At 72.1% G+C, this 55,907-nt stretch carries 56 protein-coding genes (1 of these 56 running past the window's edge); 32 read left to right on the top strand and 24 right to left on the bottom strand.

What is annotated here, in order from left to right:
• Positions 1-263: the 3' portion of an iron-sulfur cluster assembly accessory protein gene (locus tag I4Q55_RS44840; protein ID WP_004562664.1), read on the top strand. It extends 115 nt beyond the left edge of the window; the window shows 263 of its 378 coding nt (coding positions 116-378); its start codon lies beyond the left edge, outside the window; it ends in the stop codon at positions 261-263.
• Positions 264-340: 77 nt separating this feature from the next.
• Here I4Q55_RS44840 and I4Q55_RS44835 read toward each other — a convergent pair whose 3' ends face one another.
• Positions 341-511, bottom strand: coding sequence for a hypothetical protein (locus I4Q55_RS44835; protein ID WP_206796924.1), 171 nt, complete (start codon positions 509-511; stop codon positions 341-343).
• A 149-nt stretch (positions 512-660) separates the two neighbouring features.
• Here I4Q55_RS44835 and I4Q55_RS44830 point away from each other — a divergent pair, with 149 nt between their 5' ends.
• A complete protein-coding gene (locus I4Q55_RS44830) occupies positions 661-1,653 on the top strand; it encodes a carbohydrate kinase family protein (RefSeq protein ID WP_206796922.1) in 993 nt (330 codons plus the stop codon).
• 58 nt (positions 1,654-1,711) lie between these two features.
• Here the strand turns inward: I4Q55_RS44830 and asnB are convergent, their stop codons facing one another.
• Complete coding sequence (asnB, locus tag I4Q55_RS44825) at positions 1,712-3,646, bottom strand: asparagine synthase (glutamine-hydrolyzing) (RefSeq protein WP_206796921.1); 1,935 nt, start codon at positions 3,644-3,646, stop codon at positions 1,712-1,714.
• 183 nt (positions 3,647-3,829) lie between these two features.
• Here asnB and I4Q55_RS44820 point away from each other — a divergent pair, with 183 nt between their 5' ends.
• On the top strand, positions 3,830-4,771 hold the full coding sequence (locus tag I4Q55_RS44820; protein ID WP_206796920.1) for a cytochrome c oxidase subunit II: 942 nt from the start codon (positions 3,830-3,832) through the stop codon (positions 4,769-4,771).
• 32 nt (positions 4,772-4,803) lie between these two features.
• Positions 4,804-5,223 (top strand): cytochrome c oxidase subunit 4, encoded by a 420-nt coding sequence (locus I4Q55_RS44815; RefSeq protein WP_206796919.1) that lies wholly within the window; start codon positions 4,804-4,806, stop codon positions 5,221-5,223.
• 54 nt (positions 5,224-5,277) lie between these two features.
• On the opposite strand, the gene I4Q55_RS44810 is transcribed toward I4Q55_RS44815, so the two are convergent.
• The gene (locus I4Q55_RS44810; protein ID WP_206796918.1) at positions 5,278-6,237 is read right to left on the bottom strand and encodes a GlxA family transcriptional regulator; all 960 of its coding nucleotides are present in this window, start codon (positions 6,235-6,237) and stop codon (positions 5,278-5,280) included.
• 82 nt (positions 6,238-6,319) lie between these two features.
• On the opposite strand from I4Q55_RS44810, the gene I4Q55_RS44805 reads away from it, so the two are divergent.
• Complete coding sequence (locus I4Q55_RS44805; protein WP_206796917.1) at positions 6,320-7,210, top strand: DMT family transporter; 891 nt, start codon at positions 6,320-6,322, stop codon at positions 7,208-7,210.
• Here I4Q55_RS44805 and trpD read toward each other — a convergent pair.
• From trpD to I4Q55_RS44790, 3 genes are read right to left on the bottom strand one after another with little or no spacing between them, the layout of a single operon-like run.
• Positions 7,203-8,237 (bottom strand): anthranilate phosphoribosyltransferase, encoded by a 1,035-nt coding sequence (trpD, locus tag I4Q55_RS44800; RefSeq protein WP_206796916.1) that lies wholly within the window; start codon positions 8,235-8,237, stop codon positions 7,203-7,205. The two genes, I4Q55_RS44805 and trpD, sit on opposite strands and share 8 nt — an antisense overlap.
• 5 nt (positions 8,238-8,242) lie before the next feature.
• A complete protein-coding gene (locus tag I4Q55_RS44795) occupies positions 8,243-8,653 on the bottom strand; it encodes a hypothetical protein (RefSeq protein WP_086848121.1) in 411 nt (136 codons plus the stop codon).
• 59 nt (positions 8,654-8,712) lie between these two features.
• Complete coding sequence (locus I4Q55_RS44790; protein ID WP_206796914.1) at positions 8,713-9,126, bottom strand: hypothetical protein; 414 nt, start codon at positions 9,124-9,126, stop codon at positions 8,713-8,715.
• A gap of 95 nt (positions 9,127-9,221) precedes the next feature.
• Between I4Q55_RS44790 and I4Q55_RS44785 the strand changes: the two genes are divergently transcribed.
• From I4Q55_RS44785 to I4Q55_RS44770, 4 genes are all read left to right on the top strand, one after another.
• Positions 9,222-9,845 (top strand): heme-copper oxidase subunit III, encoded by a 624-nt coding sequence (locus I4Q55_RS44785; protein WP_206796912.1) that lies wholly within the window; start codon positions 9,222-9,224, stop codon positions 9,843-9,845.
• A gap of 61 nt (positions 9,846-9,906) precedes the next feature.
• Positions 9,907-10,725, top strand: coding sequence for a c-type cytochrome (locus I4Q55_RS44780; RefSeq protein ID WP_206796910.1), 819 nt, complete (start codon positions 9,907-9,909; stop codon positions 10,723-10,725).
• Positions 10,722-11,888 (top strand): ubiquinol-cytochrome c reductase iron-sulfur subunit, encoded by a 1,167-nt coding sequence (locus tag I4Q55_RS44775; protein WP_206796909.1) that lies wholly within the window; start codon positions 10,722-10,724, stop codon positions 11,886-11,888. Before I4Q55_RS44780 ends, I4Q55_RS44775 begins: the two co-directional genes overlap by 4 nt.
• Positions 11,885-13,567, top strand: a complete 1,683-nt coding sequence (locus I4Q55_RS44770) for a cytochrome bc complex cytochrome b subunit (RefSeq protein WP_206796908.1) — start codon at positions 11,885-11,887, stop codon at positions 13,565-13,567. The genes I4Q55_RS44775 and I4Q55_RS44770 overlap by 4 nt, the downstream gene beginning before the upstream one ends.
• Before the next feature lie 180 nt (positions 13,568-13,747).
• Here the strand turns inward: I4Q55_RS44770 and I4Q55_RS44765 are convergent, their stop codons facing one another.
• The gene (locus I4Q55_RS44765; RefSeq protein ID WP_191316689.1) at positions 13,748-14,029 is read right to left on the bottom strand and encodes an Lrp/AsnC family transcriptional regulator; all 282 of its coding nucleotides are present in this window, start codon (positions 14,027-14,029) and stop codon (positions 13,748-13,750) included.
• A 45-nt stretch (positions 14,030-14,074) separates the two neighbouring features.
• Positions 14,075-14,812, bottom strand: coding sequence for a maleylpyruvate isomerase family mycothiol-dependent enzyme (locus I4Q55_RS44760; RefSeq protein ID WP_206796906.1), 738 nt, complete (start codon positions 14,810-14,812; stop codon positions 14,075-14,077).
• 45 nt (positions 14,813-14,857) lie between these two features.
• On the opposite strand from I4Q55_RS44760, the gene I4Q55_RS50450 reads away from it, so the two are divergent.
• Positions 14,858-15,763: a MerR family transcriptional regulator gene (locus tag I4Q55_RS50450; protein ID WP_206796905.1), complete on the top strand. Its 906-nt coding sequence runs from the start codon at positions 14,858-14,860 to the stop codon at positions 15,761-15,763.
• Positions 15,764-15,981: 218 nt separating this feature from the next.
• Here the strand turns inward: I4Q55_RS50450 and I4Q55_RS44750 are convergent, their stop codons facing one another.
• Complete coding sequence (locus I4Q55_RS44750; protein ID WP_206796904.1) at positions 15,982-17,685, bottom strand: DEDD exonuclease domain-containing protein; 1,704 nt, start codon at positions 17,683-17,685, stop codon at positions 15,982-15,984.
• A gap of 97 nt (positions 17,686-17,782) precedes the next feature.
• Here I4Q55_RS44750 and I4Q55_RS44745 point away from each other — a divergent pair, with 97 nt between their 5' ends.
• From I4Q55_RS44745 to I4Q55_RS44730, 4 genes are all read left to right on the top strand, one after another.
• Positions 17,783-19,180 (top strand): NYN domain-containing protein, encoded by a 1,398-nt coding sequence (locus I4Q55_RS44745; RefSeq protein ID WP_206796903.1) that lies wholly within the window; start codon positions 17,783-17,785, stop codon positions 19,178-19,180.
• Positions 19,181-19,247: 67 nt separating this feature from the next.
• Positions 19,248-19,505 (top strand): hypothetical protein, encoded by a 258-nt coding sequence (locus I4Q55_RS44740; protein WP_242547871.1) that lies wholly within the window; start codon positions 19,248-19,250, stop codon positions 19,503-19,505.
• Between the two features lie 445 nt (positions 19,506-19,950).
• Complete coding sequence (locus I4Q55_RS44735) at positions 19,951-21,006, top strand: NlpC/P60 family protein (RefSeq protein WP_206796902.1); 1,056 nt, start codon at positions 19,951-19,953, stop codon at positions 21,004-21,006.
• 82 nt (positions 21,007-21,088) lie between these two features.
• Positions 21,089-22,246 (top strand): glycosyltransferase family 4 protein, encoded by a 1,158-nt coding sequence (locus I4Q55_RS44730; RefSeq protein ID WP_206796901.1) that lies wholly within the window; start codon positions 21,089-21,091, stop codon positions 22,244-22,246.
• Here the strand turns inward: I4Q55_RS44730 and I4Q55_RS44725 are convergent.
• Positions 22,243-22,857, bottom strand: a complete 615-nt coding sequence (locus tag I4Q55_RS44725) for a uridine kinase (RefSeq protein ID WP_206796900.1) — start codon at positions 22,855-22,857, stop codon at positions 22,243-22,245. The genes I4Q55_RS44730 and I4Q55_RS44725 overlap by 4 nt on opposite strands.
• 64 nt (positions 22,858-22,921) lie before the next feature.
• Between I4Q55_RS44725 and I4Q55_RS44720 the strand changes: the two genes are divergently transcribed.
• From I4Q55_RS44720 to I4Q55_RS44675, 10 genes are all read left to right on the top strand, one after another.
• On the top strand, positions 22,922-23,335 hold the full coding sequence (locus I4Q55_RS44720) for an SRPBCC domain-containing protein (RefSeq protein WP_206796899.1): 414 nt from the start codon (positions 22,922-22,924) through the stop codon (positions 23,333-23,335).
• A 24-nt stretch (positions 23,336-23,359) separates the two neighbouring features.
• Complete coding sequence (locus tag I4Q55_RS44715; protein WP_206796897.1) at positions 23,360-24,574, top strand: cytochrome P450; 1,215 nt, start codon at positions 23,360-23,362, stop codon at positions 24,572-24,574.
• Between the two features lie 22 nt (positions 24,575-24,596).
• Entirely contained in the window at positions 24,597-25,877 is a 1,281-nt protein-coding gene (locus I4Q55_RS44710) for an adenosylmethionine--8-amino-7-oxononanoate transaminase (protein WP_206796896.1), read from the top strand.
• Positions 25,878-26,085: 208 nt separating this feature from the next.
• The gene (locus I4Q55_RS44705) at positions 26,086-28,317 is read left to right on the top strand and encodes a bifunctional SulP family inorganic anion transporter/carbonic anhydrase (protein ID WP_206796895.1); all 2,232 of its coding nucleotides are present in this window, start codon (positions 26,086-26,088) and stop codon (positions 28,315-28,317) included.
• A gap of 381 nt (positions 28,318-28,698) precedes the next feature.
• Entirely contained in the window at positions 28,699-30,879 is a 2,181-nt protein-coding gene (locus tag I4Q55_RS44700; RefSeq protein WP_206796894.1) for a bifunctional SulP family inorganic anion transporter/carbonic anhydrase, read from the top strand.
• 164 nt (positions 30,880-31,043) lie between these two features.
• Entirely contained in the window at positions 31,044-31,763 is a 720-nt protein-coding gene (gene bioD, locus I4Q55_RS44695) for a dethiobiotin synthase (protein WP_206796975.1), read from the top strand.
• A gap of 78 nt (positions 31,764-31,841) precedes the next feature.
• Entirely contained in the window at positions 31,842-32,855 is a 1,014-nt protein-coding gene (gene bioB / locus I4Q55_RS44690) for a biotin synthase BioB (protein WP_206796893.1), read from the top strand.
• The gene (locus I4Q55_RS44685; RefSeq protein ID WP_206796892.1) at positions 32,842-33,045 is read left to right on the top strand and encodes a hypothetical protein; all 204 of its coding nucleotides are present in this window, start codon (positions 32,842-32,844) and stop codon (positions 33,043-33,045) included. Before bioB ends, I4Q55_RS44685 begins: the two co-directional genes overlap by 14 nt.
• 325 nt (positions 33,046-33,370) lie before the next feature.
• Positions 33,371-33,967, top strand: a complete 597-nt coding sequence (locus tag I4Q55_RS44680; protein ID WP_206796891.1) for a DUF2567 domain-containing protein — start codon at positions 33,371-33,373, stop codon at positions 33,965-33,967.
• Between the two features lie 48 nt (positions 33,968-34,015).
• Positions 34,016-35,044: a M48 family metallopeptidase gene (locus tag I4Q55_RS44675; RefSeq protein WP_206796890.1), complete on the top strand. Its 1,029-nt coding sequence runs from the start codon at positions 34,016-34,018 to the stop codon at positions 35,042-35,044.
• 10 nt (positions 35,045-35,054) lie between these two features.
• Here the strand turns inward: I4Q55_RS44675 and I4Q55_RS44670 are convergent, their stop codons facing one another.
• Positions 35,055-35,414: a VOC family protein gene (locus I4Q55_RS44670; RefSeq protein ID WP_206796888.1), complete on the bottom strand. Its 360-nt coding sequence runs from the start codon at positions 35,412-35,414 to the stop codon at positions 35,055-35,057.
• 62 nt (positions 35,415-35,476) lie between these two features.
• On the opposite strand from I4Q55_RS44670, the gene I4Q55_RS44665 reads away from it, so the two are divergent.
• Positions 35,477-35,917, top strand: coding sequence for a MarR family winged helix-turn-helix transcriptional regulator (locus I4Q55_RS44665; protein WP_206796886.1), 441 nt, complete (start codon positions 35,477-35,479; stop codon positions 35,915-35,917).
• A 3-nt stretch (positions 35,918-35,920) separates the two neighbouring features.
• Here I4Q55_RS44665 and I4Q55_RS44660 read toward each other — a convergent pair whose 3' ends face one another.
• Entirely contained in the window at positions 35,921-36,637 is a 717-nt protein-coding gene (locus I4Q55_RS44660; RefSeq protein ID WP_206796884.1) for an LON peptidase substrate-binding domain-containing protein, read from the bottom strand.
• Between the two features lie 40 nt (positions 36,638-36,677).
• On the bottom strand, positions 36,678-37,310 hold the full coding sequence (locus tag I4Q55_RS44655) for an NUDIX domain-containing protein (protein ID WP_206796882.1): 633 nt from the start codon (positions 37,308-37,310) through the stop codon (positions 36,678-36,680).
• A 112-nt stretch (positions 37,311-37,422) separates the two neighbouring features.
• Here I4Q55_RS44655 and nadA point away from each other — a divergent pair, with 112 nt between their 5' ends.
• The 4 genes from nadA (at position 37,423) to I4Q55_RS44635 (ending at position 42,188) form a co-directional block, all read left to right on the top strand.
• The gene (gene nadA, locus I4Q55_RS44650; RefSeq protein WP_206796881.1) at positions 37,423-38,433 is read left to right on the top strand and encodes a quinolinate synthase NadA; all 1,011 of its coding nucleotides are present in this window, start codon (positions 37,423-37,425) and stop codon (positions 38,431-38,433) included.
• On the top strand, positions 38,430-40,073 hold the full coding sequence (locus tag I4Q55_RS44645) for an L-aspartate oxidase (RefSeq protein ID WP_206796880.1): 1,644 nt from the start codon (positions 38,430-38,432) through the stop codon (positions 40,071-40,073). Before nadA ends, I4Q55_RS44645 begins: the two co-directional genes overlap by 4 nt.
• On the top strand, positions 40,070-40,963 hold the full coding sequence (gene nadC / locus I4Q55_RS44640; RefSeq protein ID WP_206796879.1) for a carboxylating nicotinate-nucleotide diphosphorylase: 894 nt from the start codon (positions 40,070-40,072) through the stop codon (positions 40,961-40,963). Before I4Q55_RS44645 ends, nadC begins: the two co-directional genes overlap by 4 nt.
• A gap of 88 nt (positions 40,964-41,051) precedes the next feature.
• Positions 41,052-42,188 (top strand): S8 family serine peptidase, encoded by a 1,137-nt coding sequence (locus I4Q55_RS44635; protein ID WP_206796974.1) that lies wholly within the window; start codon positions 41,052-41,054, stop codon positions 42,186-42,188.
• Positions 42,189-42,424: 236 nt separating this feature from the next.
• Here I4Q55_RS44635 and I4Q55_RS44630 read toward each other — a convergent pair whose 3' ends face one another.
• The 6 genes from I4Q55_RS44630 to I4Q55_RS44605 all read right to left on the bottom strand — a co-directional run bounded on the left by I4Q55_RS44630 (position 42,425) and on the right by I4Q55_RS44605 (position 46,479).
• Complete coding sequence (locus I4Q55_RS44630) at positions 42,425-42,775, bottom strand: hypothetical protein (protein ID WP_206796878.1); 351 nt, start codon at positions 42,773-42,775, stop codon at positions 42,425-42,427.
• Complete coding sequence (locus tag I4Q55_RS44625) at positions 42,772-44,037, bottom strand: alpha/beta hydrolase (protein WP_206796877.1); 1,266 nt, start codon at positions 44,035-44,037, stop codon at positions 42,772-42,774. The genes I4Q55_RS44630 and I4Q55_RS44625 overlap by 4 nt, the downstream gene beginning before the upstream one ends.
• The gene (locus I4Q55_RS44620; RefSeq protein ID WP_206796876.1) at positions 44,037-45,329 is read right to left on the bottom strand and encodes a WXG100 family type VII secretion target; all 1,293 of its coding nucleotides are present in this window, start codon (positions 45,327-45,329) and stop codon (positions 44,037-44,039) included. The genes I4Q55_RS44625 and I4Q55_RS44620 overlap by 1 nt, the downstream gene beginning before the upstream one ends.
• Complete coding sequence (locus I4Q55_RS44615; protein WP_206796875.1) at positions 45,326-45,712, bottom strand: hypothetical protein; 387 nt, start codon at positions 45,710-45,712, stop codon at positions 45,326-45,328. Before I4Q55_RS44615 ends, I4Q55_RS44620 begins: the two co-directional genes overlap by 4 nt.
• A 102-nt stretch (positions 45,713-45,814) precedes the next feature.
• Positions 45,815-46,117: a hypothetical protein gene (locus I4Q55_RS44610; protein WP_003057455.1), complete on the bottom strand. Its 303-nt coding sequence runs from the start codon at positions 46,115-46,117 to the stop codon at positions 45,815-45,817.
• Positions 46,118-46,134: 17 nt separating this feature from the next.
• Positions 46,135-46,479, bottom strand: a complete 345-nt coding sequence (locus I4Q55_RS44605; protein ID WP_206796873.1) for a WXG100 family type VII secretion target — start codon at positions 46,477-46,479, stop codon at positions 46,135-46,137.
• 218 nt (positions 46,480-46,697) lie between these two features.
• On the opposite strand from I4Q55_RS44605, the gene I4Q55_RS44600 reads away from it, so the two are divergent.
• The gene (locus tag I4Q55_RS44600; RefSeq protein WP_206796871.1) at positions 46,698-47,666 is read left to right on the top strand and encodes a hypothetical protein; all 969 of its coding nucleotides are present in this window, start codon (positions 46,698-46,700) and stop codon (positions 47,664-47,666) included.
• A 32-nt stretch (positions 47,667-47,698) separates the two neighbouring features.
• Complete coding sequence (locus tag I4Q55_RS44595) at positions 47,699-49,108, top strand: class I adenylate-forming enzyme family protein (RefSeq protein ID WP_206796870.1); 1,410 nt, start codon at positions 47,699-47,701, stop codon at positions 49,106-49,108.
• Here the strand turns inward: I4Q55_RS44595 and I4Q55_RS44590 are convergent, their stop codons facing one another.
• The 5 genes from I4Q55_RS44590 to I4Q55_RS44570 all read right to left on the bottom strand — a co-directional run bounded on the left by I4Q55_RS44590 (position 49,109) and on the right by I4Q55_RS44570 (position 54,594).
• On the bottom strand, positions 49,109-49,552 hold the full coding sequence (locus I4Q55_RS44590) for a YdeI/OmpD-associated family protein (protein ID WP_206796869.1): 444 nt from the start codon (positions 49,550-49,552) through the stop codon (positions 49,109-49,111).
• A 50-nt stretch (positions 49,553-49,602) separates the two neighbouring features.
• Positions 49,603-50,307 (bottom strand): trypsin-like serine protease, encoded by a 705-nt coding sequence (locus tag I4Q55_RS44585; protein ID WP_206796868.1) that lies wholly within the window; start codon positions 50,305-50,307, stop codon positions 49,603-49,605.
• A 140-nt stretch (positions 50,308-50,447) separates the two neighbouring features.
• Positions 50,448-51,989 (bottom strand): tachylectin-related carbohydrate-binding protein, encoded by a 1,542-nt coding sequence (locus I4Q55_RS44580; protein ID WP_206796867.1) that lies wholly within the window; start codon positions 51,987-51,989, stop codon positions 50,448-50,450.
• A 62-nt stretch (positions 51,990-52,051) separates the two neighbouring features.
• Entirely contained in the window at positions 52,052-54,052 is a 2,001-nt protein-coding gene (locus tag I4Q55_RS44575; RefSeq protein ID WP_206796866.1) for a trypsin-like serine protease, read from the bottom strand.
• A 41-nt stretch (positions 54,053-54,093) separates the two neighbouring features.
• On the bottom strand, positions 54,094-54,594 hold the full coding sequence (locus I4Q55_RS44570; protein WP_206796865.1) for a hypothetical protein: 501 nt from the start codon (positions 54,592-54,594) through the stop codon (positions 54,094-54,096).
• Between the two features lie 351 nt (positions 54,595-54,945).
• On the opposite strand from I4Q55_RS44570, the gene I4Q55_RS44565 reads away from it, so the two are divergent.
• Positions 54,946-55,907, top strand: a 962-nt coding sequence (locus I4Q55_RS44565) for an ALF repeat-containing protein (protein WP_206796864.1), incomplete at its 3' end; no start/stop codon positions are given.

The following is a 55,907-nucleotide window of genomic DNA, read 5'->3' as shown; positions in this document are numbered from 1 at the left end:
GCCGCGACGACATGCACCTGCGCATCGCCGTCCAGCCCGGTGGCTGTGCGGGCCTGCGTTACCAGCTGTTCTTCGACGAGCGCACGCTCGACGGAGACCTGTTCCGCGACTTCGACGGCCTCAAGGTCGCCGTCGACCGGATGAGCGCGCCGTACGTGTCGGAAGCCGTCATCGACTTCGTGGACACGATCGAGAAGCAGGGCTTCACGATCGACAACCCGAACGCCACCGGCTCCTGCGCCTGCGGCGACTCGTTCCACTGAGCCACGACACCACAGCAGAAGGCCCCGTCTCCCGGGTGGGAGGCGGGGCCTTCTCCGTTGCTGCGGGAATCCGGGGGTCAGACGTAGGCGTCGAGCTCGGCCACCTGGGCGTGGCACGCCTCGTCGACCTGCCACGGTTCGGCCGTGACGAGCGAGGTCGGGAGGCTTTCGGCCTGGAGCGTCGCCGGGATGAAAGCGCAATCGGCGATCAGCTCGGACAGGGTCTCGGGTTCGGTGACGGCGTTCACGATTCGTAACGCTATTGATCTGCGCTCGACTGGAACAGGAGTACCAGCCGGTAGTGTCGGCTGGGCGCGCGCGAACTACCCGGATGGGTCATGACCCGGGGGTAACTTCGCGCCTTTTGCCGTGAGGAAAGAGCACAAAGGAGCAGCCGGTGGCAGAAAAGGCCAGGATCGCGGTGTCCGGCAGTATCGCGACCGACCACCTCATGCACTTCCCGGGCAGGTTCGCCGAGCAGCTGGTCGCCGAGCAGCTGCACCGCGTCTCACTGAGCTTCCTCGCCGACGACCTGGTGGTCCGGCGCGGCGGCATCGGCGCGAACATCGCCTTCGGCCTCGGGGTGCTCGGCGTCCAGCCGGTCCTCGTGGGTGCCGTCGGCGCCGACTTCGCCGACTACCGCTCCTGGCTGGAGCGGCACGGCGTCGACACCTCGGGCGTGCACGTGTCCGAGGTCGCGCACACCGCGCGGTTCGTCTGCACCACCGACGAGGACCTCTGCCAGATCGCGACCTTCTACGCCGGCGCGATGGCCGAGTCCCGCAACATCGAGCTGTCGCCGATCGCCGAGCGCGCCGGCGCGCTGAGCCTGGTGCTGATCAGCCCGGACGACCCCGAGGGCATGATCCGCCACGCCGAGGAGTGCCGCCAGCGCGGGTACGCCTTCGCCGTCGACCCGTCGCAGCAGCTGGCCCGGATGACCGGCGAGCAGGCGCGCGCGTTCGTCGCCGGCGCGAAGTACCTGTTCAGCAACGACTACGAGTGGGAGCTGCTGCTCCAGAAGACCGGCTGGACCGAGGCCGACGTCCTCGACCAGGTCGGCCTGCGGATCACGACGCTGGGCGAGAAGGGCGTCGAGATCGTGGGCAAGGACGGCGTCGCCCTGCAGATCGGCGCGGTCCCCGAGCGCACGAAGGCCGACCCGACGGGCGTCGGCGACGGCTTCCGCGCCGGCTTCCTGGCGGGCCTCGACGGCGGCCTCGGCGTGGAGCGCGCGGCCCAGCTGGGGTCGCTGATCGCGGTGCTGGTCCTGGAGACGGTCGGCACCCAGGAGTGGACGTTCGACCGCGCCGAGGCCCTGGCCCGCATCGGTGAGGCGTTCGGTCCGGACGCCGCGGAGGAGATCGGGGCGGTCCTGCCCGCCGCCTGAGCCTCGGCACGGGAAAGGCCCCGCACCGAGCCGGTGCGGGGCCTTCGTCACGCGAACCTCAGAGCTTGACCGGGTACACCGGCTCCGGGATCTCCGGCTTGATCCGGTGCTCCACGAAGATGCCGTGCCACAGCATGAACACGATCAGCGCCCACAGCTGGCGGCTGCGGTCCAGCTGGCCCGCCTTGTGCTCCTCCAGCAGCGCCAGGATCGCCTTCTTGTCCAGCAGCTCCTCGGTCTTCGAATCCGAGATGATCCCCTTCGCCCAATCGTACATCTCGTTGCGCAGCCACAGCCGGATCGGGACCGGGAAGCCCAGCTTGCGGCGGTTGAGCACGTGCGCCGGGATGATCTTGGCCAGCGCCTGGCGCAGCGCGTACTTCGTCGTGCCGTGGGCGAGCTTCTGGTCCAGCGGGATCGACGCCGCGACCTTGAACACCTCGGCGTCGAGGAACGGCACCCGCAGTTCCAGCGAGTTCGCCATCGTCACCTTGTCGGCCTTGACCAGGATGTCGCCGCGCAGCCACGTGTACAGGTCCACGTGCTGCATGCGGGCCACCGGGTCCCAGCCGCGCGAGACGTCGTACCAGGGTGCCGTGACGTCCTTGAAGCCGACGCCCTCCTGGTACGTGCGCAGGACGTTGCGCAGCTGGTCGTCGCGGAAGTTGCGGGCGTTGCCGTAGTAGCGGTCCTCCAGCGGCAGCGCGCCGCGGCGGAGCAGGTCCTTGCCGCGGGTGCCCTCGGGGATCTTCGTCGACACCTTGCCGATGATCTTGCGCATGCCGCCCGGGATCTTCTCGAACGGCGCCAGCGAGATCGGCTCGTTGTAGATCGTGTAACCGCCGAACAGCTCGTCCGCGCCTTCACCGGACAGCACGGCCTTGACGTGCTTGCGGGCCTCGCGCGCGATGAACCACAGCGGGACCAGCGCCGGGTCGGCCACCGGGTCGTCGAGGTACCAGACGATGAGCGGCAGCACCTCCATCATCTCGTCCGCCGACACCGTCCGGACCACGTGCTTGACGCCGATCGCGGCGGCCGACTCGGCGGCGACGTCGACCTCGGAGTAGCCCTCGCGCTCGAACCCGGTGGTGAACGCGATCAGGTTCGGGTTGTGCTCCTTGGCCAGCGTGGCGGTGGCCGTGGAGTCGATGCCGCCGGAGAGGAACGCGCCGACCGTGACGTCCGGGTCGGAGATCATGTGCTTGCCGACCGAGTCGCGCATCACGTCGGCGATGCGCTGGTACAGCTCCTCGGCCTCGGCGGGGGAGCTGACCGGCTTCGCGGTGAACTGCGGGTGGAAGTAGCGCGTGAACTTCACCTCACCGCCGGGCACCACCTCGAACGACGTCCCGGACTCCACGCGCCGGATCGCCGTGTGCAGCGACTCGGGCTCGGGCACGTACTGCAGGACCAGGTAGTGCTGCAGGGCCTTCCGGTCCAGCTCCTGGGCGACGCCGAGGACGTCCGACAGCTCCAGCAGGCTCTTCTTCTCGCTGGAGAAGGCCACGCCCTCGGGCCCGGCCGAATAGAACAGCGGCTTGATCCCGAACGGGTCGCGCGCGCCGAAGACCCGCTTCTCCTGGGAGTCCCAGATCATGAAGGCGAACATGCCGCGCAGGCGCTTCACCCACTCCGCGCCGAGGTAGTGGAACCCGGCGACGATGGCCTCGCCGTCGCCCTCGGTCTCGAACTTCGCGCCGTGCTGCTCGGCGAGCTCGGCCCGCAGCTCCAGGTAGTTGTAGATCTCGCCGTTGAAGTTCATCGTGTACCGGCCCGGCGCCTCGGGCGGGCCCCAGACCAGCGGCTGGTGCGCGTGCTCGACGTCGATGAAGGCGAGCCGGTTGAAGCCGTAGACGACTTCGGCGTCGGCCCAGGTGTCCTGCTCGTCGGGGCCGCGGTGGCGCTGGCAGCGCATGGCCGCGCCGACGGCGTCACGCGCGTTCGCCGCGCCGGTCTCGGTCGCGCAGATCAGTCCAAGCAGGCCGCACACGGGGACTCACACACCTTCAGGGTCTTCGCGGGCTGGGGAAGGCCCCAGTATGCCGGGACGCTGGTGGCGAGTAACACGCACGTCGATGGTTACCCCTTGGTCAGCAGGACCGGCCAACTCGGCTAGAGTCCGGCTGTCACAAAGATCGGTCGTAGGAGGCTCTGGGTGAAAGGGCGAGGCGCAGTGGGACAACCCGAGCGCACCCTGGGGAAGCGGACCGTGCGCGTCGCCGCGCTGGCCGTGCTGGTCGCGCTGACCGCGACGGGCTGCTCCGGCGACGAGATCCTGCGGTTCGGCTGGCCGGTCGGCGTCACGCAGCAGGCCACCGACATGCGGAACCTGTGGACCTGGACGGTTGTCGCGGCGCTGGTCGTCGGTGTCATCGTGTGGGCCCTGATCTTCTGGACCGCGACGTTCCACCGCAAGAAGAAGACGGCCGACGGCGAGCCGGAGGAGCTGCCCCGGCAGTTCCAGTACAACATCCCGCTCGAGCTGTTCACGGTCGTCGTCCCGACGATCATGGTCTGCGTCCTGTTCTTCTTCACCGCGACGACGGAGTCGAAGGTCCTGGACAAGATCCCGAACCCGGACGTCAAGGTCCAGGTCGTGGCCTTCCAGTGGAACTGGGAGTTCAAGTACGAGGACGAGTCCGCGAAGAAGGCGGACGGCCAGCAGATCAGCACCGTCGGCTCGTCCGGCGAGATCCCGCTGCTGGTGCTCCCGGTCGGCAAGACCATCCAGTACGACCTGGTCTCCACCGACGTCATCCACTCCTTCTGGGTTCCGGAGTTCCACTTCAAGCGGGACGTCATGCCGAACCCGGAGAAGAACAACCAGGACAGCTCCTTCCAGAACAAGATCGACCGCGAAGGCTCCTTCGTCGGCCGGTGCGCGGAGCTGTGCGGCACGTACCACTCGGTGATGAACTTCGAGGTCCGCGCGCTGTCGGCCGACAAGTACGACCAGTACATCGCGCTGCGCAAGCAGGTGAACCCCTCGACGGGCCAGTCGTTCACCGCGGCCGAAGCGCTGGCGAAGATGAACTGCGGCGAGCTGTGCACCCCGCACGCGGTGACGACCCAGCCGTTCAACACCGACCGCACCGCGCGGACCGCGTCCAACTGACGGCCGGCGAGACACAGGAGTAGGAAAAGACCATGAAGGTCGAAGCCCGCATCTTCTTCATCGTGGCGATCTTCGCCGTGTTCATGGCCGGCGTGTACTGGGTGTGGACCGCGCTGGCCGCGACCCACGGTGCCGAGCCGGTGGGCATCGTCGCGCTGTTCCTCACCGGTGGCCTGGCGTTCCTGGCCGGGAGCTACCTGCAGTTCGTCGCGCGCCGGATCGAGCCGCGCCCGGAGGACCGCGAGGACGCCGAGATCAGCGACGGCGCGGGCGAGCTGGGCTTCTTCAGCCCGGGCAGCTACTGGCCGGTCGGCATGGCGGCCACCGCGGCGCTCGGTGCCGTGGCGCTGGCGTTCTTCCACATCTGGCTGCTGGTCATCGCGCTGGTCGCGCTGCTCATCACGATCGGCGGGCTGGTGTTCGAGTACCACACGGGGCCGTCGCACGACTGAGTTTCACTCGCCGGACCGGCCGTCGCACTTCGGTGCGGCGGCCGGTTTCGTTTTTCAGCCGCGGAAAGCCGTCCGGTAGGACGACGGGCTCGTGCCCCGCAGGCGGCTGAACTGGTGCCGCAGCGCGGCCGCCGAGGCGTACCCGCACGCCGTCGCGATGTCCTCCACCGAGAGGCCGCCCTCCTCCAGCAGCGCCTGGGCGCGGTCCAGCCGCCGCTCGGTCAGCCAGCGGTGCGGCGTGGTGCCCGTGGCCGCCGAGAAGCGCCTCAGGAACGTCCGCTCGCCCAGGCCGCTGCGGCGGGCCAGCTCCGCCACCGTGAACGGCTGGTCCAGCCGCCGCTCCACCCACTCCAGGGCCTCCGCGACCACGGCGTCGTCACCCGCCGCCGTCGCCGGCACGGGCGCCTGGACGAACTGCGCCTGGCCGCCCGCGCGGTGCGGGGCCGCCACCATCCGCCGGGCCAGCGTCGTGGCCGCCGCGACGCCACGCAGCCGCCGGACCAGGTGCAGGCACAGGTCGACCGCCGCGACCGTGCCCGCGCTGGTCAGGACGCCGCCGTCGTCGGCGTACAGCGCCTGCGGGTCCACCTGGGCCGCCGGGAAGCGAGCGCGGAACTCCGCCTCGTACACCCAGTGGACCGTGCAGCGGCGGCCGTCGAGCAGGCCCGCGTAGCCCAGGGAGAAGACTCCCGCGCAGAACCCCGCCACCCACGCGCCCCGCCCGGCGGCGTCGCGCAGGACGTCCAGCACCGGTTCGGGCGGCGGCGCGGTCCGGGGCGCGCACGTCGGCACGATCAGCAGGTCGGCCGACGCCGCGAAGTCCAGGTCACGCAGGCCGGCCAGCCCGAACCCGGACCAGCTCTCGACCGCGGCCCCGGCCGGCGAGCAGACGCCGAAGTCCCAGCCCTCGATGCCGTCGGCGCTGCGGTCGGTGCCGAACACCTCGCACGCGACGCCCAGCTCGAACGGCGAAACGCGGTCGGCGAGCACCACGGCGACCCGCTTGACGTCCATGCCGGCCAGTCTGTCACAAGTTTTGCGGCCGTTGTCATCTCTGACACTGGTTGACCTCCGCCCGCGCGACGAACCTGGTCGCATGACGAATTCGGAAACCCGCCCGCTGCTCCAGTGGTCCGCGGCGATGGCGATGTCCGGCACGATCGGCGCCGTCGTCCTCGAGAGCGGCGCGGCCGCCCCCGCCGTGGCCTTCGCCCGCTGCTTCGTCGGCGGCGCGCTGCTCGTGCTCTGGTGCCTCTCCCGCGGCTGGCTGCGGGCCTGGCGGCCGTCCCGCCGCGACCTCGGCCTGGCGGTGCTGGGCGGGCTGTTCCTGGTCGGGAACTGGGTGCTGCTGTTCGCGTCGTACGCGCTGTCGTCGATCTCGGTCAGCACGGTCGTCTACCACACCCAGCCGCTGATCCTGGTCGGCCTGGCGGCGGCCTTCCTCGGCGAGAAGGTCGCCAAGAGCCACCTCGCCCGGGCCGCGATCGCGTTCGGGGGAGTGGCGGTGATCTCGCTGTCCGCCCACGGCGAGGACGGCAAGCCGGTCCAGCTCGCCGGCATCGCGCTCGCGCTCGGCGCGGCGGTCTTGTACGCTGGAGCGTCCTTCGTCGCGAAGCAGCTGAAGCACATCCGCCCGCACCTGCTGGCCGCCGTGCAGACGACGGTGGGCGCGCTCGTGCTGGCGCCTGCGCTGCTGATCACGCCGCTGCCGTCGACGACGTCGGGGCTGCTCTGGCTGGTGCTGCTCGGGACCGTCCACACGGCACTGATGTACGTGCTGATGTACGCGAGCATCGGCAAGCTGCCGACCACGACGGTGGCGCTGCTGTCCTACCTGTACCCGGTGGTCGCGGTCCTGGTGGACATCGCCTGCTACGGCCACCGCCCCAGCTGGCTCGAGGCGCTGGGCATGCTCGCGGTCCTGGCGGCCGCGCTGGCACCGCAGCGCAGCCGCCGGACCGAAAAGCAGCGGGTGAAGGTCAGCTGAAGGCGATCCAGCGGTCCAGCAGCGCGGCCGCGGCACCCGAGTCGATCGCCTCCGCGGCCCGCGTCAAGCCGGCCCGCAGGTCGTCCTCCAGGGACTCCGAGAAGCCCGTGAAGGCCGCCAGGGCCGCCGCCGCGTTGATCAGGACCGCGTCGCGGACCGGGCCCGGCTTGCCGCCGACCAGCTCGCGGATCACCTCGGCGTTCGCCGCCGCGTCGCCGCCGCGCAGGTCCTCCGCCGTCGCGCGGGCGATGCCCACGGCGGCCGGGTCGAAGCTGCGCTCGGTCACCGTGCCGTCCGAGATCACCCAGATGGTCGACGTCGTCGTCGTGGTGATCTCGTCGAGACCGTCGTCACCGCGGACGACCAGGGCACGCGTGCCGCGGCGGGCGAACGTCTCCGCCAGCACCCGCGTCTTGTCGGCGTACGCGCAGCCGACCAGCGCGGCGCCCGGCTGGGCCGGGTTGGTCAGCGGGCCGAGCAGGTTGAACGTCGTCGGGATGCCCAGCTCGCTGCGCACCGGGCCGGCGTGCCGCAGCGCCGGGTGGAACGCCGAGGCCAGGAAGAACCCGACGCCGACCTCGGCGAGGCTGCGCTGGACGTCCTCCGGCGGCAGGCTGATCGTGACGCCGAGCGCCTCGAGGACGTCCGCCGCGCCGGACTTCGACGACGCGCTGCGGTTGCCGTGCTTGGCCACCGGCGCGCCGGCCGCCGCCGTGACGATCGTCGCCATCGTCGAGATGTTGACCGAGTTCGAGCCGTCGCCGCCGGTGCCGACGATGTCGACCGCCGGGCGGTCCAGCTCGACCCGCCGGGCGTGCGCCAGCATCATGGCCGCCATCCCGGCGATCTCCTCGGGCGTCTCGCCCTTGGCGCGCAGCGCGACGGCGAACCCGGCGATCCGGGCGGGGCTCGCCGCGCCGCTCATGATCTGGTCCATCGCCCACGCCGTGTCCTCCGCGGAGAGGTCGACGCCCGCGATCAGCTGCTTGAGCAGGGGTGGCCAGGTGCGGGGGACCGGGGTGGTCACCGGGCTCAGCCGTTCACGACGGGGACCCGTCGCGCGCGCAGCACGTCGGCGACGGTCTCCGCGGCGGTCAGCGGGTCCAGCGGGTGCACCAGCACGGCGTCCGCCTGCGACCAGGTGGCCAGCCAGCGGTCGTCCTTGCGCCGCACGGCGACCACGATCGGCGGACAGTCGGTGATTTCGCTCTTGAGCTGCCGGCACAGGCCGATGCCGCCGGTCGGCTGCGCCTCGCCGTCGAGGATCGCCAGGTCGACGTTGCCCGCGTCCACCTCGGACAGCACGTCGGCGATCCCGGCCGCTTCGACGTAGTCCACGCGCGCCAGGTCGGCGGCGGGCCGCCGGCCGACCGCGTTCACGATCGCCTCGCGCACCTCCGCCTTGTGGCTGAACACCAGGACCCGCATCGACCGCTCGCCCATTGAGCACGCCTCCGTCTCGCGATGTACGTCTCCGCCGATCGTATCGGCAGAGACCGACATCACGCGGTCGGCTCCGGCTGTTGCGCGTCCCAGCCGAGCGCGTCGCCGCCCAATCGTTGCGCGAGACCCGCCATCCGGGAGCGTTCCTGGGCGCAGTGCAGGGCGTCGAGCACCTGGACGCGGACCGCGAGTACCCGCGCCAGCCCCTCCGAAGGAGCCTGTTCCCGCAGCTCATAGCCGTCCTGGGCGAGGATCGACGCCGCCTCGGCGAGCCGGTCCGGCGGCAGCAGCAAGTGGTGCCGCAGAACGGCCGGTGCCGTGCTGACCCAAGCAGGTGAACCGGCGAGCACGGCGGAGTCCGCGACGACCGGGTCGAAGGCCTCGGCGACGATCTCCAGCCCCGGCGTCTCAGGCGTCAGACCGGGCGTTTCCCGCTTCTTGACCAGGTCAAGCAGGCGGTCGAGTAAACCCATGAGTAGCTCTCACCTTCCCGGGCATCCGGTGTGATCGGTTACGCAGACGACCCGCCGTGGACCCACCCGGCGGAGCGGTGGTGCGAGAGGACATAATGCGACGCGTGACAACGGCAGCTCCCACCATCAGTCAGCGGGTCCACTCGCTGAACCGGCCGAACATGGTCAGTGTCGGCACCATCGTGTGGCTTTCCAGCGAGCTGATGTTCTTCGCCGGACTGTTCGCGATGTTCTTCACCGTCAAGGCGCAGAACTCGTCCGGCGCGTGGCCACCACCGCTGCACGGCGAGCCGTTCCACCTCGACGTGGCGTACGCGATCCCGTTCACGGTGATCCTCGTGCTGTCCTCGCTGACTTGCCAGTTCGGCGTGTTCGCCGCCGAGCGCGGCGACGTCTACGGGCTGCGCCGCTGGTACATCATCACGTTGATCATGGGCGCGATCTTCGTCGGCGGCCAGGCCAACGAGTACCACACCCTGGTCGAAGAGGGGCTGACGATCCCGTCCGGCCCGTTCGGCACGGTCTTCTACCTCGCGACCGGGTTCCACGGCCTGCACGTCATCGGCGGGCTCATCGCCTTCGTGTACCTGCTCATCCGCACGAAACTGAGCAAGTTCACGCCCGCCCAGGCCACGTCGGCGATCGTCGTGTCCTACTACTGGCACTTCGTCGACATCGTGTGGGTCGGCCTGTTCGGTGTGATCTACCTCCTTCCGTAGCTCCGCCCAGCCGCCACCACCTTCACCATCGGCCTGAACTGACAGCAAGGGTTGCCGCAAGATGACCACCAGCACCAAGTCCTCGGAGCGCCGTTACCGCGCGCGGTCGAAGCTGCGGAGGCGGTTCGCCGGCCTGCTCGCGCTCGGTATCGCGCTGGTGGGCGCCGGCGCCGGCTACGCCCTGCTCGTGCCGGAGCCGCAGACCGCGCAGGCCCAGGGCACGCCGGCGCAGCTGCGCCTCGGCGAGCAGGTCTACAACAACACCTGCATCGCCTGCCACGGCGCCAACCTCGAGGGCGTGCAGGACCGCGGGCCGAGCCTGATCGGCATCGGCGACGCCGCGGTGTACTTCCAGACTTCTTCGGGCCGCATGCCGGCCGCGCGCCAGGAGGCGCAGGCCGCGCGGAAGCCGCCGAAGCTGACCGAGGCCGAGATCGACGCGGTCGGCGCCTACATCCAGGCGCACGGCGGCGGCGTCCAGCGTCCCGCGGAGAAGGGCGAGGCCCTGCGCGGCGACGACCCGGCCCGCGGTGGCGAGCTGTTCCGCCTCAACTGCGCGTCGTGCCACAACTTCACCGGCCGCGGCGGTGCGCTGTCGGCGGGCAAGTACGCGCCGAACCTGGACCCGGCCAGCGAAGAGCAGATCTACACGGCCATGCTCACCGGTCCGCAGAACATGCCGAAGTTCTCCGACCGGCAGCTGTCGCCGGAGGAGAAGAAGGACATCGTCGCCTACGTGAAGTCGGTGTCGGACGGCAACAATGACCCGGGTGGTGCCGGCCTCGGCGGGGTCGGCCCCGCTTCGGAGGGCGTCATCGCCTTTATCGTCGGGATCGCCGCGCTGGTCGGCGTGACGTTGTGGATTGGATCGAAGGCATGAGTGCCGAGGGGCCGAAGCCGCCGACGGAGGCGGAACTGGCTGAGATGGACCGGGACCAGCTGGTCAAGCTGGGCGGGGCGCTCGACGGCGTCGAGATCGTCGAGTACCCGACCCCGTGGCCCGTGGAGGGCACCCGCGCGGAGAAGCGCGCCGAGCGCCTGGTCGCGTTCTGGTTCGGCCTGTCCGCGCTGGCCGGGATCGGGTTCGTCGTTTCGCTGATCTGGTGGCCGTGGAAGTACGAGGCGCCGGACAACGAGAGCGGCCACTTCTGGTACAGCCTCTACACCCCGATGCTCGGCATCACGCTCGGCCTGGCCATCCTCGGCCTGGGCATCGGCGTGATCCTGTACACGAAGAAGTTCGTGCCCGCCGAGGTCGCGGTGCAGGAGCGCAGCGACGCCGGCGGCGCGGGGTCGGCCGAGGTCGACCGCGCGACGATCCTCGCGCACCTGGCCGACGCCGGGAACCGCAGCACCATCGCCCGCCGCTCGCTGATCAAGCGCTCGGCGATCGCCGGCGCCGGCGCGCTGGGCCTCGCGGCCGCGGCGCTGCCGATCGCGTCCTTCATCAAGAACCCGTGGAAGGACACCGAGAACCGCGAGTCGCTGTGGCACACCGGCTGGCAGCCGAACTTCCCCGGCGAGAAGGTCTACCTGCGTCGCGACACCGGCAAGCCGGTCGAGGTCGAGCACGGCCATGAAACCGAGATCTCGCTGGTCAAGGCCGAGGACCTCGACGCGGGCGCGATGGAGACGGTGTTCCCGTTCCGGGAGTCCGAGCGCAACGACGCCGAGAAGCTGGCCGCCGCGCTGAAGCGCGTCGACAACCCGGTCATGCTGATCCGCCTGCGCCCGACCGACGCCGCCAAGGTGGTCAAGCGGGCCGGCCAGGAGGACTTCAACTTCGGCGACTACTACGCGTACACGAAGATCTGCAGCCACGTCGGCTGCCCGACCTCCCTGTACGAGCAGCGGACCAACCGCATCCTGTGCCCGTGCCACCAGTCGCAGTTCGACGCCCTCCACTACGCCAAGCCGATCTTCGGCCCGGCGACGCGGCCGCTGGCCCAGCTACCGATCACGGTGGACGAAGAGGGATACTTGATCGCGCGAGGCGACTTCATCGAGGCCATCGGTCCGGCCTTTTGGGAGCGTAAGTCATGAGTTCACTCACCACGCCGACCAAGGGCTCGAGCGCCGTCGAGCGGCACCTGGGCGAGGCCGCGAACAACGCGGACCAGCGGTACCACCTGGCCAAGGGCCTGCGGCACCAGATGAACAAGGTGTTCCCGACCCACTGGTCGTTCCTGCTGGGCGAGATCGCGCTCTACAGCTTCATCATCCTGCTGCTCACCGGTGTGTACCTGACGCTGTTCTTCGACCCCTCCATGCAGGAGGTCGTCTACCACGGCAGCTTCAAGAACATGCAGGGCCTGGAGATGTCGCAGGCGTTCCGCACGACGCTGGACATCTCGTTCGAGGTCCGCGGCGGCCTGTTCATGCGGCAGTTGCACCACTGGGCCGCGCTGATCTTCGTCGCGTCCATGGCCGTCCACATGCTCCGCATCTTCTTCACCGGCGCGTTCCGGCGGCCGCGTGAGGCGAACTGGGTGATCGGTGGCCTGCTGCTGATCCTGGGCTGCTTCGAGGGCTTCTTCGGCTACTCGCTGCCGGACGACCTGCTGTCGGGCACCGGTATCCGCGCGACGCTGTCGGGCATCGTGCTCTCGGTGCCGGTGGCCGGCACCTGGATCCACTGGGCGCTGTTCGGCGGGGAGTTCCCCGGCGACCAGATCATCCCGCGCCTGTACACGCTGCACATCCTGCTGCTGCCGGGCATCATGCTCGCGCTGGTCGGCGCGCACCTGGCGCTGGTCTGGTACCAGAAGCACACGCAGTTCCCGGGCGTGCGCCGCAAGGAGACCAACGTCGTCGGCGTCCGGATCATGCCGTACTTCGCGCTCAAGGGCGGGGCGTTCTTCACCCTGGTCGTGGGTGTGCTGGCGCTGATGTCGGGCCTGTTCCAGATCAACCCGGTGTGGAACTTCGGTCCGTACAACCCGGCGCAGGTGTCGGCGGGCTCGCAGCCCGACTGGTACATGGCCTGGGCCGACGGCATGCTCCGGATCTGGCCGGCGTGGGAGGTCTACCTCGGGAACTACACGATCCCGGCGGTGTTCTTCCCCGGCGCGGTCGGCATGCCGATCCTGTTCGGCCTGCTGCTGGGCTACCCGTTCATCGAGCGGAAGCTGTCCAAGGACACCTCGCACCACAACCTGCTCCAGCGGCCGCGTGACGCACCGGTCCGCACGGCGCTGGGCGCGATGGCGCTGGGCTTCTTCATGGTCATCGAGCTGTCGGGCTTCAACGACATCATCGCCGACCAGTTCGACATCTCCCTGAACGCGACGACGTGGGCGGGCCGCATCGGCGTGCTGATCGTGCCGCCGCTGGCCTACTACTTCACCTACCGCATCTGCCTGGGCCTGCAGCGGGCCGACCGCGAGGTGCTGGAGCACGGCGTCGAGACGGGCATCATCAAGCGGCTGCCGCACGGTGAGTTCATCGAGATCCACCAGCCGCTGGCCGGCGTGGACAGCCACGGCCACGCGGTCCCGCTCGAGTACCAGGGCGCTTCGGTGCCGAAGAAGATGAACAAGCTGGGTTCGGCCGGTCAGGCCGTGCCGGGCACGTTCTGGTCGCCGGACCCGGCCGAGGAAACCGCGGCACTGCAGCGGGCCCACGGCAACGGGCACTCCGGTGCCGAGAACGGCCAGCACGGCCAGCACGGCGAGTTCGACTCCGCCGAGACGGCGTCGAGCGCGAAGCAGTCGGACCACTAGGTCCACCCACGCCGAAGGCCACCTCCCGCGGGAGGTGGCCTTCGGTCGTTTGGTGGATCGATCTCGGATCCAGCCTTGCGTATTGGCACCGTGCCAGCGCCCCAATGTGGCCTTCGGTGCGTTCAACGCACCCAATGTGGCCTTCGGTGCGTTGAACGCAACCAAGGCCACATTGGGGCGCTAGTCCTCGACGCCGATCGAGAAGGCCGATTCGGTGTCGGCGCGGCTGTAGGACCGGAACGCGATGTGGGTGACGGTGTCCAGCACGCCCGGCACCTTCCCGATCTTGCCGGGGATCAGGTCGGCCAGGTCCTCGTGCGTGGACACCTGCACCGTGGCGATGAGGTCGACGTCCCCGGCGCACGAGTAGACCTCGCCGACCCCCTCGATGTCGGCGATCGCCTGCGCCGCGTCCGGGATCGCGTCCGCCTCTGCCTGGATCAACACGATCGCGGTGATCACCTGGGTCCTCCAAGACTCGTCTGCGGGTGTCGTTCGCGATCCTAGCTACGCCGCGGTGTGGGCCAGCCAGTGCGCGGCGAGTGCTTCGTCGCCGGTGACGGTGACGCGGTCCAGGGGCAGGCGGCGGGTCAGCACGAGCAGGAGGTCCCGCACCGGGCCGGTCAGCGTGACGTCCGCGGTTTTCGTGGCGCGGGTCCACCGCACGCCCTCGGGGGAGCGGGTGATGAGCCAGCCCGGACCGTCCCGCGGTTCGAGCCGGAGGGTCTGGCCGGTGCCGCGCAGCTCGGCGAAGGCCGGTTTGAGGCTCGTGGTGACCGGGTCGCACAGCACTTCCAGCCACTCGCTGATCGCGTCGGCAGCGAGGTCCGGTGCCACGGTGAACGCCCTGCTCGTCGTCAGGGCCGCGTCGGCGTGGTGGACGACGGTGTCGTGCAGCATCCGGCGCAGCCAGAACCGGGCCGGCTGCGGGCCGAAGAATGTCCACACCGGAGTGTCGCCGGCGGCTCGCACGGCGTCTTCGAGGTCTTCGGCGCCTTCGCGGAGCCAAGCGGACCACTTCCCGGGTGTGCCGGGGTCGGCGTCGAAGGGGTCGGGAACCGGCGACGGCCCGTCCCGGACGATGCTCGCGGCCCAGCGGTGGGCCTGTCCGATGTGGCCGACGAGCACCCGCAGCGGCCACTCCGGGCAGGTGGGCACCATCGCGGCGGGGTCGGCGTGCTCGACGGCTGCGGCGAACCCCGCGGTGTGTTCGTGGAGGCCGTCGGCGAGTCTGGCGTTGTCCATGGGCCGTACCGTAGGAATTCCACCCGGCTGGAGGTTCGACGGAAGGTGACCGGAGACACACTCGGCATCGGCGAGCTGGCGCGCCGGACGGGCGTGCCCGTCCGCACGATCCGCTTCTACTGCGACGAGGGCGTGCTGGAGCCGGTGCGCAGCGCGGGCGGTCACCGCCGCTTCGACAGCGCGGCGATCGACCGGCTCACCCTCGTGCGCCGCCTGCGTGGGCTCGGGCTGGGCCTGCGCCCGATCACCGACGTCCTCGCCGGCCGGAGTTCCCTCGACGACGCCGTGGCGGCCGAGCGGAAGGCCCTGGAACGCGAGCTGGCGACGTTGAACTGGCGTCGATCGGTGCTCCGCGCGGTTTCGGAGGCGGCGCCGGCCGACCGCGCGGCGCGCCTGGAGCTGATGTCGGCGGTCCAGGACGGGTATTCGGCCCACGAGACGCTGGTCCGCCTCTGGCGCCCGATGACAACGGGCCCGATACCCCCGGAGACGGCCCGCATGTTCCTGGAGGTGAGCGTGCCGGAGCCACCGTCCCAGCCGACGACGACCCAGGTGGTGGCGTACGCGGAGCTGGTCCTGCTGGCGGCGGACCCCCGGCTGGCACGGGACCTGAAGGCGAGCACGCTGGCCGGCCACGAACGCGTCGCGGACCTGGGAGCGCTGCACGCGGAGGTGGGCGAGGCGTGCGTTGCGGCGGTCGTGCGCCTGTCGGCGGGCGAGCGGCCGGCACCGGGCCCGGAGCTGGACCGTTTCGTGGCGGCCCACGCGGCGGCACTGGGCGCGACGGACAGCTTGCCGTTCCGCAGGGCGCTGAACCACCGGACGGCGCCGGACCGCGATCCGCGGCTGCGCCGTTACTGGCACTTGACGGGAGAGGTCACGGGTGAGCCGGCGCCGATGGGGCTCGCCCACACGTGGCTGCTGGACGCGCTGGACACCTCGGTCGCCTGAGCTCACCTCCGGCCCGGCCGGCCGCCTCCGGCACCGAAGCGCTCGTCACCGACGCTCCGCTTCTCGCTCCGTGGTTAGGTGAACCGACCGTCCGGGCGCGCCGGCCGACCCTCCAGGTACGCCGGCCGACCATTCCGGTACGCGAACCGACCATTCCGGTACGCGAGCCGGCCCCGGGCGCGAGCCGGCCCCGGGCGCGAGCCGAGGCTGCCGTCCAGTCAGCCGACGTGCTCCAGCGAATGCGCGTTCGCCACCAGATCCAGCCACCCACGCCACCCCGCGACCGCCGTCGGCTCGGCCCACGGCCGCGTCGTGCGCACCAGCCTCACCCCCGGGCGGGCCAGCCACCGCAGCAACACCCCCACCTCCTCCGGCGGCGCTCCGTGCAACGGCCCCGGCTCCGGGAGCACCGTCTCCGCCGACGCCACCAGTGCCTCCACCACCGGCATCGGCGGCACCCCGCGCCGGGCCACTCCGGCCGACGCCAGCCGGCCGTAACGGATCACCGACAGCTCCCAGCCGCCCGCGCCGTCCGGGGCTGCCGCGATCAGCTCGCCGATCGACGCCAGCGAGGCCTGCCGGTGCGCCCGGCCCAACGCCCGGATCAGCGCCGCCAGCTCGTCGCGGTGCCGCGCGGCCTGCTCGTAGTGCCGGCCCGCCGCCAAGCGCTCCACATGCGCCGCCGCCGTGTGCAGCGGGCTGCCGTCCACGCCCGCGATCAACCCCGACACCGACTCGACCAACGGGCCGTACGCCGCCACGCTCTGCCGGCCCGCGCAGGGCGCTCCGCAGCGGCCCAGCTCCGCCAGCACGCACGGTGTCCCGTTCGCCGAACGAGGCGAAATCCGCTGGGTGCACGTCCGCAGCCCCGAGGCCCCCGCCAGGGTGTCCGCCGTCGTGCGGGCGTCCGCCTGGTTGCGGAACGGGCCCAGCACCCCCGGCCGCGGCAGGCGCACCACCGACAACCTCGGGAACGCCTCGTCCGTCAAGCCGATCCACCAGCCCTGGTGCCGGTTCTTCGACCGCCGGTTGTACGCGGGCCGGTGCGCCGCGATCAGCCGGAGCTCCCGGACCTCCGCCTCCAGCGCGTGCGCGCACACCACGTGGTCGACACCCTCGGCCAGGGCGACCATCTCCCGGATGCGGCTGCGGTTCTCCGAACCCGTGAAGTACGTCCGCACTCGCCGCCGCAGGTCCTTCGCCGTGCCGACGTACAGGACCTCGTCCTTCGGGCCCTTGAACAGGTAGACGCCCGGGGCCGATGGCAGGTCGGCCGCCAGGTGCCGCTTCGCCCGCTGGGCGACCGTCACCTCCGGCAGGTACCCCATCAGCTCCTCGAGCGAGTGCACGCCCAGGTTGCCGACCCGCTCCAGCAGGCCGTGCAGGACGTCCACCGTCGCGCGCGCGTCGTCCAGCGCGCGGTGCGTCGGCCGGGTCCTCGCCCCGAACAGCATGGCCAGCGCCGTCAGGTTGTACCGGCCGACCTCGTCGCGCGGCACCACCCGCCGCGCCAGCCGGACCGTGCACACCACCGTCAGCTTCGGCCACACGTACCCGTGGCCCTCGCACGCCGCCCGCATGTGGGAGGTGTCGAAGCCGGAGTTGTGCGCCACCAGCACCGCGCCCCCGACGAACTCCAGGAACGCCGGCAGCACCTCCTCGATCGGCGGCGCGTCGTAGACCATCGCCTGGGTGATCCCGGTCAGTGAGACGATCTGCGGCGGGATCGGTGTGCCCGGGTTCACCAAGGTCGCGAACTCGCCCAGCACCTCGCCCCCGCGCACCTTCACCGCCCCGATCTCGGTGATCCCGGACGGCCCCGGCGGGGCCCCGGTCGTTTCGAGGTCGAAGACGACGAATGTGGTGCTCCGCAAAGGAGTTCCGAGCTCGTCGAAGGCGAGCTGAGCCTGGACCGAACGCATGGCCGGGACTGTAGGGGCGACCACCGACAGTTTCCGCGCGTGGCCGGTCCGTGTGGCGCGCGGCGCGGGATGCGGGGGCGGGGCCTACCCTGGACCAATGCACCCGCAGCCGCTCGTGCCGGAGCCGCCGGAGGACCCCGTGGGTCCCTCGGGCGTCGCGTCGCGCCCCGAGCCGGCCGAGGAGGCCGCTGACCAGGCCGGACATCCCGATCCGGCCGGCTGGCCCGCCCTGCCCGAACCGGTCCGCGACCGGATCGCCGAGCTCGCCGCGGCCGCCGTCGCCAAGCTGCCCGCCACCGACGTGCCCCGCCAGCTGCGGCCCGTCGCCAAGTTCGCCCCGGCCAAGCGCGCCAAGCTCGGCGGCGCCGCCCTGCTCGCGGCGCTGGCCGACTCCGCCCAGTTCCGGACCGCCGTCATCGAGTGGCTGCGCGAGCACCGCACCGACGCCCTCGACCCCAACGCCACCGACTCCGTCGCCGCGGCGGCCGCCGCCGTCCTCCTCGGCGAGTCCGGGGCCGCCGGGCGCGTCCGGCTGGTCGCCAAGAACGCCGAGGAAAACGCCCTGCGCGCCGAACGCGACGCCGCGCTCGCCCGCTCCCAGCGGCTCGAAGCCGAGCTCGCCCAGGTCCGCGCGGAGCTCGCGGAGGCGAAGCAAGCCGCGGAGAGCGCCCGGGGCGAGCGCGAGGGCGAAGTCGAGAAGCTGCTGAAGCGCCTTCGCGAACAGGGCGTCCAGCTGCGCCAGGCCCGGGACGCGGCCGAAGCGGCGTCCGCGGAGGCCGAACGCGGTTCCGCGGCCCGGATCGACGAGATCGCCGCCCTGAACGCCCAGCTCGAACGCGAACGCCAGCGCGTCGCCGGCGAGCGCGCCCGTGCCGAACGCGCGGTCGCCGACGCCGAGATCGCCCGCCAGTCCGCGCGCGAGGCCCGGCAGGCCGACGAGGTGCGGCTCGCCCTGCTCATCGACACGATCGACGGCGCCGTCACCGGCCTCCGCCGCGAGCTCGCCCTCGGCGCGCGTGGCGCCCGCCCGGCCGACATGGTGCGCGGCGCCAGCTCCGGCACCGGCCAGGGCGGCAAGATCGCCGATGTCTCCACCTTGGACCGCTACCTCGCGCTGCCCAACGTGCACCTGATCGTCGACGGCTACAACGTCACCAAGACCGGCTACCCGGAACTGGCGCTCGCCGACCAGCGCGACCGGCTGATCCACCAGCTGTCCGCGCTGGCCGCGCGCACGTCCGCCGAGGTCACCGTCGTCTTCGACGGCGCCGGCGTGCTGTCCGTCCCGGCTTCGGTGCCCCGCGGGGTGCGGGTGCTGTTCTCCGACCGCGGGGTGCTGGCCGACGACGTCATCCGCAACCTCGTCGCGGCCGAGCCGGCCGGGCGGCCGATGGTCGTCGCGACGTCGGATCGCGCGGTCGCGGACTCGGTGCGCGGCCGCGGCGCCCATCCCGCGCCGTCATCCGTGCTGGTCAGTCGCCTGTCGAGGGTCTGACCGCCGGAAATTGTCGGTGGTGGCGCCTACCGTCCTCCTCAGTCGATCCCGACGTGAGGAGGACCCCATGACCGGCACCCCCGAGCTGTCCGCAGTGGACGTCTCGCACATCGCCGTTTCGGACATCGAGAACCTGGTGGTCGATTGCGACCGCTGCGTGGTGCGCGGCATCTCCTGCCACGACTGCGTGGTGAGCGTGCTGCTCGGCGCGCCACCCGCCGTGGTGTGGGACGCCGACGAGCGGCGCGCGGTCGACGCGCTGGCCGAAGCCGGGATGGTGCCCCGGTTGCGGCTGGTCGAAGAACCGATCCGGCGCACGGCCTGATTTCCACCGTTTCGTGACGGCGCGCCGAATGGTCGATTGAATCGGTGAACGGTCGGTAGTCGAAAAGCGCGCCGGAGAATCCCCAGCGTGTAACGGCCATCACATGTCTTCTCCCTCCCTGGTCCGATGGTGTTCAGCGGTGTCACGCACAGTTTTTGGCCGAGAGGTGGTGGACGCGGTGGCGCTCTTTTCGTAACCTGTCCGAGATCTCGTGGCCCCCGGCCGTCGGTGGAGACGGCGACGCGAGATCGCCGCCGGACGCAGCTTTGTCGGGAAGCTGGGAACCGGAACCACCACCGCGTGCTTCACCTGTTGCGGCTCGTGCATGGCAAAAGCGCACGGTTCGGGTGCGTGGTGGCGGGACAGCGGCGAAGAGGAACTCCCCGGCCTCTTCAGTGCCCCGGTCCCCGACGGCGGCCGAGACGCAAAGGAGACCCGCGCGACCGTGCAGTCGCATTCCCTCAGGCGCGTGGTTTCAGGTGCCCTCGCCGCGGCCTCGGTGATCACTCTCGTCACCGTGGCCCAGCCGTCGGCCATCGCCGCCCCCGTCCCCGTTCTCCAGACCCCGCCCACCGGCTCCGACGCCCTCGCCCAGTACCGCGACCTCGCGGCCCAGGCCGAGAAGCTCAACGAAGACCTGCTTTCGGCCCAGGACGACCTGAAGAAGAAGCAGGCCGACCTGGACAAGGCCACCGCCGACGTCAACGCGGCGAAGGACCAGGCCGCCCAGGCGTCGGAAAGCCAGAAGAAGTACCAGACCGAGGTCGACAAGTTCGCCGGTGCGTCGTTCACCAGCGGTGTCCAGCTGAACAAGCTGTCGGCGCTGCTGGCGGGCACGTCCACCCAGGACTTCCTCGACCGCTCCTCGGCGCTCGAGGTGCTCGCGACCGGCAAGAACGCCGCGATGGACAACCTCACCGGCTCCGTCCGGCAGGCCACCGACGCCGCGGCCAAGGCCAGCGACGCCGCGAAGCGCGCGCAGGACGCGCGGGACGCCGCGGCCAAGCTGACCGAGGACATCAAGGCCAAGCAGAAGACCCTCAACGACCAGATCGACCAGCTCAAGGCGGCCAACCGCAACCTCAGCGCCGCCGACAAGGCCGCGCAGCGGGATGTTGGTGGGGACGCGCCCACCAACATCAAGGCGCCCACCGCGGCCGCGCAGGCGGCCGTGAACGCCGCGCTGAGCAAGCTCGGCAGCACGTACGTGTACGGCTCCACCGGCCCGACCACCTTCGACTGCTCGGGCCTGACGTCGTGGGCGTACAAGCAGGCCGGGCTGACCATCCCGCGGACCAGCCGTGAGCAGTCCACCTTCGGCGCCGCGGTGCCGCGCGACCAGCTCCAGCCGGGCGACCTCGTGTTCTTCTACTCGCCCGTTTCGCACGTCGGCATGTACATCGGCGACGGCAAGATGGTGCACGCGCCCGACACCGGTGACGTCGTGAAGATCTCGCCGCTGCAGAGCCAGTACTCGGGAGCGCGACGCCCGACGTCGTGACCCAGGCAGCAAGGAGGGGCGGTACCGCACACGCGGTGCCGCCCCTTCGCCGTCCCCGGACGGCACAGCTAGCCTCTGGGGCGTGCTCAAGACCCTCCTCGTGACCAACGACTTCCCACCCCGGCCCGGGGGGATCCAGAACTACCTGAACTCCCTCGCCACCCGGCTGCCGGCGGACGACCTGGTCGTCTACGCGCCGTCGTGGGAGTCGCGGACGGGGTCGCACGAGGAATTCGACGCCGAGGCGCCGTTCGAGGTCGTCCGGCACCCCACGTCGCTGATGCTGCCGACGCCGGACGTGCTCCGCCGGGCGAAGCAGATCATGCGGGCGCGGGACTGCGAAGCCGTCTGGTTCGGCGCGGCGGCGCCGCTCGCGCTGCTGGGGCACCCGCTGCGCCGGGCCGGGGCCCGCCGCGTCGTCGCGTCGACGCACGGCCACGAGGTCGGCTGGTCGATGCTGCCGGCGTCCCGGCAGGCACTGCGGCGGATCGGCGACACGACCGACGTCGTCACCTACGTCAGCCGGTACACCCGCAGCCGCTTCGCCGCGGCCTTCGGCGCGCTGGCCGGGCTGGAGCTGCTGCCGTCCGGGGTCGACACCGAGGTGTTCCGGCCGGATCCGGCCGCCCGCGCGGAGATCCGCGCCCGGCACGGCCTCGGCGACCGGCCGACCGTCGTCTGCGTCTCCCGGCTGGTCCCGCGCAAGGGCCAGGATCAGCTGATCCGCGCGCTGCCGTCGATCCGCGAGCGCGTGCCGGACGCGGCGCTGCTGATCGTCGGCGGTGGTCCCTACCGCAAGAAGCTCGCCGGCCTGGTCACCGAGCTGGGCCTGGAGCGCGACGTCGTGCTCACCGGGTCGGTGCCGTGGGCCGAGCTGCCCGCGCACTACACCGCGGGCGACGTCTTCGCGATGCCCGCGCGCACCCGGGGCAGGGGCCTCGACGTCGAAGGGCTCGGCATCGTCTACCTGGAGGCCTCGGCGACCGGGCTGCCGGTGGTCGCCGGCAACTCCGGCGGGGCGCCCGAGGCGGTGCTCGACGAGGTCACCGGGCACGTCGTCGACGGCCGGGACGTCGGCCAGCTCGGCGAAACCCTGGCCAGCCTGCTGGCCGACCCGGTGCGCGCGCGCCGGATGGGCGAGGCCGGGCGCGAGTGGGTGACGGCGAACTGGCGCTGGGACGTCCTGGCGCGGCGGCTGTCCGGCCTGCTGGACGGCGACCCGGTGGCCGTCGTCCGCTAAGGCGTGTAGAGCGCCGGGTGCCGGGGATCGTCGACGCGCACGACGACGTCGGCGAGCGAACCCGGGCCGACCTCCTCCTCGTAGCGTTCGTAGGCCGGGACCGCCCAGGCGTCCGGCACGCGGCGGCGCAGGGCGACGGGGGAGAGCCACAGGTGCACGGCCAGGTCGAAGGCCAGCCCGGCGCCGAGCAGCAGTTCGCCGTCGAGGAGCACGACGCCGCCTTCGGGCAGCGGCACCCGTGCGGCGCGGGTCGCGCGGTCGCGTTCGGCGTCCCACAGCGACGGCAGGATCTCGCCGGACCCCTTCAGCGGGTCCAGGACTTCGCGACGGAGGGCACCGAGGTCGAGCCAGTCCGTGTAGCGGGCGTCGGGGTTGGTGCGGCCGTGCTCGAAGCGCAGCGACGCGGGGCGCAGGAAGTCGCGCGCCGACACGCGCAGGGTGGCGCGGCCGCGCAGGCGCAGCGGGTCGACCAGGGCGTCCGCGAGGTCCGCGGTCCCGGTCGCGCCCGCCGCGCCGTCGACGGCCACCGCGAGCCGCGGCCCGGGGAGCGCGTCGATGCGGTCGGTCAGTTCGCCGGCCAGGACGGCGGGGGAGATCGGGCGGTAGCGCACGGGTTCCCATCCTCCACCCGGGCCGGTCGCCGTTTTTGTCGTACCCCGGTGCGAAGATGCGGGCATGACTTCTTCAGTGGGGAAGACAGCCGATGCCGGGTGGCAGATCGGTGTCTCGCGGACCTTGCCGTACCCGGCCGAGGCCGTGTGGGACTTCCTGGTCAGCCGGGACGGCGTCGCGATCTGGCTCGGCCCCGGTGTCGAGCTGCCCCGGGAAGCGGGCGCGGAGTACGAAACGGCCAACGGCACGGTGGGCGAGATCCGCAGCTTCGTCGGCGGCGACCGGGTGCGGCTCACGTGGCGGCCGAGCGACTGGGACCACGACTCGACCGTGCAGGTGCGGCTGAGCGGCTCGGGGGCCAGGACGACGCTGCGGTTCCACCAGGAATGGCTTGCGGACGCGGAAGAGCGCGCGGAACAGCGGGCATACTGGCAGGACGTGACCGAGCGCGTCGTGGCGGCACTCGCCGAGCGCTGACGCGGCTGGACTGTGGGGGCTGACATGACGAGCGACGAGATCCTCGAGGTGGCGGAGGACTTCGCGCAGGACGCGCACCTGTTCTCGGAGATGCTGCGCGGCGGCGGCCCGGTGCGCCTGGTGCGGCTGCCACCGCGGGGGCTGCCGTGCTACCTGGTCACCGGGTTCGCGGAGGCCAGGGCGCTGCTGGCCGATCCGCGGCTGCGGAAGAACAGCCAGCGGATCCGTGAGCTGTTCGAGGCGAAGCTGCCGCCGGAGGCCCAGATGAGCGGCTTCGGGCAGGACCTCAGCCAGCACATGCTCAACTCGGACCAGCCGGACCACACGCGGCTGCGGAAGCTGGTGAACAAGGCGTTCACCGCGCGGACGGTGGCCCGGCTGCGGCCACGGGTCGAGGAGATCACCGCGGAACTGCTCGACGGGCTGGCCGGGAGCGAGCGGGCCGACCTGGTGGCGTCGTTCGCCGCGCCGCTGCCGATCACGGTGATCTGCGAGCTGCTCGGCGTGCGCGAAGAGGACCGCACGGAGTTCGCCGGCTGGTCCAAGACGCTGCTGAGCGCGGCGGCGCGCCCGGAGGAGATGCAGGCCGCGGCGGCGAGCATGTTCGGCTACCTGACCGGCCTGATCGCCCAGAAGCGCGCCGAGCCGGCCGAAGACCTGCTGTCGGACCTGGTGCACGCGAGCGACGACGGCGATTCGCTGTCCGAGCCCGAGCTGGTGTCGATGGCGTTCCTGCTGCTGGTCGCCGGGCACGAGACCACGGTCAACCTGATCGCGAACGGCGTGCTGGCGCTGCTGCGCGAGCCGGAGCAGCTGGCCCGCCTGCGCGCGGAGCCGGAGTTGCTGCCGGGCGCGGTCGAGGAGTTCCTGCGTTTCGACGGCCCGATCCACCTGGCGACGCTGCGGTTCACGGCGGAGCCGGTGGAAGTCGGCGGCGTGACGATCCCGGCGGGCGAGTTCGTACTGGTGTCCCTGCTGGGGGCGAACCGGGATGCGGAGCGGTACCCGGAGCCGGACAAGCTGGACATCACGCGCGCGGCCGGCGGGCACCTGGCCTTCGGGCACGGGATCCACTACTGCGTGGGGGCGCCGCTGGCCCGGCTGGAGGCGGAGATCGCACTGGGCGGCTTGCTCGAGCGGTTCCCGGAGATCGCGCTGGACGGCAAGCCGGACGAGCTGGTGTATCGGCAGAGTTCGCTGGTGCACGGGTTGGAGGTGCTGCCGGTGCGGTTCGGCTGAGCGCCACTGTTTTAATTCGAGGATGGACTCCGCCGGCCTGCTCGCCCTCGATGCCCAGCACGTCTGGCACCCCTACGCGCCCATGCCGGCGAAGGTGCCGTCCCTGCTGGTCACCGAAGCGAGCGGCGTCCGGCTGACGCTCGCCGACGGGCGGCAGCTCGTCGACGGCATGTCCTCCTGGTGGTCCGCCATCCACGGCTACCGGCACCCCGTGCTCGACGCCGCCCTCACCGCTCAGGCCGGGCGGATGAGCCACGTCATGTTCGGCGGCCTCACCCACGAACCCGCCATCACCCTCGCCAAGACCCTCGTCGACCTCAGCCCGGACGGCCTGGAGCACGTCTTCCTCTGCGACTCCGGCTCGGTCTCCGTCGAGGTCGCCGCGAAGATGTGCCTGCAGTACCAACGTTCCCGCGGGCGCGCCGGCAAACACAAGCTGCTCACCTGGCGCGGTGGCTACCACGGGGACACCTTCACGCCGATGAGCGTCTGCGACCCAGACGGCGGCATGCACTTGCTCTGGCGCGGTGTCCTCCCCGAACAGGTCTTCGTGCCCGCGCCGCCGTCCGGGTTCGACACCCCGCCCGAACCGTCCTATGTGGACGTTCTGGCCGCCGGAATCGAGCGGCACCGGGACGAACTGGCCGCGGTGATCGTCGAACCCGTCGTGCAGGGCGCCGGCGGCATGCGGTTCCACCACCCCGCCTACGTGCGTGCCCTGCGCGAAATCACCGCAGCGCACGACGTTCTCCTCGTCTTCGACGAGATCGCCACCGGCTTCGGGCGCACCGGTGCGCTGTTCGCCGCCGAGCACGCCGGTGTCACGCCCGATGTCCTGTGCGTCGGCAAGGCGCTCACCGGGGGCTACCTCAGCATGGCCGCCGCCCTCTGCACCCCGGAAGTCGCCGCCGGGATCGCGCGGGGCGAACTGCCCGTCCTCGCCCACGGCCCCACCTTCATGGGCAACCCGCTCGCCTCGGCCGTCGCCAACGCCTCCCTCGGCCTGCTCGCCGACGGCCGCTGGCGCGGCGACGTCACCCGGATCGAAAAGGCCCTGCTCGACGGCCTCGCCCCGGCGCGCGACCTGCCCGCGGTCGCCGATGTCCGGGTACTGGGCGGGATCGGCGTGCTGCAGCTCGATCACCCTGTCGACATGGCGGTCGCCACCGAGGTCGCCACGGCGCACGGCGCGTGGCTGCGGCCGTTCCGGGACCTCGTTTACGCCATGCCGCCGTACGTTTCGACTGACGACGACCTCGCCGTGATCACCCGCGCGATGCTTGCGGTCGCCGAAAAGGCCTGAATTTCAGCACATCGGGTGTGACCACCGGCACACCGAGACCCGAAGGTCCCTCATCGTCGCACTGCGTGGCAGAGCAAGATCGAAACCACGCGAACGGTCGAGGCGGTAAGTGTGAAGGAGCCGGGAAACAGGTCCGTCCTGTGCCCGGGCGAACGCGAGAAATGCTTGCGTAGCGGACTTTTCGCGCGGTTTCGGCGATCCTGCCCCCATGATCGAGATCGTTCGTGGCGAGCACGACACCGGACCCCCGAAGCGCTCCGAGCACCTGGAGAACCTCAAGCACGATTTCCTCGCGTCGATAGTCGTCTTCCTCGTCGCCGTCCCCCTGTCCCTCGGCGTGGCCTTCGCCGCCGGGGCGCCGCTGCTCTCCGGCCTCATCTCCGCCGTCGTCGGCGGTCTGGTCGCGAGCCTCTTCGGCGGATCGCCGCTGCAGGTCAGCGGCCCGTCCGCCGCCCTCACCGTGGTGCTGGCGGACACGATCGCCACCCACGGCTGGCCCGTCACCTGCGCGATCACCGTCGCCGCGGGCCTGCTCCAGATCCTCTTCGGCCTCACCAGGGCCGCCCGCGCCGCGCTCGCCGTGTCGCCGGCGATCGTGCACGGCCTGCTCGCCGGCATCGGCGTCACGCTCGTGCTCGGCCAGCTGCACGTCGTCCTCGGCGGCTCGGCGCAGGGTTCCGCGCTCGCCAACGTCCTGGCGCTGCCGGGGCAGGTCGCCGCGCACCACGACCAGGCCGTGCTGATCGGCGTGGTCACCCTCGCGGTGCTGCTGGTCTGGCCGCGGCTGCCGCGGGCCGTCCGCCGCGTGCCCGCGCCGCTGGCCGCCGTCACGCTGGCCACCGGCCTGTCCGTCGCGATCGGCATGACCCTGCCGCGCGTGGACCTCCCCGCCGGGCTGCCCGCGCTGCACATCGTCCCCCAGCTGCCGGACGGCGGCTGGGGCAGCTTCGCCGCCGCCGCGGTCACCATCGCGCTCATCGCCGGCCTGGAAAGCCTGCTGTCCGCCGTCGCGGTGGACAAGCTCCGCGGCGGCCCGCGCACCGACCTCGACCGCGAGCTCGTCGGGCAGGGCGCGGCGAACGTCGCCGCCGGCGCGCTCGGCGGGTTCCCCGTCACCGGCGTCATCGTGCGCAGCATGACCAACTTCGAGGCGGGCGCGCGCACCCGGGCGTCGGCGGTCCTGCACTGCGCCTGGATCCTCGCCGCCTGCCTGCTGCTCACCGGCGTGCTGCGGCTGATCCCGCTCGCGGCGCTGGCCGCGTTGCTCGTGTACGTCGGGATGAAGCTGGTGAACCTGCCGGCGCTCAAGGAGGTCAGGCGCCACGGCGACCTGCCGGTGTACGCCGTCACCCTGGTGGGCGCGGTCGCGGTCAACCTGCTCACCGGCGTCGCGGCGGGGATCCTGCTCGCGCTCGCGCTGATGCTGCGGCGGTTGATCTTCTCCGGGATCCACGCCGAGCAGGACGGCGACCGCTACCGCGTCGTCATCGAGGGCGCGCTGACGTTCCTGTCCGTGCCGCGGCTGACCCGCGTGCTCGCCGGGGTGCCGCCGCACGCCGAGGTGACCCTCGAGCTGCTCGTCGACTACCTCGACCACGCCGCGTTCGACTGCCTGCGCGGCTGGCAGCAGGCCCACACGGGGCCGGTCACGGTCGACGAGATCGGGCACCCGTGGTTCGAGCGCGGCCGCGCGGGGGAGCCGACCGTGCGGCGCAGCGTCGCCGCGCGCGTCGTCCCGCGGTGGCTCGCGCCGTGGTCGCAGTGGCAGGCCGAGCACGTCGTGCTGCCGGCCCAGCGCACCGCCAGTTCGCCGCTGTGCCGCGGCGCTTCGGAGTTCCAGCGCCGCACCGCGCCGCTGCTGCGCGAGACGTGGGACGGGCTGGCGCACGGCCAGCAGCCACACACGCTCTTCATCACCTGCGGCGACGCGCGGATCGTGCCGAACCTGATCACCACGAGCGGGCCGGGCGACCTGTTCACGGTGCGGAACATCGGCAACCTCGTCCCGCCGTCCGACGGCACGGACACCTCGGTCGGCGCGGCGATCGAGTACGCCGTCGGCGTGCTGGAGGTGGCCGAGATCGTGGTGTGCGGGCACTCCGGCTGCGGCGCGATGAAGGCGCTGCTCGGCCGGGCCCCGGACGGGCTCGACCAGCTCGGCAGCTGGCTGCGCCACGGAGAAGCGACGCTGCGGCGCCGTGCCCGCGAGGCACCCCTGCTGCTCGGCGGCGAGCGGCCGGCCGCCGAGGCCGACCAGCTCGCGCTGCAGAACGTGGTGCAGCAGCTGGAGACCCTGCGCGGCTACCCGGTGGTGGCGGCGGCCCTGGAGCGGGGCGCGCTGCGGCTCACCGGGATGTACTTCGACGTCGGCGCCGCGCAGGTGTCCCTTTTGGACGACGCCGGGCGCGGGTTCGTCCCCGCGAGCGCGCTGGAGCACTGATCACCGGTCGGGGCCGCTTCCGGGTGCACGTGCCCCGGAGGCGGCCTCCGCCGTGCCTGGGGCCGGCGCGGCAGGGGTCGGCCGGGCCCGGACCCGGCCCCTTGCCGGCCCAGACGCGAGGAAGCGCTTTCTCGTGAACGAGAGGTAGATCACTCTCCGCATCCACTCGACTACCACTCCACTCGGTGAGACGGTTCCCGCTCACGCCGCCAGGGTCGGAAACCCTTATATATTCCCAGATTCAACTGTCAAGCGACAGGCACACAGTGTGTTACAGCCGTGTTAACGGCATGTCCGATTTATGACAAAAGAGTGAAATATGGCCAGTTCTTCACTCGAATGGGTCGAACACTGCGGACATTTCACCCGTTTTCCGGTTGCATGGTGATCATGAGACCCCTCGCCGTGCTTCGACACGACCTGCCGGCCTCACTGGTCGTCTTCCTTGTCGCTGTTCCTTTGTCCCTGGGCATCGCCCTCGCTTCGGGCGCCCCGGTCGCCGCCGGGTTGGTGGCCGCCGTCGTCGGTGGCATCGTCGCCGGTGCGCTCGGTGGCTCCGCGCTGCAAGTCAGCGGGCCCGCCGCCGGTCTGACCGTGGTGATGTACGAAACCATCCAGACGTTCGGGTGGGCCGTCACCTGCGCGATCACCGTCGCCGCCGGCGCGTGCCAGATCCTGCTGGGGCTGAGCCGCATCGCGCGCGCCGCGCTGGCCATCTCGCCGGCGATCGTGCACGGCATGCTGGCCGGTATCGGCGTCACGATCGTGCTCGGCCAGCTGCACGTCATCCTCGGTGGCAAGGCCCAGAGCTCCGCCGTCGAGAACGTCGCCGCGCTGCCCGCCCAGATCGTCGCCCACCACGACTCCGCCACCATCGTCGGCCTCATCACCATCGGGCTCCTGCTGATCTGGCCGAAGCTGCCGGCAGCCGTCCGCAAGGTGCCGGGGCCGCTCGCCGCGATCGCGGTGGCCACAGGCGTGTCGGTCGTGTTCGGGATGACGCTCCCGCGCGTCGACCTGCCGGGCGACCTGCTGAACATCCACCTCGTCCCGCAACTGCCGGACGGCGGCTGGGGCGGGTTCGCGCTCGCCGTCATCACGATCGCGCTGATCGCCAGTGTGGAAAGCCTGCTCTCGGCGGTCGCGGTCGACAAGATGCACACCGGGCCGCGCGCCAACCTCGACCGCGAGCTGGTCGGCCAGGGCGCCGCCAACATGCTCTCCGGCGCGCTGGGCGGCCTGCCCGTCACCGGCGTCATCGTCCGCAGCTCCACCAACGTCGCCTCCGGGGCGAAGACCCGCGTGTCGGCGGTGCTGCACGGCGTCTGGGTGCTGCTGTTCGTCGTGCTGCTCGCCGGGCTGATCGAGAGCATCCCCCTGGCGGCGCTGGCCGGTCTGCTGGTGCACGTCGGCGCGAAGCTGGTCAACCCCGGGCACATGAAGACCGTGCTGGCCCACGGCGACCTGCCGGTGTACCTGCTGACCCTCGGCGGCGTCGTCGTGTTCGACCTGCTCACCGGCGTGCTGGCCGGCATCGGGCTGGCGGTCGTGCTCATGCTGCGCCGCACGGTCTGGTCGGGCATCCACGTCGAACGGGAGGGCGACGACTGGCGCGTCGTCGTCGAAGGCGTCCTGACGTTCCTGTCGGTGCCGCGGCTGTCGAAGGTGCTCGGAACCATCCCGGGCGGCGTCACGGTGCGGCTGGAGCTGGTCGTCGACTACCTCGACCACGCGGCGTTCGAGAGCCTGCACACCTGGCAGCAGGCGCACGAGCGCGCCGGCGGCACGGTGGAGGTCGACGAGGTCGGCCACCCGTGGTTCGGCAACGGCAAGGACGGCCGCCCCACCCGCCACCGCTCCGCGGCCCGGGCCGTGCCGCGCTGGCTGGCGCCGTGGTCGGAGTGGCAGGCGGCGGAGGGGGTCGATATTCCGGCCCAGCAGACACGCCGCGGCGCGACGGAGTTCCACCGCCGCGCCGCGCCCCTGCTGAAGGACACCCTGTCCGGCCTGGCCGACGGCCAGCGCCCGCGCACGCTGTTCATCACCTGCGGCGACTCGCGGATCGTGCCGAACCTGATCACCACCAGCGGACCGGGCGACCTGTTCACCATCCGCAACATCGGCAACCTCGTCCCGCCGGGACAGGCCGACGCGTCGATGAACGCGTCCATCGAGTACGCGGTGGGCGTGCTCGGCGTCGAGGAGATCGTGGTGTGCGGTCACTCGAGCTGCGGCGCGATGGCGGCACTGGCCGACGGCCCGCCGCCGGGGCCGCTGTCGACCTGGCTGGCCCACGCGGAGCCGAGTGCCCACCGCCTGGGCTCGGCCACCCTGGACGGCGAGCTCCCGGACCGCAAGGGCGACCGGCTCGCGCTGCACAACGTGTTGCAGCAGCTGGACCACCTGCGCGAGTACCCGTCGGTCGCGGCGGCGGAGTCGGCGGGCAGGCTGCAGCTGACGGCGATGTACTTCCACGTCGGCGAGGCCCAGGTGTACCTGTTCGACGCGGTGGAGCGCACGTACCGCCCGGCCGGGGCGCCGGTGGTGGTCCCGGGCGCCTGACCGCATTGTCCGAGGTTCGAGCCGGGTCCGTGTCTCACGGGCCCGGCTCGCTCGGTTCCGGGGGCGAGCCGGTCGAAGTGCCCGGTGAGCGGCCCCGCCGGCCCTCCGGCCACGGCCCGCGTGCGCACCCCGGCTCCGATTCACTATGTTGATGGCCCGTGACCATGCTGGTGATGACGGGGACCGGGACCGGGGTCGGCAAGACGATCACCACGGCGGCCATCGCGGCCCTGGCGGCGGCCGGAGGGCAGCGGGTGGCCGTGCTGAAGCCCGCCCAGACCGGGGTGCGGCCCGATGAGCCCGGTGACCTCCAGGACGTCCTGCGCCTCGCCGGGCCGGACGTCACCACGCGAGAGCTGCGCCGCTACCCCGATCCGCTCTCCCCGGAGGCCGCCGCGCGGCGCAGTGGCCTTCCCACGCTCGATCCGGGTGAGATCGCCCAGGCCGCGTCCGACCTCGACACCGCGCACGACCTCACCCTCATCGAGGGCGCCGGCGGGCTGCTCGTGCGCTTCGACGGCACCGGCGCGAGCCTCGCCGACGTCGCCTGGTCGCTCGGGTCGCTCGTCATCATCGTGGCCGAAGCCGGCCTCGGGACGCTCAACGCCACCGCGCTCACCGCCGAGGTCGCCGGCAAGCGCGGGCTCACCGTCGCCGGCGTCATCATCGGTGCCTGGCCCGCCGAACCGGACCTCGCGGCGCTGTCCAACCTCGAAGACCTGCCCGTCGCGGCGGGCGCGCCCCTGCTCGGCGTGCTGCCCGCGGACATCGGGCAGGCCTCCCGCGAGGACTTCCTCGCCGCGGCGCGGACCGGGCTCTCGCCGTGGTTCGGCGGCGAATTCGACCCGGAACTTTTCGCGGGATGCGCTTCCGCCGGGAAGTGACCTGCGTCGCTGTCCCCTCGCGGCACCTTCGTGCACGATGAGGGACGCTTGCCGCACCACCTCGATCAAGGAGCGCCCGTGACCGCAGTCCCGGACACCGATGTCCTCGCCGTTGCCCGCGAGCAGGTCCTCGAAAACGGCGTCGGCTTGGGGGAGCAGCAGGTCCTCGACGTGCTCCGGCTGCCCGACGACCGGCTGCCCGACCTGCTCGCCCTGGCGCACGAGGTGCGGATGCGCTGGTGCGGGCCCGAGGTCGAGGTCGAGGGCATCATCAGCCTCAAGACCGGCGGCTGCCCCGAGGACTGCCACTTCTGCTCCCAGTCCGGCCGCTTCCCGACACCGGTGCGCTCGGCCTGGCTCGACATCCCGAACCTGGTGAAGGCCGCCCGGCAGACCGCCGAAACCGGTGCGACGGAGTTCTGCATCGTCGCCGCCGTCCGCGGCCCGGACAAGCGACTGCTCTCGCAGGTCCGCGAAGGCGTTCGCGCGATCCGCGCGGACGGCAACGACATCCAGATCGCCTGCTCCCTGGGCATGCTGACGCAGGAGCAGGTCGACGAGCTCGTCGACATGGGTGTCCACCGCTACAACCACAACCTCGAGACGGCGCGCTCGCACTTCCCGTCCGTGGTCACGACGCACACGTGGGAAGAGCGCTGGGACACGCTGCGGATGGTCGCCGAGGCGGGCATGGAGGTCTGCTGCGGCGGCATCATCGGCATGGGCGAGACGGTCGAGCAGCGCGCGGAGTTCGCCGTGCAGCTGGCCGAGCTGAACCCGCACGAAGTGCCGATGAACTTCCTCATCCCGCAACCGGGCACGCCGTACGAGCACTACGAGATCGTCGAGGGCCGCGACGCCCTGCGGACGGTGGCGGCGTTCCGGCTCGCGATGCCGCGCACGATGCTGCGCTTCGCCGGCGGCCGGGAACTGACGCTCGGCGACCTCGGCGCGGAGCAGGGCATGCTCGGCGGGATCAACGCGATCATCGTCGGCAACTACCTGACCAACCTGGGCCGGCCGGCTTCGGCGGACCTGGAGATGCTGGACGAGCTCAAGATGCCCATCAAGGCGCTCAGTGACAGCCTCTGACGCAGCCTTCTGCGTCCACTGTGGACAGCAGTCGCCGGGTGGGGCGGACCACCCGGCGTGCCACAACCCGCGGACGGCGCTGGAGCCGCCGCGGTACTGCACGTTCTGCGCGCGCCGGCTGGTGGTCCAGGTGAGCCCGCTCGGCTGGACGGCCCGCTGCAGCCGCCACGGCGAGACGGCCGGCGGCTGACGGCGGCGACGGCGCGGGGTAACGAACCGGATCGTTCATCGGGTGCCCGGTGCGCGGCGGGGTAACGAACCAGATCGTTCATGGGGGCCGGGCGCGGGCGGCGCGTAACGAACCGGATCGTTCATGGGGGCCGGGCGCGGGCGGCGCGTAACGAACCAGATCGTTCATGGGGGCCGGGCGCGGCCGGCGCGTAACGAACCGGATCGTTCATTGGACGGCAGGGTGCGCCCGCCGCGACACGGGCGAGCGGCTCACCGCGCTCACGCATCGACCGGTTACGCTCGGTGGGCGCAGTCGCAGGAAACAGCCGCAGGAAGGAGTCCGGGTGAGTGAGTCGTCGGGGCCCGCGCACCGGCCGTCGGCCGTGGCCGGCCCGTGGTCGGTGCCCGTGCTGTTCCGGGAGCGGCGGCCCCGCGTCGTCGTCAAGGCCGACCTGCTGCCCGCCGTCAGCGTGCTCGGCACCCTGACCCTGCTGAGCTTCCCGCTCGCCTTCGCGTGGTCGCGGCTCGCGCCGCCGGAGCGGGTCCGCATCGTCGACGCCGACGGCACCCAGGGCGCCCTGGAACTCGAAAGCTGGCACCGCTTCGACGACCTGGCCATCTTCGGGTTCCTCTTGCTGGGGCTGGGGATCGTCGTCGGCGTCGTCGTCTGGCTGCTGCGCGAACGGCGTGGCCCGGTGGTGTTCCTCGCCGCGGTGCTCGGCGTCGCGCTCGCCGGCGCGCTCGCCATGCTGCTCGGCGTCGGCTGGGCGAACAGCCACTACGCCATCTCCAGCCCACCCGCGCTCGGTTCGGTGATCGAGCTGGCGCCACGCCTGGAGTCCTGGTGGGTGCTGCTCACCGGCCCGCTCGGCGTGTCGATCGCCTACAGCCTGCTCGCCACCTGGAACGGGCGCGACGACCTGGGGCGCCGCCTCGGCTGACCGATTTCCCCTAAGGTGGTGTCCGTCACCTACAGGGGGGATCCAGCAGTGACCGAGGACATCGAGGTTTCGCGGCACAACGCCGTCCGCTTCCCCGGCATCAGCCCGAGAGCGTACGAGCACCCGGTGGACCGCGGCGCGCTCGCCACGCTGCGCGCGGTGCCCGGCTTCGCCGAGGTCGTCAAGGCCGTTTCGGGGTTCTACAACGAACGCGGCGAGCGGCTGATGGCGCTCGCGTCGTCGATCCGCGTCGGGCCGAAGCAGTACCCGGAGCTCGAGCGGCTGCGTCACGAATGCGCCGAGACGCTCGACCTGCCCGCGGTGCCGAACGTGTTCGTCTTCCAGGACGCGCAGATCCGGGCCGAGACGGTCGGCATGGACGAGCCGTTCATCCGCGTCAGCACCGGGCTCGTCGAGCTGATGAGCGTCGACTCCCTGCGGTTCGTGCTCGGGCACGAGATGGGGCACGTGCTGTCCGGGCACGCGGTCTACCGCACGATCATGGTGCGCCTGATCCGCCTGCAGCTGGCGATGTCGTGGACGCCGGTCAGCGCGCTCGGCATCCGCGCCATCGTCGCGGCGCTGCGCGAGTGGTTCCGCAAGGCCGAGCTGTCGTGCGACCGGGCCGGGCTGCTGTGCAGCCAGGACCCGACGGCGGCGCTGCGCGCCCAGATCCAGGTCGCCGGCGGCATCGACCCGGCCCGCATCGACGTCCCGTCGTTCCTGCAGCAGGCCGCCGAGTACGAGTCGGTCGAGGACATCCGCGACAGCTTCCTCAAGCTCAAGTCCGTCGAGACCGAGTCGCACCCGTTCGCGGTGGTCCGCGCGGCCCAGCTGCAGAAGTGGGCGGCGTCCGAGGAGTACCGCGCGATCCTGGCCGGAGACTACCCGCGCCGCGACGGGGACTCGCCCTCGTCGGACTGGATGGACGACCTGAAGTCGGCGGCCAAGTCGTACAAGGACTCGTGGAGCTCGTCCACGGACCCGCTGACGAAGGTGTTCAGCGACGTCGGCGGGGCGGTCTCCGGCGCGGCGGGCAAGGTCTTCACCAAGTTCGGCAACGGCTCCGGGGAGTGAGCCGGGCCGATCAGGTGCGGTCGTGCAGGGTGACCCGGTAGCCGTCGGGGTCGGCGAAGGTGAACGTCCGGCCGAAGGGGCCGTCGATCGGTGCGGAGACGATGGGGTGGCCGTCGGCGGCCAGCGCGTCGTGGATCGCCTGGACGTCGGTGGCGTGCAGCCAGATCGCGGCCCCGGCGCCCGGCTGCGCGAGATCGGTGCCGGGGATGACCTCGCGGAGGGCGAACGCGATCGGCTTCGTCTCGAAGACGACGGCGTGCGGCGGTCCGGCCGGGGAGCGGACGAGGCCGAGGTACCGCTCGTAGAACGCCTGTGAAGCGTCGAGGTCGCGCGCTTGGAACGAGATGAAGTCGGGGCCGGTGGCGGGCAAGGGACGCTCCTTCGGTTCGTGTCAGGTTTCTGACACGGCCCACGGTATGTCAGGATACTGACATGAGTCAAGACGGGGTCGACCTGGAGACGTCGCTGGGCTATCTGCTGAAGGAGGCGTCGAGCGCGCTGCGCGTGGCCATGGAGGAGGTGCTGCGGCCGCTCGGGATGAGCGTGACGCACTACTCCTGCCTCGAGCTGCTCGCCCAGCGGCCGGGGCTGTCGAACTCCGAGCTCGCGCGCGGCGCGTTCGTGACCCGGCAGACGATGAACGTGCTGCTCCAGGCCCTCGAGCGGGACGGCCACGTGACCAGGCCGGCGGCGGCGCCGGTCGGGAAGGCGCTGCCCACCCGGCTCACGCCGCTGGGCAGGCGGAGCCTGGAGAAGGCGACCGCCGCCGTGCGGTCCGTCGAGGTCAGGATGCTGTCCGGGATGACCGAGGCCGAGCGGTCGGAGGCGTTCCGGCTCCTGCGGGGCATGGTCCGTTCGCTGCGGGACGGTTAGCGGTCAGTTCAAGCTGGCCGGCCGGCTCAGGTCGGTGAACTCGCCCGGGGGCAGCGGCACCGCGCCGAGGGTGTTCAGGAACCCCGCCTCGCGCGTCAGCAGGCGGCAGGCGATGCGAAGCCGCCGCAGCGGGTGCAGCTCCTCCAGCAGCCGCTGGCGGTCTTCCAGGGGCAGCAGGCAGTCCGCGGCCAGCGCGTACGCCAGTTCGGCGATCGGCGTGTCCGGGTCGGGGGCGTGCCAGTCCTCGCTGCGCCACGCCGTTTCGCAGTACCGCTGGTGGGCCGCGCGCGCCACCGTGGCCAAGCGCTCGGCCATGCCGCCGGACGGGGCGGGCGGGTCGTCGTCGACCCACTCCACCGAGGCGATCAGGTACGGCGCCGAAACGCAGTCGAGCTCGCGCAGGCGGAAGCGGCGCCGGGCCTGCGTCACCACGTCGAACCGGCCGTCCGGCAGGCGCTTGGCCTCGCGCAGCACCGTGCTGCAGCCGATCTCGTGCAACTGGTCCAGACCACGTACTTCGCGGGTGAGTGACGAGCGCAGTGCGACCACGCCGAACTCGCGGCCCGGCACCGTGCCGCTCACCAGGTCCGCCGTCAGCTGGCGGTACCGCGGCTCGAAGATGTGCAGCGGGAGCTTGGTGCCGGGCAGCAGCACGGTCTGCAGCGGGAACAACGGCAGGATCGTCGTCGTCGCGTCACTTTCCGATTCCGGCTCCGTCACGCGTCCACGGTAAGGGCATAACGCCCGGACCGCAGCACGGTCACCGGCTGGGCGGCTTGAACACCGCGAACGGATCGGTGATCTGCATGCCCTTGCCGGCGAAGGAGAACAGCGCCGCGGGACGTCCGCCCGAGCGGCCCGGCGGCGCCGTGTGGCCGGTGGGCACCAGCAGTCCGCGGCGGGACAGCACGCGCTGCAGGTTGGTCGCCGAGACGCGGTAGCCGAGCGCTGCCGAATACAGGCCGCGGAGCGCGGAAATCGTGAACTCGTCGGGCGCCAGCGCGAAGCCGAGGTTGGTGTACGAAAGCTTCGAACGCAGCCGGTCGCGGGCGCGCAGCACGATCGCCTCGTGGTCGAACGCCGTGCGCGGCAGTGAAGCGACGGGGTGCCACTCGGTGTCCTCGGGCACCTCGGGGTCGACGTCGGACGGGACCAGGCCGAGGAACGCCGTCGCCACCACGCGCGGCCCCGGCACGCGGTCCGGGGCGCTGAACACCGCGAGCTGCTCGACGTGCTTGAGCTGGCGGACGTCGACCTTCTCGGCGAGCTGGCGCCGGATCGACGTTTCGACGTCCTCGTCGGGCCGCAGCCGCCCGCCCGGCAGCGACCAGCGGCCGAGGTGTGGATCGAGCGCGCGCCGCCACAGCAGCACCCGCAGTGTGTCCGAGCGCACTTGCAGTACCGCGCCCAGAACCTCGTGGACCAGGGGGGCCTGGGTGTTAAGATGACTTCGCACGGTTTTCGATTGTAAGGCGAAAACCGGAGACCGGTCCAGGAGGGCCAGCATGACTTCGACGCTCGAACAAGACCTCACCCCCTACGGCGGGGTCGAGGCGAACGCGGCCTGGGCCGAGGAGGTGCGGCGCCTGGCGAAGCAGCGCGACGCGGTCCTGCTCGCGCACAACTACCAGGCCCCGGAGATCCAGGACATCGCCGACCACACCGGCGACTCCCTCGCTCTCAGCCGCATCGCGGCGAGCAGCGACGCGTCCACCATCGTCTTCTGCGGTGTGCACTTCATGGCCGAGACCGCGAAGATCCTCTCGCCGGAGAAGACCGTCCTGATCCCGGACGCGCGCGCCGGCTGCTCGCTGGCCGACTCCATCACCGGCGCCGAGCTGCGGGCCTGGAAGGCCGAGCACCCGGGCGCGGTGGTCGTCTCCTACGTCAACACCACGGCCGAGGTGAAGGCCGAGACCGACATCTGCTGCACGTCCTCGAACGCCGTCGACGTCGTCGCTTCCATCCCCGCTGACCAGGAAGTTCTCTTCCTGCCGGACCAGTTCCTCGGCGCCCACGTCAAGCGCGTCACCGGCCGGGAGAACATGCACGTCTGGGCGGGGGAGTGCCACGTCCACGCCGGCATCAACGGCGCCGAGCTGGCCGCCCGCGCGGCCGAGGAGCCGGACGCCGACCTGTTCATCCACCCCGAGTGCGGCTGCGCGACGTCGGCGCTCTACCTGGCCGGCGAGGGCGCCGTGGCGCCGGACCGGGTCAAGATCCTCTCCACCGGCGACATGGTCCACGAGGCCCGCGACACAAAGGCCAAGACCGTCCTGGTGGCCACCGAGATCGGCATGATCCACCAGCTCCGCAAGGCCGCGCCGGGCATCGACTTCCGCGCGGTGAACGACCGCGCCTCCTGCCGGTACATGAAGATGATCACGCCCGCCGCCCTGCTGCGCTGCCTGCGTGACGGCCTCGACGAGGTCCACGTCGACGTCGAGACGGCCGCCCGCGCGAAGGCGTCGGTGCAGCGGATGATCGAGATCGGGCAGCCCGGCGGCGGCGAATGACCACGCCGGTTAATGACCCACGGGCGAAAACCCCGGTCTGGGAGGCCCGCGCCGACCTGGTCGTGATCGGCAGCGGCGTCGCGGGGCTGACCGCGGCGTTGCGCGCGCAGGCCCTCGGGCTGCACGTCCTGGTGGTCACCAAGGCCGCGGTCGCGGACGGCAACACGCGCTGGGCCCAGGGCGGCGTCGCCGTCGTCCTGGAAAACGAGCACGACCTCGACGACTCGGTCGCCAAGCACGCGGAAGACACGTTCACCGCGGGCGCCGGCCTGTGCGACGAGGTGGCGGTGCGCTCGATCATCGACGGCGGCCCGGCCGCGGTCGCCCGGCTGCGGGCGGACGGCGCGAAGTTCGACGTCGCGGCTTCCGGGTCGCTCGCGCGGGGCCGCGAAGGCGGGCACAGCGCGTTCCGCGTGATCCACGCGGGCGGCGACGCGACCGGCGCCGAGGTCGAACGCGCCCTGGTCGCGCAGGCCGGGCAGGCGGGAGTGCCGGTGCTGGAGCACCACATCGCCGTCGACGCGCTGCTCACTCCCGGCGGCCGGGTCGCCGGCGTGACGGTGCTCGACCGCCACGGCGTGCCCGGCGTCGTCCGCGCCTCGGCCGTGCTGGTGGCCAGCGGCGGCCTCGGGCAGCTCTACCAGGCGACGTCGAACCCGGAGATCGCCACCGGCGACGGGCTCGCGCTCGCGCTGCGGGCCGGCGCGACCGTGGCCGACATCGAGTTCGTGCAGTTCCACCCGACCGTGCTCTACACGCCGGGCGCGCGCGGCCGGTGCCCGCTGGTCACCGAAGCGGTGCGCGGCGAGGGCGCCACGCTGGTCGACGGCGCCGGCCTGCCGGTGATGCGGGGCGTGCACCCGCTCGGCGACCTCGCGCCGCGCGACGTCGTCTCGGCGGCGATCACGCGGCGGATGGCGACCGCGCCGGGCGGGATCGACGACCACGTCTTCCTCGACGCGACCGGCGTCGCGGGGTTCGCGCGGCGGTTCCCCACGGTGTTCGCGGCGTGCGCGGCGCTGGGCCTCGACCCCGCCGTCGACCCGATCCCGGTGACCCCGGCGGCGCACTTCTCGTGCGGCGGCGTCGTGACCACTGTGGACGGACGATCGTCGGTGGGCGGGCTCTACGCGGCCGGCGAGGTCGCGCGGACCGGGCTGCACGGCGCGAACCGGCTGGCGTCCAACAGCCTGCTCGAAGGCCTGGTCGTCGGGCAGCGCGTCGCGGAGGCCGTCGCGGCGGACCTCGCGGCCGGGCTGCTGGCCGATCCGGCGCGCGGGCGGCTGCCGGCGCGGACCACCGCGCCGGCGGCGGAGCGTGATTCCCTGCAGCGGGTGATGAGCCGGTACGCGGCCATCGGCCGGGACGCCGACGGGCTGGCCGCGGCCGGCTCGGTGCTCGATCTGTCGCTTTCGGACACTCCGTTGTGGACACACGCGGGCGTCGAGGACGCGGCGCTGACCGTGGTGGCGCAGGCGTTGCTCGCCGCGGCCGTCCGGCGCACCGAGTCGCGGGGCTGCCACGTGCGGTCCGACTTCCCGGGGCGCGACGACACCTGGCGGCGCAGCCAGCTCATCCGGCTCAGCCCGTCCGGCCAGCCGGTGCTGGCCGACCCGATTCCCCTGGAAGGCGTGGCATGACGTTCCCGATCTCCGACACCGTCCGCCGCCTGATCGCGGCTTCGGGGCTCGACGTCGACGACGTCGAGCGCGTGGTCGCCACGGCGCTGCGCGAGGACCTGCGGTACGGGCCGGACGCGACGACGGCGGCGACGGTGCCCGCGGCCGCGGTCGCCGTCGCCGAGCTGACCCCGCGGGTGAACGGCGTGGTCGCCGGGCTGCCGGTGGCGCTCGCGGTGTTCGACATGGTCATGGGCGACGGCTACGAGGTGCTCGCGCGGCGCGAAGACGGCGACCGGCTGGTCGCGGGGGAACCCGCGCTGGTGCTGGCCGGCCCGGTGCGCGGGCTGCTCACCGCCGAGCGCACGGCGCTGAACCTGCTGTGCCACCTCTCCGGCGTCGCCACCGCGACGGCGGCTTGGGTGTCCGAAGTGGACGGCACCGGGTGTGCGATCCGGGACTCCCGCAAGACGTTGCCGGGGCTGCGGCTGCTGCAGAAGTACGCCGTCCGCTGCGGCGGCGGGGTCAACCACCGGCTGGGCCTCGGCGACGCGGTGCTGATCAAGGACAACCACGTCGTCGCCGCGGGCTCGGTGACGGCGGCGCTGGCCGCGGCCCGGCAGCACGCGCCGGAACTGGCCTGTGAGGTCGAGGTCGACACCCTTTCGCAGTTGGAGGAGGCGCTGGCCGCCGGGGCGGACGAGGTGCTGCTGGACAACTTCACGCCGGAGGAGTGCCGCCGGGCGGTGGCGCGCCGCGACGACGTCTCGCCGAAAACGCGGCTGGAATCCTCTGGTGGGCTCACCCTCGACCGTGGTAAGGCCTACGCACTGTCCGGTGTGGACTATCTGTCGGTGGGCGGGCTGACGCATTCCTCGCCGGCGTTGGATCTCGGCATGGACCTTCGCTGAGCCGTCGTTCCGGGCTAGACTGGCGGTGGCGGACTTCCTTGTCCGCCACCGTCTTTCGGTTTCGGGGGTTCGGGTGCGGTTACCGGCGGTGCTCGCGGTGGCGGGTCTCGTGGCGGCCTCCGGCGTCCTGGGGGCGCCGGCCGCTTTCGCGCAGGGGTGCGCGAACCCGTCCGGCACGTACACCGGCGAAGTCCCGTGGGGCCAGCGCCTGGTCGACCCGGCGCGGCTGTGGCCGCTGACCCGGGGCGCGGGCCAGCTGGTCGCGGTGATCGGCACCGGCGTCGACGGGCAGAACGCGCAGTTCGCGCCCGGCCAGCTCGAAGGCGGGCCCCGCACCGAGCGCACGGACTGCGACGGCCGCGGCACGATCGCGGCCGGGATCGTCGGCGCTCAGCCTGATCCGTCGACGACGTTCGCCGGTGTCGCGCCCGGCGTGCGGCTGCTGCCGATCCGGTACGCGACCTCCGGCGGCGGCGACCCGGGCGAGCTGGCCGAGGCGATCGACACGGCCGTCGACCGGCGCGCGGGCGTGATCCTGGTGGCCGTGCCCGCGGCGGCCGACAGCCCGGCGCTGTCGTCGGCGGTGGCGCGGGCGCGGTCGGCGGGGGCGGTGGTCGTCTCGGCGGCGTCGGCGTCCCAGCAGGGCACGCGGACGTACCCGACGGCGACGTCCGGGGTGCTGGCCGTCGGGTCGGTGAACCCCGCGGGCGAGCCGGTGCAGACGGAAGCGGGGGACTACGTCGGTGTCGCGGCGCCGGGCGCGGAGCTGGTGAGCACGTCGGCGGGCGCGGGCGGCGCGGTGGCCCACCGCTGGCCGGTGACCGACCCGGGCCTCGCGGCGGCGTACGTCGCGGGAGTCGCGGCTTTGGTCCGGGCGTACCACCCGGCGCTGTCCGGCGACCAGGTCGTCACGCGCCTGACGTTGACGGCCCACCGCCCGCCGTCCGGCGGCCACGACCCGCGGCTGGGCTGGGGAGTCCTGGACGCCTACGCGGCGGTCTCGTCCACCCTGCCCGCCGACGTCCCGCCGCCGGGCGGTCTTCCGCCGTCGCCCTCGGCCCCGGCGGTGGTCCCTGCCGCCGCAGCCGCGCCACGGCCGTCCGACGTCACGGCGGGGACGATCGCGCTGGCCGGGGTCGCCTTGGCCGCGGCCGCGGGAGTGACGGTGGCCGCGGTCCGCCGGGCCCGACGCCGAGGCTGGCGTCCCACCCGCTTCACCCCGTAGGCCGTGTCGACCCCGCAATCACGAGTGATGCCCCGCCAATCACGCGAGATGCCCGCTCAATCACGCGAGATGCCCCTTCCGGCACGCGAGTTCCGGTGATCGAAGGCGGGACTCGCGTGATCCGGGGCGGATCTCGTGTGATTGAAGGCGGATCTCGCGTGATTGGAGAGGCATCACTCGTGATTGGGGAGGCATCACTCGTGATTGGAGAGGCATCACTCGTGATTGGAGGGGCATCAGGCGGGGACTGGGCGGGTTGAGCCGAGGATCGTCACCGCGCCGGCGACGTGGATCGTGAAGTCGGCGCCGTCGCGGGTGAAGCGGGTTATCCGCTCGCGGGATGTGCTGCGGTCGTGGGATTCCCAGCCCTCGCCGTGCAGGGCCGGGAGGAGGGTCGCCAGGGTGGTTTCCGGGGCGGCCGGGTGGTCCACGCGGACGCCGTACTGCCAGCACAGCAGGTTCCCCGGGCTGGTGGGGTCGCAGTCCAGTTCGCCTGAGAGCGTCGGGTCCGCGGTGCCGAAGGCCGCCGCGGCGGCGTCGATCACCGACGTCAGCTCGGTGGCCAGGCGGTGGAGTTCGGGGGTCACAGCTCACCGCCCGAGGTGAGGACGCGGTAGATGTTCGTCCACGAATCCGAACCCGGCTTCAGCACGTCGTTGTGCGACGACACGCCCCACAGCAGCGAACCGTCGGCGGTGGAGCCGGTGCCCAGTTCCGTCACGCCCGGGAAGACGTCCGGGTCCGCGCCGTGGCCGATGCCCGTCCACTCCAGGCCCCACGCGTTGCCCTGGGCCAGCACGATCGGGTCGAGCGGTGCCGTCATCGAGAACCGCTGGACGCCCGCCTGGCTCGCCGGCAGGTCCGCCGGCGACCACACGCCGTGCCCCATGCCCGCCGACTCGACGTGCAGGACGCGGTCGACGTCGAGGCCGTGCGCCTCCGCCAGCCCGACCGTCGCCCCGCCGTAGCTGTGCCCGATCGCCGTCAGCGTGACGCCGGCACCCGCGTGGCCCGCGATCTCGCCGCGCAGGTCGTCGGCGAAGTGCTTGAGGTCCGGCGCCATCGCCTGCGCGTACCCCGCGTCCGGCCCCTGCGCCACCGGGCCCTGCGGGAACACCCCGTCCGCCCAGACGACGACCGCCGTGCGCCCGGCCGGGTCCGCGGCCACCAGGCTGCGCCCGAGACCGGCGTAGGCGTCGAAGTTGGACATTTGCGTGTTGACGCCCGGCACGAACAGCCCGACGTTCCGTGTGCCCGGCTCGATGTGCCCGACCAGCTCGGCGATCCGCCCGTTGCCCGACGGATCGAACCGCAGGATCTGCCGGTCGTGCGCGAGGATGTCCTCGTACAGCTTGATCCGCGCCTGCGAGCGCGTGACTTCGTCGGGATCGGTCAACCCGGCCAGCCGCAACCGCTCGGCCGTCAGGGCGTCGGCGACCTTGACGCGGTTGTCCGCGATCGCGCGCGCCCACGCGCCGGTGTCGGCCGCGCCGCCGATCCCGGCCGGATTTCCCGCGCGGGGCAACGGATCCTCGGGCAGCAACGAACGGTACATCGCGGCGACCTGCGCGTCCGCACGCCGGTAACCGGCCGCACCAGCAGTGAGTCCACTTTGGATCGTCCGCAGCCGGGAAACCTCCGACTGGAGCCGCGAACCCAGCTCCGTCATGGTCTTCTCGAACGTCTTGGCCGCGGCGCCGGACTCGCTCACCCGGCCGAACGCGGTGGCGGGCAGCTTCTCACCCGCCACCGCGGACTGCGTCGAGGACAGCGCCTCGGCGCGGGAACCGGACTCGCCGGCCACCGCGTCGAGGCGGGCCGGGGCCACGCGATAGCCCGCCGCCGTCATCAGGAGCCGTCTTCGCCGATGACCGGCGGCGCGACCGGCGCCGACTGGCCCCAGACGTTCTCCGTCTCCACCAGCCACGCCGGGATCCGCCGCCCGGACCCCATGTCCCCGCCGCCGCCCATGCCCATCGGCATCATGGGCATCATCGGCATCGCACCCTTGGCCGCCGCCGCGCCCGCGGCCCCGGCCGCGCCGCCGGCGAGCCCGCTCAGCGCGTTGCCCGCGCCGCCGTCGCCGGCCAGGCCGGAATGCGCCGCCGGCACCTCGCCGGGGCCGGTCAGCCCGCCACCGCCGGCCGAAACGCCGCCGAGCGAAGGCGCGTCACCCCCGCCGATCGGGACGCCGCCCCCGGCGCCACCCGCGACACCGGCGCCGCCCCCGCCGAGCTTCGTGCCGGGCGGTTGTTCCTTGTCGTCCTTGGCATCCTTGCCGGTCGCCCACGACGGCACCTTCGGCATGATCGAGCCGAACCGGCCGAACGCGGCGGCCGAAGCCGCGGCGAGCCCGGCGGTGAACATGTCGCCGAACAGCGGGTTCGACGTCGGCACGGTCGTCCCCGGCTGCGTCGTCGTGCCGCCGCCGGGCAGCGGGTGCCCGTCGGTGGGGGTGACGACCACGCCGTCCCCGCCCATCCCGTTGCCGACCAGCCCGGGCGAACCGGGGCTGCCCGCGCCGCCACCGGCCGGCGGGGCCGGGGGCACCGGCACGGCGTTCGGCGACGCCGGGATCGACTCCTCCGCGGCGGTGTACTCGCCGGCCAGCTGCGTCATGACGACGATCGCGCGGCCGTGCGCCGCCCCGGCGGCGTTCGCGGCGGCCTGCTGTGCTTCGACGTTCGCGATCGCCTGCTGCCGCTGCTGCGCCGCGGCCTGCACGAGCGCGGGCGACGCGTCCGGCGGCAGCAAGGGCGGGTTCACCGCGAGCGCGACGTCGGCGGGCGCGACGTCCGGCACCGAAACCGGCGGCGGCATCTCCTTCTTGGCCTTCACCAGCGCGTCGGCGGCGTCCCCGAGCGTCACGTTCATCGCCTCCGCGGTCCGCGCCACCTTCGAGATGCCGTTCGCGAGGTCGATGATCATCCGCTGGTACTGGTCGGCCGCGCCCCCGGTCCAGTGGTCCTTGAACTCGGTGAGCTCCGCGTTCAGGTTGTGGGCCTGCTCGTGCAGGTGCAGCGCGGCGGAGTGCCACTTGTCGGCCGCGTGCCGCGCGCTGTTCGGGTCGCCGGCCTGCAGCATCGCGTACAGCTGCTGGTGGCTGAACGCGGCGAAGTTCGTGTGCGCGGTGTTGGTCATCCCTTGCGGCTCCCGTCGCTGTTCCCCGAGCCGAGCAGGCCGAGCACCGGGTCGAGCAGGCCGGTGACGGCGCCCGACGCGTGTAGGTCGCCGGCCACCGACTGGTCGGCGTGCTGGTAACCGTCGGCGACCGTGGTGGTGACGTCCTGGGCGAACCCGATCGCGCTGCGGACCTGGTCGAGCAGGCCCTGCATCTCCGAGACGGCCGCGCGGTGGGCGTCGGCCAGCGACCCGGCTTCGCCGAACTCGCCGAACAGCAGCGGTTCCTCGCCGAGGGTCAGCAGGAAGTCGTTCGGTTTCGACATCGCGTGGATCTGGGTTTCCAGCTCCCGCACGAAGTCCTTCAGCGATTCCAGGTGGACGTAGTACGACTGGTCTGGCATCGGTCCCGGCTCTCTGGCGCGATGGGGCTGACAGGGGAAAGCCGGTCGGCCGGTGCGAGCGGGGGGTTTCCCGCACCGGCCGGCCGACGTCTGGGGCGCGGGTCAGCCCGCGAACAGTCCCTGGTTGCGGTTCTCCAGCGACTGCTGGAGGTCGTGCGCCTCGCCGACCTTCCCGCCGAACTGCGCGATGATCGCGACGATGTCCGCGGTGGCCTGGCGCAGGCGCGTCTCGGCCTGGCGGGCGGCGTCACCGGCGGAGCTGCCGGAGGCGTACCAGGTCGCGGTGATCGGCTGCAGGTTCTGGTGCAGCTGCTCCAGCTGCGAGGTGAGCGCCTTGGCCTTGGCGGCCAGGGATGCCGAGCTGTGCTGCAGCGCGGCGAAGTTGATTTCGACGACGTCGGCCATGGTGGGCGTCCTCTCGGTCAGGGGTTGAGGCGGGGGAGCACGCCCGAGCCCTCGAGGGTGTTGCCGACCCCCTGGAAGCTCTGGTGGACGTCGGCGTCGCCGCGGCCGTAGTTCGCGTGGCTGGTGTGCACGAGCTGCGACATCGTGTCGAGCTCCTTCACCGCGACGCTCATCTTTTCCTGCAGCCGCCGCTGGAGGTCCCAGAAGGCCACGGCCTGGTCACCCTTGTAGTTGCGCAGGGCCTCGGTCAGCTCGGACTCCAAGCTGGCCATCGTGGACTTGGCGTTCGTCGCGGTTTCCTCGAAACCCTGGACGGCGCGCGTCATGGCAGCGGAATCTGCCTGGAATCCCGGACTGGACATCGACGGGCCACCTCCTTCCTGAAGCGAATTCCCCTGGCGCGGGTGGTCCGCGCGGTGTGAAAGTCACGCTAGAAAAGAGGCCTGTGTGGTCAAACGGCACAACTGCCGGTCGTGGTGACGGCACTATTACCCACGCGGGCGGGGGTAGGGCCTTCCCCACCTTCCGACGGTGGTGCGCTCCAGTGTTTCCGCGCCGCTCCCGCGCCAGGGTTGAGCCCATGGCAGACAAGGGAAATCCGCTGGTCACGCTCCGCGCGTGGCACCGCCCGCTGGTGGTGCTCGCCGGGGCGATGGGGGTGCTGTGCGCGGTCTCGCTGCTCGGCTTGCTCTTCGATGATCGCACGCTGGTCAACGCGCCGATCTGGCTCAAGCCGCTCAAGTTTTCGGTTTCGGTGGGGACGTACGCGCTGACGCTGGCGTGGCTGCTGACGCACGTGCGCCGCGCCCGCCGCGCCGGCTGGTGGTTCGGCACCGTGTTCGCCGTGGGCATCGGTGTGGACGTCGGGCTGATCGTCGTGCAGATGATCTTCCGCGGTCACACGCTGCACTTCAACAAGGCGACCCCGGCCGACGTCATGATCAACAACGTCGTGGCGGGTGGCGCCTACGCGGCGTGGCTGATGACGGCCGCCGTCGTGGTCCTGCTGCTGTTCCAGCGCCTTCCGAACCGGGCGCTGAACTCGGCGTTGCGCTGGGGGACGGGACTGGCGCTGGCGGGGATGGGCGTGGCGATGCTGATGTTCTCGCCGAGCCCGGCGCAGCAGGCGGTGCTCGACGCGGGTGGCAGGCCCGCGACGTTCGGTGCGCACTCCGTCGGCGTCGAGGACGGCGGGCCCGGCCTGCCCGTGCTGGGCTGGAGCACCGTCGGTGGCGATATGCGCATCCCGCACTTCGCCGGCATCCACGGCCTGCAGGTGCTGCCGCTGGTCGCGTTCGGCCTGCTCGTGCTGGCCCGCCGGTACCCGGTGCTCTCGGCCGACATCGTCCGGCGCCGGCTGGTGCGGATCGCCGGCGCGGGCTACGCGGGGCTGCTGGTGCTGCTCACCTGGCAGGCGCAGCGCGGCCAGTCGATCGTCCACCCGGACTTCTGGACCCTCGCCGCGGGCTTCGCGCTGGCCGCGGTGGTCGTCGCGGCGGGCGCGGTGACCGTGCGGCCTTCTGCCGAAATTCTGAGATCCGCCCGGTAGACCGGGATCCTCCCGGGCGAAAGGCGGTCGAGATGGTCCACCCGCAGGCACTGCTGGACGAGCTGGCGCGCGCTCCCGAGGTCCCCGCGTTCGAACACGGCGCGCGGGTGACCACCCGCGGCGAGCTGCGGGAGCTGATCGGCCGGTTCGCCGCGGGCCTGCGGGCGGCCGGGGCCGGCCCGGGCGTGGGGGTCGGGCTGGCCACCGGCGTCACCCCGGAGGGGTTCGCCGCGCTCGTCGCGGTGCACGTGCTCGGTGCCCGCGCGGTCGCGGTGCGGGCCGGCCTGCCGGAGGCCCAGCTGCGGCACATCCTCGGCGACGTCGCGGCCGTGGTCGCCGACGGCACGGTGCCGGTGACCGCCGACGTCCCGGTGTCGCGGGTGGAGAGTCTGCTGACCGCCTACGCCGAGCCGGTGCCGCAGGGGCAGCTCGACGACATCGCGACGGTCGTGTTCACCAGCGGCAGCACCGGTGTTCCCAAGGGCGTGGCCTATAGCTACCGCGCGCTGACCGAAGGCCGCGTGTGGCGGCCGCCGGTGCCGGGCTCCGCGCACGAGCGGCTGGGCGCGGGGTTCGGGCGGTACCTGCTGTTCGGGTCCCTCGCCAGCGCGGTGATGGTCGAGCAGCTGGGGGTGTGCCTGTTCGCGGGCGGCACGGCGGTGATCCCGCCGGCACCGCCGGACTTCCCGGGCGTGCTGCCCCGGCTGGGCATCACGGCGGCGCTGACGACGGTGCCGCGGTTGAACGGAATCCTGGACGTCCTGCGCTCCGAAGACGTCGACCTGGGCGCGCTGCGGCGGTTGATCGTGGCCGGCTCGCCGGTGCCGCCGCACAAGCTCGCCGAGGCGGCCGAGCGGATCGGGCCGGCGATGCACCACGCGTACGGCCAGACCGAGACGGGGATGCTGACGATCTGCCGCGCCGACGAAGGGCTCGGCTCGGTCGGGAAGCCGTGCGACACGGTGGAAATCTCGGTGCGGGACGGCGAGGTGTGGGTGCGCACGCCCTCGGCGTTCGCGGAGTACTGGCGTGATCCCGCGGCTTCGGCCGAGGTACTGCGCGACGGCTGGGTGCGCACACAGGACCTGGGACAGCTCGACCGGGCGGGTTACCTGCACCTGTCCGGCCGGGCCCGCGACGTGGTGATCGTGAACGCGATCATCCACTACACCGGCCCGATCGAGCGGGCGATCGCGGCCTGCCCGGACGTCGACCAGGCGTACGTGGTGGCGGTGCCCGACGAGCGGACCGGGGAGGCGGCGCACGCGTTCCTCGTGCCGGCGCCGGGTCGTGCGCCGGATCTGGGGGAGGTGCGCAAGGCGGTGGCGGCGGAGCTGGGGGAGGCCGCGGTGCCGGCGCGGTTCAGCTTCGTGGCCGCGGTTCCGGTGGCGCCGTCGGGGAAACCGGACAAGGCGGCGCTGCGAGCGTCCATAATGGACTGACTACTTGCCGGCCCGCAGGTCCGTGATCACCTTGGCGACACGGCGGTGCCGGGTCTCGGCGGTCTTCGCCTGGCCGATCGGCAGCACGAACCGCTGTTTCGCGCTGTAGGAAAGGCTTTCGAACCGGGTGCGCGCGGTCTCGTCGGCGGCGAGCGCCTCCGCCAGGTCGGCCGGGATCTCGAGCACGCGGGGTGCCGTGTCGAGCGCGATCTCGACCTCGACGTCGTCGCCGGCGGCCACCCCGGCCTGCCCGCGGTTCTCCGCGCTGAGCGGCACGAGGAACTGCCCGCCGCGGCTCGCGACCGTGGTGCGGTAGGTGTGGCCGCCGAGTGTCACCGTGACCGCGGGCTTCTTGCCGGCGCCGAGCGCCTCGACCACGTCGGCGGGCACCGGCAAGCCGGTCGCGGTCTTGCCGCCGAGCAGGACCTGGGTGCGGAACCTCATGCACCGAGTATGCCGCGAGCCGGGCGCCCGGCTCGCGGCATCCGGCCTCGTCAGACGCCGGCGGTGTTGCGGATCCACGTGCGGCTCGACGCGATGCTCGCGTAGTTCTGCGTGCCTTGCGTGTTCGAACCGGAGTTGCTGCCGGTTGAGCACACCCCGACCTGGACGCCGTTGTACAGCTGCGGGCCGCCCGAGTCGCCGTGCCAGGCCGAGCCGTTGACGCCCTGGCTGGCGATCGCCGTGCCGTCGTAGGCGTCCGTGCTCAGGCCCGTCACGCGCACGTTGGCGGTCTTGAGGGTGCTCGACGGCGGGCTGGTGCCCTGCGTGCGGCCCCAGCCGTAGATCTGGTTGGTCGCCCCGGCCGGCGGGTTGCCCGTGCCGAGCTTCATGTACGTCGTGTTCACCGCCGTCGTCAGGTGCAGCAGCGCGATGTCGCCGGTCGGCGCCGCCTTCTGCTGGTCGACGTCGGCGCTCGTGCCCTGCTGGAGCGCCACGTTGCCGATCTTGACGTTCATGCCCGGCGAGTTCAGGCAGTGCCGGGCGGTGAGCACCCACTGCGGGGCGATGATCGTCCCCGAGCACTGGAAACCGCCGTACGTGGTGGCGTTGTCCCAGTAGATCTGGGCGCCCCACGGCGCGGAGGAGACCGTGCTCCCGCCGATGATGTCCTGCTGGGCGTTCGCCACCCCCGCTGAGACCAGGCTCAGCGCCGCGGCGACCGCTCCGATCGCGCCCACAGCCCTCGACATTCGCATGAAAATGCCCTTCGGCCCACGTAATCCGGATATCCGTCCCGAACGGGACAGTTCGATCAACGTAGAAGCCGTGAAGGATTTTCGGAACCTACCGAAGTCGGTAACTCTCCCCCGGGGCCGTGGCCCCGGGGGAGAGCGGGTCAGCTGCCGAGGCGGCAGGAGTCCGGCGCGGCGGTCACGTGGATCTCGGTGTTCCAGCCCGAGCCGATCGTGACGCCCATGTGATCCGGGCCCGACGGTGCCCACGTCTCGGTGTTGGCGGTGTAGCGGTACCAGCGCAGCACCGGGCCGGTCTGCCCGTCGAACGGGCTGGTGCCGGTGCTGCCGCGGCCGTACAGGATGTCGCCGCCCGGCGAGAAGACCTCGCTGAACATCTGCCAGCCGACGCCGACCGCCTTGCCCGGGCCGGCCCACGCCTTGGCCGTGAAGTCGTACTTGAAGCGGAACATCTCGCCGTCCGGCTTGCGGGCGTACAGCACGCCGTCGCCGGCCGCGGTGATCGAGTCGAAGCGGGACCAGCCGGTGTCGAGGACGTCACCGGCGCCGTTGACCCACGTGCCCGTCGCGTCGTTCCAGAGGTAGTACTTCAGCTGACCCTGGTCGTCGATCATGAAGATGCGGTTCTTCTCGTCGACGGTGATCCGGTTCCGGTACTCGGCCGTGAGGTACCGGCCCCAGCCGATGCCGACCTGGCCGCCGCCGCTCCAGCCGCTGCTCGTCGAGTACACCCAGCGCTTCAGGCTGCCGCTCGGGTACGGGTCGCCCGAGCCGTGGTTGCGGTGGATGTCCCAGATGACGCCGCCCTTGCCGGCCAGGGTCCGGCCGTCCCAGCCGGAGCCGATCGCGCTGCTCGGCTGCGACCAGCTGACCGCGCCGCCGGCGGGGTCGAGGTGGACGTAGCGCCACAGGGAACCGTCGGCGCGGGCGGTCCAGACCGCGGCCCCGGCCGGGCACGAAACCGGGGTCGGCACGGTGTAGTCGCGGATCCAGCCGGCGAGGTCGTCGACGCGGGTTTCGGTGCCGCCGGACCGGGTTTCGGTGACGTCGAGGCAGCCGTGCTGCCACGACGTGCTGGTCAGGGCCACCAGCTGCGCGGTGCCGCCGGTGAGGCGGAACGCGGGGCCGCCCGCGTCGCCCTTGCAGGCGTCGGTGCCGTCGGCCGAGGAGACCGACACGGTGGCGCCGGTGACGCCCGAGACGGTGAACGGCGCTACGCGCGGCCGCGCGGGCACCCACTCGGTGGCGGTCCGGCCGAACCCGGCCACCTGCAGGGTTTCCCCGGCCTGCGGCGCGGTGGCGGCGAGGGCGATCGGCTGGACGCCGGTCGCCGGCTTCTCCAGCTTCGCCAGGACGACGTCGCGGTCGGTGCGGCGCACGACCTTGGTCAGCTTCGTCGTGAAGCCGGCGCCGGTGCTCAGGTCGACGTCGCCGACCGTGACGGTCGCGGCCTCGGTCGGGGCGCCGGAGTCCGCCGCCGTCAGGCAGGACGCCGAGGTGAGGATCCAGGACGGGTCGACCAGGGCGCCCGAGCAGGCCTTGGCCGGCGTGGCGATCCGGGCGATGAACGGGTGGGTGCCGACGGGCACCGCGGTGCCGCCGGACAGGGCCTCGGCGGGGGTCGCGGTCAGCAGGCCGCCGGCGAGCAGGGTGACGGACAGGGCGGCGGAACTCAGTTTGCGCATGGATTTCCCCTTGGGTGGCCCGCGGTGGCGGGCGTCCGGGTGGACGCCGCCACCGCAGGGGGTCAGAGCAGGGTCGACTGGGCGGCGTTGAACGTGCCGTTGCTGCTCCACTTGGCGCCCTCGTGGTCGAACCCACCGGTGGCGTTCGCGCGGAAACGGAACAGGTTCGTGTTCGAGCCGCCGTAGTCGTAGGTGGCGATCAGGTCCGTCCGGCCGTCCCCGTCGAAGTCGCCCGCGGTCCACTGCGACTGGCCGAGGTGCCACTGGCCCGGCCCGCTCGTCCACTGCGTGACCGGCGCGTCGACGCCGGTGGCGGTGCCGCGCCAGGTGCGGAACGTCAGGTTCGCGCCGCCGAGGTCGACCGCGGCGCCGAGGTCGGCGCGCCCGTCGCCGTCGAAGTCACCGGAGACGAACTTCGCGCCGCCGGACGGGATGCCGCCGTTCCACTTGACACCCTGCGAGTCCAGCCCGCCGGAGGCGTTGCCGTAGAAGAGGAACAGGTTTGCCGTGTTGTCCAGGTAGTCGTAGAACGCGGCCAGGTCGGCCCGGCCGTCGCCGTTGAAGTCGCCGCCCCGCCAGCTGGACTGGGCCAGGTTCCACTGGCCCGGCCCGGTGCGCCACCGCGTGACCGGCGCGTCGAACCCGGTCGCCGTCGCGTGCCAGGTCAGCATGCTCAGGTCGGCGTTGCCGTTGTCGTAGGCGGCCGCGATGTCCGTGCGGCCGTCGCCGTCGAAGTCGCCCGCGGTGAAGCGCGCGTTCAGCGGCCGGAAGGCGCCGCTCCACTTGATGCCCTGGTGGTCGAAGCCGCCGGAAGCGTTGGCGTACCAGAGGAAGAGGTTCGAACCGCCGTCGAGGTAGTCGTAGAACGCGGCGATGTCGGTGCGGCCGTCGCCGGTGAAGTCGCCCGTGACCCAGCGGGCCCTGGCGGCCTCCCAGCCGTCGGCGCTCCACTTCAGCTGCGGGGCGCCCACACCGGTCGCGGTCGTCGGCCAGACGTACATGCCGGTGCGGGCGTTCTTCAGGTCGTAGGCCGCGCCCGCGTCGTCCTTGCCGTCGCCCGTGAAGTCGTTGCCCGTCGAGACCGGCGTGGTCGCGGAGACGACGTCGGTCGGCGTGCTCGTCCAGCCGTCGGCCGTCACGACGACGACGCGGTAGTACCGCGTCTGCTTGGCGGGCAGCCCGGTGTGCGTGTACGACGTGCCGTCGACGCTGCCCAGCAGGTGCGCGCTGTCGACCGGGACGTCCGGGGTGGCCGAGCCGTAGACGCGGTAGGCGGTGCGGTCGCTCACCGCGTGCCAGGTCAGGGTGATCGCGTGCCCGACGGCCTTGGCCGACGGCGCCAGCGCCTGCTGGCGGATCCAGCCGGCGATGTCGTCGACGCGGGCGGCGGTGGTGCCCTGCCGGGTCGTGGTCTCCCCGAAGCAGCCGTGCTGCCACGACGAGCTGGTCACCCCGACGACGTCGGTGCGGCCGCCGGCGTCGCGGAAGATCGGCGCGCCGGCGTCCCCGCGGCAGGCGTCGGTGCCGTTCGTGCCGGTGAGCGCCAGGGTCGTCGCCGTGGCCGACGGCGACTTGAACGTGCCGACGTGCAGCTTGTCGGGCACCCATTCGCTCTCGGTGCGGCCGTAGCCGGCCAGGCTGAGCGTCTCGTCGCCGCTGGGGAAGTTGACCGGGGTGGTGCTGAGCCGCAGGGGAGCGATGCCGGTGGCCGGCTGGGCGAGCCGGGCCAGCGCGACGTCCCGGTCGGCGCGGACGACGACGTTCGTGACTCCCGCGACGTGGCCGCCGGTGCCGCTGAGGCTGGTCCGCCCGACGGTCGCGGTGGTCGCCTTGGCGGGCACGCCGCCCTGCGGGTTCTCGGGGAAGCAGCTGGCGGCGGTGAGGATCAGGTCGGGCGCGACGAGCGCGCCGCCGCAGGCCCGCCCGTCGGCGGTGAGCTTGGCGGCGAACGGGTAGGCACCCGGGGCGGCGGCGGTGCCGCCGGAAACGGCTTCGGCGGGCACCGCGGCCAGCAGGCCGCCGGCGAGCAGGGCCACGACGGTGGCGGTGCGGGAAACAGACATGAAGGCTCGGTTCTCTCTCGCGGGATCGGCGGATACGCCGGTTACGCCGTCACTCGGATTTCGAGAAGTGCGGCCGGGTCGTGGTTCGGCATCGATTCGCCGACCGGGGTCCACTGGCCCGGCTGGATGGTGACCGTTTCCGTCGTGCTCTTCGCCGTCAATGTGGCTTTCGCGGTGTGACTGTCACCCTTGATGAAGTAGGTCTCGGGGATCTGCATGGTCACGAAACCGGGCGTGCCGGTGACGCGGAAACAGGCGTCCCCGCCCTTGATCTTGTAGCTCTGCACGATGATGAGGTCGCCGCCGCTCGCGCAGTCCACCAGCAGGACGTGCCCGTCGCCCTTGAGGAGAGTGATGTTCCGCTCGGCGAGAATGCGGTCCGCGCCGGGGTAGTCGTAGGTCTCGACGATCGGCGGCGGGGTGTCGTCCGCGGTGGTGGCGCCGGTGGCACCCGCCGGGGCGGCGATCACCGTGGTGGCCAGCGCGGCAAGCCCGAGCAGGCCGGCGCCGAAGGCGGCAAGACGGGTGGGAGCAGAATGCACGATGAACCGTTCCTCCGTGTCGAGAATCGGGAAACGGTGCCCAGGCAGATGCGTGGCACGACAGACCGCCCCCCTTGGCGAAACGCTAGGCAGGACAGGTGTCGGAAAAATTCCTGGATGGTAAAATTCACATAACTATGACTTTGATCACAATTTAGCGTTGGCGGCTAACGTTTTGTCGCAATGCAATCCGGCGCGATTGATCGAGTGGTCCGACGAACGGAGGATTGACAGATCGCGGAATCGATGCCGCCTGGTGCCGCGCATTGTCGGGTGGTTATGGTCGCCGCTGTCTGATCATCGAATTTCGTCCAGGGGGGATCGAGCAGGGTGGGAACCAGACTTGGCGGCGTGCCGGTGCGGCGCGCCCTGGTGGTGCTGGCCATGGTCGGCACGTTGGTGGCGGGAACGGCGGGTGCCGGGCCGGTCGCCGGCGCCGACACCCCGGCCGGCGGGGCGGCCGACCGGGCGCGGGTGCTGGCGATCGTGCAGACCGGCACACCGGGCGTGGTCAGGGCGGCGGAGATCGCCTTGACCGGCTCGGACGAGGACGTCGCCGAATTCCTGCGGACCGGTGAGGCCACGGCGCGCGCGCAGGACGACCGCGTCCGGGTCGGGCAGATCCTCGCCACCGGCGGGCGGGGGCTCCGGGAAGCGGCGCAGGCCGCGCTGAACGGGACCCCCGAAGACGTGCGGGCCTTCCTGGCCGACGGCTTTCGCGCCCCGCTCGAACAGGACATGCGGGTGCGGGTCGGCCAGATCATGAGCACCGGCGGCCGCGGTGTCCGGGAAGCCGCGCAGGCCGCGCTGAACGGGACCGCCGACGACGTGTGGCGGTTCCTCACCACCGGGCAGTTCGAGCCGGCCGAGCGCGACAACCGGGTGCTCGTCGGCCGGATCATGGCCGAAGGCGGCCCGAACGTGCAGCAGGCGGCGCAGATCGCCCTCTCGGGCACCGCCGACGACATCAGGGAGTTCCTCCGGACCGGCCAGTACCTCGCGCGTGCGCGTGACCAGGAGACGACGTCCGTCGCGCAGCTGGCGGCGCTGGCCAAGCAGTCCGGTGAGGAAGCCGCTCGCGAAACCGAAGCGGCCAAGGAAGCTTCGGTCCGCGCGGTCGAGTCTTCCCGCCTGGCCAAGGAGGCCGCGGAGCGTGCGGCCCGGGAGACCGAGGCGGCGAAGAACGACGCCGGGCGGGCCGCGGAGGCCGCAGGCCGGGCCGCCGACTCGGCCGGGCGCGCCGCGGACGCGGCGCAGGCCGCGATCGCGGCGGCGAACGCGGCGAACCAGGCCGCGCGGGTCGCGGTGAACGC

This window comes from Amycolatopsis sp. MtRt-6, from assembly GCF_017308975.1.
Lineage (GTDB): Bacteria > Actinomycetota > Actinomycetes > Mycobacteriales > Pseudonocardiaceae > Amycolatopsis.
Note: the sequence above shows the minus strand (reverse complement) of the source record. Positions and strands in the feature narration are given on the sequence as shown.

Coding starts and splice junctions, on each gene's coding strand:
- I4Q55_RS44815 (WP_206796919.1), top strand. CDS start 4,804: ATGAAGGTCGAAGCCCGCATCTTCTTCATCGTGGCGATCTTCGCCGTG.
- I4Q55_RS44810 (WP_206796918.1), bottom strand. CDS start 6,237: ATGGACGTCAAGCGGGTCGCCGTGGTGCTCGCCGACCGCGTTTCGCCG.
- I4Q55_RS44805 (WP_206796917.1), top strand. CDS start 6,320: ATGACGAATTCGGAAACCCGCCCGCTGCTCCAGTGGTCCGCGGCGATG.
- I4Q55_RS44795 (WP_086848121.1), bottom strand. CDS start 8,653: ATGGGCGAGCGGTCGATGCGGGTCCTGGTGTTCAGCCACAAGGCGGAG.
- I4Q55_RS44790 (WP_206796914.1), bottom strand. CDS start 9,126: ATGGGTTTACTCGACCGCCTGCTTGACCTGGTCAAGAAGCGGGAAACG.
- I4Q55_RS44785 (WP_206796912.1), top strand. CDS start 9,222: ATGCGACGCGTGACAACGGCAGCTCCCACCATCAGTCAGCGGGTCCAC.
- I4Q55_RS44780 (WP_206796910.1), top strand. CDS start 9,907: ATGACCACCAGCACCAAGTCCTCGGAGCGCCGTTACCGCGCGCGGTCG.
- I4Q55_RS44775 (WP_206796909.1), top strand. CDS start 10,722: ATGAGTGCCGAGGGGCCGAAGCCGCCGACGGAGGCGGAACTGGCTGAG.
- I4Q55_RS44770 (WP_206796908.1), top strand. CDS start 11,885: ATGAGTTCACTCACCACGCCGACCAAGGGCTCGAGCGCCGTCGAGCGG.
- I4Q55_RS44760 (WP_206796906.1), bottom strand. CDS start 14,812: ATGGACAACGCCAGACTCGCCGACGGCCTCCACGAACACACCGCGGGG.
- I4Q55_RS44750 (WP_206796904.1), bottom strand. CDS start 17,685: ATGCGTTCGGTCCAGGCTCAGCTCGCCTTCGACGAGCTCGGAACTCCT.
- I4Q55_RS44745 (WP_206796903.1), top strand. CDS start 17,783: ATGCACCCGCAGCCGCTCGTGCCGGAGCCGCCGGAGGACCCCGTGGGT.
- I4Q55_RS44740 (WP_242547871.1), top strand. CDS start 19,248: ATGACCGGCACCCCCGAGCTGTCCGCAGTGGACGTCTCGCACATCGCC.
- I4Q55_RS44720 (WP_206796899.1), top strand. CDS start 22,922: ATGACTTCTTCAGTGGGGAAGACAGCCGATGCCGGGTGGCAGATCGGT.
- I4Q55_RS44715 (WP_206796897.1), top strand. CDS start 23,360: ATGACGAGCGACGAGATCCTCGAGGTGGCGGAGGACTTCGCGCAGGAC.
- I4Q55_RS44710 (WP_206796896.1), top strand. CDS start 24,597: ATGGACTCCGCCGGCCTGCTCGCCCTCGATGCCCAGCACGTCTGGCAC.
- I4Q55_RS44705 (WP_206796895.1), top strand. CDS start 26,086: ATGATCGAGATCGTTCGTGGCGAGCACGACACCGGACCCCCGAAGCGC.
- I4Q55_RS44700 (WP_206796894.1), top strand. CDS start 28,699: ATGGTGATCATGAGACCCCTCGCCGTGCTTCGACACGACCTGCCGGCC.
- bioD (WP_206796975.1), top strand. CDS start 31,044: ATGCTGGTGATGACGGGGACCGGGACCGGGGTCGGCAAGACGATCACC.
- I4Q55_RS44665 (WP_206796886.1), top strand. CDS start 35,477: ATGAGTCAAGACGGGGTCGACCTGGAGACGTCGCTGGGCTATCTGCTG.
- nadA (WP_206796881.1), top strand. CDS start 37,423: ATGACTTCGACGCTCGAACAAGACCTCACCCCCTACGGCGGGGTCGAG.
- I4Q55_RS44645 (WP_206796880.1), top strand. CDS start 38,430: ATGACCACGCCGGTTAATGACCCACGGGCGAAAACCCCGGTCTGGGAG.
- nadC (WP_206796879.1), top strand. CDS start 40,070: ATGACGTTCCCGATCTCCGACACCGTCCGCCGCCTGATCGCGGCTTCG.
- I4Q55_RS44625 (WP_206796877.1), bottom strand. CDS start 44,037: ATGACGGCGGCGGGCTATCGCGTGGCCCCGGCCCGCCTCGACGCGGTG.
- I4Q55_RS44620 (WP_206796876.1), bottom strand. CDS start 45,329: ATGACCAACACCGCGCACACGAACTTCGCCGCGTTCAGCCACCAGCAG.
- I4Q55_RS44615 (WP_206796875.1), bottom strand. CDS start 45,712: ATGCCAGACCAGTCGTACTACGTCCACCTGGAATCGCTGAAGGACTTC.
- I4Q55_RS44610 (WP_003057455.1), bottom strand. CDS start 46,117: ATGGCCGACGTCGTCGAAATCAACTTCGCCGCGCTGCAGCACAGCTCG.
- I4Q55_RS44605 (WP_206796873.1), bottom strand. CDS start 46,479: ATGTCCAGTCCGGGATTCCAGGCAGATTCCGCTGCCATGACGCGCGCC.
- I4Q55_RS44600 (WP_206796871.1), top strand. CDS start 46,698: ATGGCAGACAAGGGAAATCCGCTGGTCACGCTCCGCGCGTGGCACCGC.
- I4Q55_RS44595 (WP_206796870.1), top strand. CDS start 47,699: ATGGTCCACCCGCAGGCACTGCTGGACGAGCTGGCGCGCGCTCCCGAG.
- I4Q55_RS44590 (WP_206796869.1), bottom strand. CDS start 49,552: ATGAGGTTCCGCACCCAGGTCCTGCTCGGCGGCAAGACCGCGACCGGC.
- I4Q55_RS44585 (WP_206796868.1), bottom strand. CDS start 50,307: ATGCGAATGTCGAGGGCTGTGGGCGCGATCGGAGCGGTCGCCGCGGCG.
- I4Q55_RS44580 (WP_206796867.1), bottom strand. CDS start 51,989: ATGCGCAAACTGAGTTCCGCCGCCCTGTCCGTCACCCTGCTCGCCGGC.
- I4Q55_RS44575 (WP_206796866.1), bottom strand. CDS start 54,052: ATGTCTGTTTCCCGCACCGCCACCGTCGTGGCCCTGCTCGCCGGCGGC.